Origin of the sequence: Tatumella sp. JGM91, assembly GCF_018257575.1 — a bacterium.
GTDB classification, from domain to species: Bacteria; Pseudomonadota; Gammaproteobacteria; order Enterobacterales; family Enterobacteriaceae; genus Tatumella; species Tatumella punctata.
The window spans coordinates 1-44,028 of sequence record NZ_JAERJP010000025.1; the positions used below are offsets into that span (position 1 = coordinate 1).

The following is a 44,028-nucleotide window of genomic DNA, read 5'->3' on the forward strand; positions in this document are numbered from 1 at the left end:
GGTAACGTTGAACCCGGAACGGGAAAAACAGGCGGCTTAAATTAACCGGGGGTGACAACTACCTTGACACTTACCGGTATCAGGAAACCACACGTCTGATGTCGGGGTGGCGAACAGCCGGTTTTACTATTTGCAATTCCCCGGTGAAGATAACTTTTAGTCATACCGGCTGGCTTTTACGATGGCTGCCTTTTATGGTAGTTATTCTGAGACGGAACACAGGAGAAAGGTAATGCGGATACTGGTTGTCGGGGCCGGATCGACCGGCGGATATTTTGGTGCATGTCTGGCACGGCATGGTCGCGATGTGACTTTTCTGGTACGTGGTGAGCGGGCAAAAAAACTCAGGCAACAGGGTTTAGTGATCCATGCTGATTCAGGCACTTTCACACTGCAGCCCAATACGCTGCTGGCAACAGAGATTACGACACCTTATGACCTGATTATTATCACCGTCAAAAGTTTTGCTTTACCGGGAGCAATCACTGATCTGCGGGCGGCAGCAGGTGAACACACACTAATACTGCCTGTCCTTAATGGCATGCAACATATCGATACTTTACGCCGCGAGTTCGGCGACGATAAAGTCATCGGCGGGTTGTGTAAAATCCACGCCACTCTGAATGATAAAGGTGAAGTATTACAAATGTCGCCCCTGCACCAGCTATGCTACGGAGAACTTGATGGCAGTAATACATCACGTATTCAACAGCTCGATCAACTGCTGAGTGGCTGCGGATTTGACAATAGACTGTCATCTTCGGTGCAAAGTGATCTGTGGGAGAAATGGTTATTGCTAAGCACTCTCGGGGCCGTGACCTGTTTATCACGGGGTAACACCAGGCAGATACTGACATCTGCAGGCGGAGAAACTCTGCTTAACAGTATTTTTAGTGAAGGACTGGCGGTGATCACGGCCAGTGGCTACCGCCAGCGCCCGGCGATAATCGCCGCTATTCTGCAGACACTGAGTAATCCGGAAACCCCGATGACATCATCGATGTACCGTGATTTGCAGCAAGGCGCACTGATAGAAGCAGAACCGATTATCGGCGATCTGGTTGACAGGGCGCGTCAGCATGCAATTACGGTTCCGTTGCTGAATGCTGTTTTTGTGAATTTACAGGTCTACCTGAGATCCCGCCAGGCGGAGAGCTAGGCAGAGCAAAAAAAAGCCCGGACACTGAGCCCGGGCAGAGTGTGTTCAGCAGACCGGACTATTTTTTTTCTTCTGCGGACAGGGGTTTTTGTTCACCCGCCAGCTTCAGTTTTTTCGAGATTTCACGACGTTCTTTTGACAGGTCAGCGTTCCTGATGATGTACTCATCCACCCTGTCTTCATAATCGCTGCGCATACTGGCAATAATTTCCTGCACAGCCTCAATACTCATCCCCGGCTTAATATATTCGCTCAGGTTATCCAGTAACAAAACGCGTTTCTGATTGTCGCGGACTTTTTTCTCAACGTCGGCAATCTCGCGCTGTAATTTATTTTTGCGACGAAACATACGTACAAATTCAAGTACGTCCTGGAAAGATTGTCTGGCATTTTCCATGATAACACCTCAGTTTGATGCCTGTTCTGGCAGGCGTATGAGTTTCAGAATCAATCGGGTTCAGATAAGTCCCCGGCGGTACTACTGTGACTTCTAAAACTTTTCAGTACCTTATCTTAGCTCAAAGGAACTGTAATTCAATTCTCCCACAGATTACTTTCTCAACACCATGCGGATCAGTTCATTCATTCTTAATAACTGACCATGCAGCTCCAGGCTCAGCCATACATATCCGTAAACCTGTGCCGCCTCAGCATTGGCATGTTCAGCTTTGGCGAGCAGTAATTTCAGCTCACGATCAACTTCTTCCAGTTCTGCAGTAGTATTCGCCAGCTGATCAGTAATACCGCTGGTCAGCATATCAGATAAGGTACGGAACAGATTCTCGGTTAACACCTGAGTACGGCGTATGGTTGGTGCATTCAGCAGTAATAAATGACTTTCACGGGATGCCCACCAGGCATTTATCTGCATCTCCAGGGTATATACCATATTACGCTGAATTGTCTGAATGGCTTCAAATACTGATTTCGGTATCCGTGTTTCTTTACAGGCCGGTTCCAGCAGTGATCGCATTTTCACTACGTCGGTCAGCAGATGATGTATCGGTTTGTTCAGCCGTGGTTTCTCCAGCAGATTGGGAGATACCCCGGTATGGTAAATTTTCATTGAAGCGATCAGGGCATCAGACATCCGGATACGCCAGAAAGTATAGGCGCGCTGGGCCCAGATACCGGTGAAGATTACCGCCAGTATCGAACCGAAGATAACATCGCCGCCCCGCCATAATGCTGTCAGGAAGTCACCGGCAGGCGCGCCGACCACCACCCCGAGGGTGATACCGATCAGCAGCGCCATATACGGGCGTTTTCCCAGGGTTAAATAGCCACAGATAAACATGACCACCCCGCACCAAGCAAGCATGACCGGTAACGAAATCAGTTCCAGTTTCAGTGCTATCAGCCCGGAAACAGAACCGGCAACAGTACCAATAATTCGCTGGACTGCGCGTGGAAATACATTTCCCCAGGAAGAAATGGGCCCCATCACCACCACCAGAGTGATCAGTGGCCAGCTTCCTTCAGGTATATGCAGCAACCTGACCAGCAGAAAAGAAAGTAAAAAAGCAATAGCAATACGCAGTCCGTGAACGAACTTGTAATGGCGGTATAACCAAAATTCCGGGCGGGATATAGGCTTGTCGGGACGCACACTTATTTTCCGGTCATTAACTGAATCGCTATTTTCGCATATTCCCGGGAAAAGATCTGTGGTGATAAATCATTAGATGATTATGTCTGGAAAAAAACGCACCGGTTGCGGGGCGAGGGTATTCAGTTATTCAGGCCACAAAGTGGCCTGAATACGCGCAGGTACGGCGGGAAGTTACAATTTTTTCTTAATATAATCCGTCAGCCGGGTCACGATCCCCCCCTGTCTGACTTCCTGCAGTGCCACCAGCGGATAACTGGCAATCTGTTTGTCTTTATCCATTACCTGGATTTCACCTACCTGCTGATCAGCTGCCAGAGGCGCATCCAGTTCTTTCTTATCAATCACGTAGCGGGCTTTTACCTGGCTGATGTCACCACGCGGTAATGACAGATAAACATCTTTCGCTGACCCGACATTCACCGTGTGCGGGTTGCCGTACCAGACATTCTCGGTACCGATAGCTTTTCCGGCGTGGAACAATTGTACAGTATCGAAGTTATTTTGCCCCCAGACCAGCAGCTTCCTGGCCTGGTCTTCACGACCTTTCGGACTTTTGGCCCCCATAACAACCGCAATCAGGCGGTGCTGGCCAATAATATTTGATGCGATAATATTGAATCCGGCGGTTTCCGTATGTCCGGTTTTCATGCCGTCAACATGCAGGCTATTGTCCCACAGTAAACCGACGCGGTTATTCTGCGTGATACCATTCCATGTCATCGTCTTCTGACTGTACATATGATAGAACTCAGGCTCACCGTGAATAATCGCCATGGCGACAATCCCCAGATCCCGTGCGGTACTGTACTGCCCCGGGGCATCCAGACCATGAACCGTTTCAAAATGGGTATTTTTCAGTCCCAGATTAGCCACAACCTGGTTCATCAGTTTGACAAAATTATCCTGACCGCCGGCAACATAATCGGCCAGAGCAACACAGGCATCATTCCCTGAGTCGACAATCACCCCGCGGCTTAAATCGCGTACTGAGATTTTATCACCGGGTTTGAGGAACATCAGCGATGAGCCTTTGAATACCGGATTACCTGCACCCCAGGCATCAGTCCCTACCGTCACAATATCATCCGGGGTAATTCGTTTCTGGTTAATCGCACGGTCAACCACATAACCTGTAACCAGCTTAGTCAGGCTCGCAGGGTTACGGCGTTCATCGGGATTTCCTGAAGTCAGTACCTGTCCGGTCGTTGCATCCATTAATACCCATGAAGCAGCATCAATGGTCGGGGGCGTCATGGAAAAAGGCAGGGCATTGTCATCAGCAAACGCTGTTGATGCCAGTAATATCATACCCGGTACAGTAATAAGCAGACGCCTTTTCAAGCTAAGTTCCTCAATAATTAGGGTGGAGAGACAGATTTAGTCGCATTTTTACGGCATTTCAGTGCCACTGGCATCTATCAATTGTGAGAAAATGTAACACTGAATCTGGCTATATCTGCTGTAAAACCGCCAGTTGAAACAGAATCTGCTGCTTATAGTCAGCCCGCGGGGATGAGTTTACTTATCCCCGCGCTATACTGCAGCCAAATGCTGTCACAACCCTCTGTACAGATTTGTCATTTTATCCCCTGAAAGGAATTATTTACTCACAGTCGGTAGTACTGTGTCAGCCTCTGTGAGACGGCTTCCGCAACACAGGGAGGGCTCTGGTACAAAAGACGGTTAAAGGTAACACCGGACATAACAGCGTTATCTGCCGGAATAATGAACTGAATAAAACCTGACCGGATACAGGGGCCCTCCCGACACCGATCGTTAATCTGCAGACAAACGTCCTGTCCGCCCTGCCGTGGTTCCCGGCGGTCAGCACGGATGTGTTACTGCCTGCCCCGCTGCCGGTTTTGACGGTGCGCAAATAATTTTATCTATACTCTCAATGGTTTTAAAAGTGCAGGAACAAGACAAATCCCGGCATTGATAATATGCTTCCTTAGTATTATCGGTAATATAGCGGCTGGTCCGCGTATGGGATGTATGGTTACACACAGGACAACGCATCATAATCAGGGCCTTTCTGAAGGTTAACTGTTCCCCTGTTTACAGGGACGGAGTGCCGGGACTGAATGATCCACCGGCAAAATAATAATACCTCAGGTAATATTATTTTCAATACTCCGGGTACTTTATTTTTAATAGCAGGGGTATTAAAATAAATCATGGAAAAGAGAAAAGAACTGACGACAGAACAGCTAGAAGATGCCAGCCGTCTGAAAGCTTTGTACGAGTCAAAAAGAAAACAGCTGCAACTGACCCAGCAGATGATCGCCAATGAGCTGAATATTACTCAGGGCGCAGTGGGACACTATCTGAATGGCAGAAATGCACTGAATGTAAAAGTAGCCGCTATTTTCTCGCAACTGCTGCACTGTTCGATTGCAGATTTCAGTGAAACGCTATCTGCAGAGGCCAAAGCACTGCACGGTGCGTCAGAAAAAAATGTGCGTTATGCAGGCCCCTATGTTCCCGGAAAACATTACCCGGTACTGAGTTCGGTGCAGGCGGGCTGCTGGTCTGAAGCAGTGGAAGCTTATACCCTCGAAGATATCAGTGTCTGGCTGGAGTCTGATGCACATATTCAGGGAGAGGCTTTCTGGCTGAAAGTTGAGGGCGACTCAATGACTTCCCCGACCGGTCAGAGCGTACCGGAAGGTATGTATGTCTTATTTGATACCGGCCGTGAAGCCATTAATGGCAGCCTGGTGATCGCCAAGCTGGTCGATTCGAATGATGCCACCTTCAAGAAACTGATTATTGATGGCGGTCAGAAATACCTGAAAGGCTTAAATCCTGCCTGGCCAGCGATACCCATTAACGGGAACTGCAGAATTATCGGTGTTGCCGTTGAAGCGCGGATGCGGTTCCTGTAACCGCTGCCGGTCTGTGCAGTGAATTGTCAGTTGATGTAAATCTGTGATCTCACCAATATCTTTTAAGAAAATACCTATCCACTGCTTCACCGGTTAGCCGTTTAGTAATGATTAATAAACGTGATTAATTATTATAAGGCGGTAACGATGCTGATAGAAAAGAAAAGTGGCCGGTCGGCCACAGAGAACCGCAGGCTGGCGGTTACCCTTGCCGGTACTGCCGGTATACTGAATGTACTGGCGCTGGGCGCTTTCGGGTTATTTCCGTCGAATATGACAGGGAATGCAACTCAGCTTTCAGCCGAGGTACTGGAGTGGGATCAGCGACAAATGTGGCAGTTGTTACTGCTACTGCTATGTTTTATGGGCGGCGCATTTACTTCACGGTTACTGGTTTCTTTCGGCAAAAAATACCATCTGCGGACTATTTACGCACATATTTTGCTGGGCGAAGGTATTATACTGGCAGTACCGGCTATTGGCAGTTTATGGTTAAGCCTCCCTGTCGATAAAACCCTGCTGGTCAATATGCTGGGCTTCCTGCTCGGTTTACATAATTCGACGTCCACCCAGCTTTCCCAGGGAAAAGTCCGAACCACTCATATTACCGGCACGCTGACAGATGCGGGGATAACCCTGGCGACCCTGTTACTTCACCGGGTACTCCGGTATTCGGCGGAAGAACGTCGTCATCACCAGTATCTGCTCAGTATTTACCTGACTGCCACCGGGGCATTTATTACCGGAGGTATTATTGGCGTGTTGTCATTTAACCTGTTTTCAATGCAGGCTTTTTCACTGGCCGGTATTGTGCTGGTGCTGGTTTCCGGAATAACAATACGGCGAACCCTGCAACAGCAACGGCGTATAGCAGGCCGCATCAGCCCGGTCAGAGTCCCCTGAGTTGTATTTATTCACTACAGCGGCACAGCCATTTATACAGCAGAGGTTATATAAAAGATCCGCCGCAGCGGATCCCGTGGATCAAACGATAGAGTTATGGTGCCGTGCCATAGGCCTGTCTGAAATCATCTTCCATTTGTTCACAAACTCCGGCCAGACGTTGCTGTTCAGAGAGTGAATTAGCTTTATTCAGGTTAGCTCTGCACTGATGTACAGCCTCACGGGCATTGGTCATGGCCGCTTCTTTCATCGGTGAATCAAAGACAACTTTATAGACAAAAAATAAAACAACCAGCACCAGGACAGTTCCGACAAATGTTTTCACATCTCTACCCTCATAGCTACAGTACCCACAATCTAAAACTAAATTAATGTAAAGGGAAGCAGGAAACCGACAACGACACCAGTTAATAGTGATGAAGGATAGTGCTGTGACATATATCCCTTAATTCACCACGGCCATGCGCAGAGACCCCGGCCGCAGCGTCAATAAATTGTGATCAGTATCAGTTTGGTACAAAATATCCGGTGTCATAACAGAATCACCGGAAAACGCACTGTCATATAACAAGTGAACATTGAGCGAAGGTGAACGAAATACAGGGTATTCGATGCAACTAACAGGAAAAAGAGGACGGTAACGGATGAAAAATAATGATGCAGCACAGCCTACCTTCCTCTTTCATGATTATGTGAATCAACGATTAAGTAAATGATTTAAATGGTAATATGCAATCAAGAAAACAGGGTTGGTACAAAATTTGGTACAACCTTCCATTTTCAACCCGATTCAAAACTCTTCACTAAATGCGTCACCACTCCGATCACCCTGGCATCATCCAGGGCATCACCTTCGATTATTCCACCGTCAGTGATAAACCGGCCGGCACCCACCGTAGCGAATACCTTCTGGCCGGACACCTCCAGTAAGACCACCCGCCCCGCTTTCGCCGGTATCCCCTGCTCGACCACAGTGTAGCCCTCATCAGTCGGAATAACGATTGACGATTCGGTAATACCCATGACACCGTTAGGCGTCAGGCGTGCTTCGATGTAGTCTGCTGCGGGGGACTGGAATGCCATGGGCTGCCTCAGATTGTAAAAGTGCAATGTCAGGTGACTTATCCCCAGCGGTCGGTAAGGGAATTACCTCGCAATCTGACTTTATTGCGGGCAGATTGACTTCATTTGCAGAATCCATTCTGCACGGATCAGAAGAAAATTTGCATATGTTACCTAATGGGTGAGCATTAAATACACCCTCGGTTTTTATAAGCATGCTATTTACCCTCCAGCGCTGTTAATCGGGAATCAATATCCGTCTGCTTACTGATTGTGGCTCTTAATATCCAAAGAAGTAATTCCTCTTTCCTGAAAGAATACCGACTGCCGGCAGTTACTGCTTCAGCTTTAACAGTCCCATCCTCAAAGTATTCAGCGTCAGCTGCTTCCCACTCGTCATAACAAAATGCACCATATAGCGTCCAGTCAAGAGAGTATTTAGTCATGATTGCGATTGCAGCCTGCACGGTAGGACCACTATGCAACCTTGCTGTATCACCCTCATCAGACTGCTTAGCTAACCATGTCCATACCCAGGGTAACTGCCCTATCTCATAGAAAGCAGATATTTCTGTGTCTGATATCGCCCTGGGGTCACTTTTAAGGGTCGCATCAGATGTAGCGATAGTTGAGTTGACAGCAAACACTGTACTAGGTCGCAGTGAAGCACTACCAATATTCCCCGCCGCATCAGCGCCTGGTGCTAGACTATATCCAGATATTGCCCACGCCCCTGCTTTATTAGCTAGCCCCAGATATGATGAATCTGTCGCTTTAATCTGGTTACCATCAGCATTAAGCTGCCATTTAACCACGACATCGCCAAGAATTGACGTATCTGAGTTATACCTTGCAAAAAGGTGACCTAGTTTGTCTGAGGCAGGTGTTGCGAATAGAGTTGACTCAGTTGTAGCACCTGAAGAAATTTTACCCCGAACCCTGAGCGGCAACCTCTGACCTGTTATAGACTTTAATGTTCTATCCGGAATCTGAACAAGCAAAGAGTTCGTGTTCAGCACGCTGTCAGTACCACTTACTGCTTTGGCAGGAGAAATGTTGGAGAACACAAAGTTAATTGGAGCTTTTGAGGTATCAACATCCCCGCCTGACTCAAAGGTTGTCGAACCGATACTCTGAAAGGTCCCCTCTGACCTAAACCATTCCCATGAAGTCGCATGGAATAATAAAATTCCTTCGGCGATAATATCACCAACGGCAGTTTCTACAACAGCTCGTGTAAGGTGAAAAGCGTAGTGGTTACCTTGCGTTGTAGTGGCTGCACCGTATATTGAAACGTTGAATACATTATTATAAATGTAAGCTAAGTAAGTATAATTAGATTCGCTCGTACCGCGTGATTGGTCGTCATAACCCCTGAATGCTATCCCACCAAAATGACGAACCCCTACCATGCAGTTTATCCATTTGTTTCCGTGGAATGAGTTATTGCCCAGAGAAACATAGTAATCACCGGCAATGGCGCAATGGTCAGAAAAAACATTTTCCATCCAGTTGAACTCGGTGAAGTCATTCTTATCTCTGTTGTTTAACCAGATGCAGCGCTTGAGTTGATAGGCCCGAACATTTCTCACCACTGAATAACAACAACCTTGAAGTTCTATCGCATTACCAATAGGCGCAGCAGCAGTCTCTGAAGAGTCAGGCTTCGCTATGAATGGAACGACGGTTAGGTCTGAAATTCCCCTTGACGATGAGGTTCCCCATCCTTTTCTTACCGAGAAACATGAGACATCTTCTGACGCGGCATCAAATACTATTGTAGTACTGTCCATGCCACTACCTTGAAGGAATGAGCCTCGCAAAATCGCATTGTAAATATCTCGCGTGAACTCTCCATCGACATCAACGTAGAGCATGTAGTCAGAGCCAGACAAGATGGTTTCACCTTTCTTGTAATAATAGCCAGACATTACTTCAACACGCATATTTCTGTATGAGATTGCAGAATCTACCGCATCCTGAAAGGGTTTAGTATTGTCAGTTCCTGTCTTGGTGCTAGTATCAAAGTCAGCGGCTCCACCAAACATCTGTGGGGTCAAGACATTGTTTTCAAATACTCTCTGCCAGTACCATGTTGCTGAAACAACCGCTTTCGTCCCGTTATCTTCCTTTCCTGGTAAGTTTACAGCCCTAAACTTCCCCGCTCCGGTTGATTGTGGCATCTGAACGGCCCATTGAGAATCTTTATAGTAAGATCTCAGCAAAACCACTTGTCCCTCATACTCTGGCGTTAATTTTTTTAATGATTCATAGGAATCAACCTCTCCAATATAACTCGCTCCAAAAGGAGATCTTATTCCACTAAGAATTATCTCAGGGTTTATCTTAGACAAGTCCGGCCAGTAAAACTGCTGCACCATATAGCTATCATAAACAGCCATAGAGTAATTCTGAGTGGTTACGAATTTTGATATCTGTCCGTTATAAACCGGATATCCTGCGGAGTTGATAATGATTGGCTGCGAAACCTGAACCGTAGTTCCGCTCTCACTTTCAACGTAAACAGGAATTTGGTTCTGCGGTAACGTCGGGTCGGTGTCTGGTATCCCGATAAAAATCTTGCCGTTTGAGCAAGCCTTAAAAGAGCGCGACATGGTGAACGGTGTAACAGGGTTAGACACCATGATGTTATAGCTATTATCAGCCATTATTTTCTCCGGGCGAGTGATGGCCTCGCTGTTAAACGATGATTTATAGATTTCAGGTATAAAAAAACCCGCCGAGGCGGGTTGATTTGAATGTAATCTTTAGGCTTGAATTGGGTTTTACGAAATATTCGTAAAACTACCCATTCTTACGACCTACGAAATTTTCGTAGGTCTCCACTTTTAGTTTTGCACTATTAGTGCAAAACCCTTCTCTTGCGTCATCCTATACGCCGGTCATTTCGAGGAAGTGCTTGTTGTTTATCCTCAGCTTCTTCAATACGCTCATTTTCCCATCTTCCCATGGTGAAACATGAATATGCGCCGTTTCCCTTTCCAGTATCCGTCTTACAGCATTTCGTTCCCGGATTGTTTCACGAGGCATTGAACAGTACGCTCCGGCCAGCCTGTGTTCAGCCGCATGTAAGATTGGTTCAACAGATAGCATGTAATCAGCCATCATATTCGAGTGCATCCACAGCCAGCTCATAGTACAAAGTTCATCATCGGTGAATTGTTTCTTAACTTTTTGGAGGCTCTCCTGCTTCGGCAGCCATTCGCCTTCAATCACTTTCCCTGCCAGATATTCGACGGCCTCAGCAGTCTGTTTTGGTGAAAGCTCGTCGATATGCTTAACGTCAAACTCTTTGTGAATCAGCTTATAAACCGCCTGGTATGTCAGTCCGTATTTACCCATGATGCGGTTAACGATTCCGCGCAATGGCGTCCTGTCATCAACTGTGCTTTCCGGCTGGCGAACAGCAATTCCTTTATTCCAGTAGTAGTGCAAAGCGGTGAAGCATTCTTCCTGATAGCGGATCAGAAGGTCGCGGATATCATCACGAACCTTTGCAGGGTTGATACTGAACAACCAACCGTTGAGTTTCTTGAGTGGGATGCACAAAAGCTGGCGCAGCTTGCTATCACCGGCAACCATATTCATATGAATACAGTTGAATTTATCCATTTGGCGCATGAGTTTCTGCTGCTGAGTTCCCCAGCTCATGCCAAGATTTTCAACAATCGGCTTCATTGCGACATAAGCAACCCCTGCCGCCATAGCGGTGACAATGTGCTGACCGTGAAAAGGAAGAGAGGTAGTGTTCACTGCTTCGATAATTGCTATACTGTTCATGTCAATAATTCCTTAGTCGGATTTGTTTGATACCGAGGCCCTGACTGTTCGAGCAGTTGGGGCTTCAACTGTTTCAGGCTTCAATTCGCCCTTCCTGCCTCAAGCTATCCATCACTCTCTTATAAAGCTCAGAGTTTACAGAGCGCCCGTTTTCTTCTGCCACTTTACGAACAGCATCCAACGCCTCTTTAGGCCATCGCAGATTGAACTGCGGTAATTTTCTTGCGTCTTTCATACACCTCCCGAATGAACCACCGTGGTTCACTTGAGAATGTACTATCACCGTTATAGACTGTCAAGAAAAAATACGGTGATAAAATGTCCAGAGAAGACCCACAATTTAAGCTCAGGCTCCCTGCTGATTTAAAATCAAAACTTGACCAAAGAGCTAAAATGAATGGCCGCTCTATAAACGCAGAGTTGGTGCAAATTGTGCAAGATGCAATCGCTAAGCCTTCACCTGTTTCTGGTTACCGGGACGAGGCGGAACGGTTAGCAGATGAGCAATCGGACAAGGTTAAAGATATGGTCTTTGAAACCCTTAAATCCATGTACGGGAGGGAAAAATGATACGAAAGATTTTCGCCATTATTCTTCTTATTGTTCCTGTAGCTTCATTTGCTGATTTCAGGGCATTACAGACTGGGAATGACCTTCTGTATGATATTCAGCAAGGAAAGGCTGGTGATAATGCAGCCTCTTTCTATACAACTGGCTACCTCAGGGGAATATCTGACTTTCAAATCATGATCGGATTACTATGCCCTCCTCAGGGGGCTGACATGAGCCAGTTCACTGATATAGTTCAAGGTTTTTTGATGAATAACCCTACGATAAGAAATGAAACTTCATCTCTTTTATCCTCTGCCGCTTTGGGGCAGGCCTTTCCATGCAAGAAAAAATAATTTGCACGCTATTGCACCGTGCCAGTGATATGCTGGCAGAAAAATGAGGAGGATGATTGTGAATAAATTTTTAGTTTCTATTTCATTTCTTGCCTTAGCGGGGTGCTCGCAGTCCACTTTGATAAATAGAGATAATGGAAAGAATACCTACCTTGTTGAATGCGGTGCCGCTTCCTCCTGGAGCGTTTGTTATAACGAAGCAAGCAATGTTTGTCCAAGCGGCTACAGCGATATAGAGCACTCATCTGGCTTTAATCGCAAAGAGATGAAAGTTAGGTGTAATTAGCCACCATCCTTGGTTGCTTATCAGTATGAACGATCATCAGTTAACGCCGAGAACCAACCAATGATGCCGAACTTAGCTATCCTCTGCTTCTCTGCAGCAGGTAATGTCCGATAAAACTCCTTCCATGCTGATGTTCTGGCAATGCGACTTTCAGCGCTGGAAACAATCTTATCCTGAACCGGAGCCGATGGTTTGTTGCGGGCCAGTGACGCCAATCGTTTCCATTCCGGGCTGCTCATTAACTCCTGAACTGCTTCAGAACCGGTTTTCCTTGTCGCCGCTTTAGCCCCCATCTGTGCAGCAATGGCAGTATTCAGCACCGGCCCAGCGACAGGTACGTGACCAACCACTGTTGCAATGGTCGCCATTTTTCCGTGAGTGGCAAGCTTATCCAGAAATCCGCCAGGCTGCTCAAATTTATCAAGGAATGATTTCAGTTTTCCGGTGGCCAGATAGTACTGATTTGCTGACTTAACATTGCGGGCGATCGTGTACATATCCTCAAGCTGACGAACGGTATTAGCAGGCAACTCACGATGTAAAAGCCTGACGCTACCGTTACGCTTTAGAGAACCATAATAATCGACAAAACCGTTAATATTGTTAGCGAGGTCAGACCGGCTCCCCTTACGCAGCATATCCCGCATTCCTGTAGCGATAAGTTGTGACCGGGTTGCTTTGTCAGGAACGGCCTGCATAAGCTGGTTGAACGCTTTCGTATTCCCGTTGCTAAGTCCGGTCAAGGCGTTGTGAGCCCGTGCCGTAACATCACCGGACAGGTCTTTACCCATCAGGGAATATATCCGTTCTTCCATCATCTTACGCTGAGCTGTGACGGCGTTAGCGGCACGAATCTGGTCACCGAAACCCGCCTGCCTTGCCACTGCATCACGGTCATCAGAAAGCCTCGAATATAGCGCACTAAGATTGCGCTCTTCTGCACTTCCGAATGGGGTTCCGGCTTTGCTTAACTCAGCTCCTACGCGACTACGGGCGCTATTGAGTCTTGCGTATGTTGGTGCACCCGCGTCATTTCCCTTCGGAGCCACTTTGTCATACACCCATTTTTCTACAGTAGATAAATGCTCGTAACCGCCCTGCTCATCAGCCAGCTGGTCGAGATAATTTCTGGTATTAACGGGATCAACTTCAGCTCTTGCCGGAATGGCATCCTGAACCGGTTTGTAAAGTGAGTTCTCCTGAGCCTTCAGTGCATTTCTGGTTGTATTGAAATCAGAAACGAACTTGTCATTCATTGAAAGACGGTCAGGCATCGCACCGGCATCATCAATTATCTGTGATGCGCGGTTAGAAATCCGGTTAATCGAGTCGCGTCGAACTGCCCCAAGCGCTGATTCATCCTGAGATGCCAGACCCATTTGCACCGCTTTAAACGCATCATTCCCGGAGGTGTAAGCCTCAAGCATATCATCAGGATCAAGGTCGAGACGCTTCATTGCATCAGTAACATTCTGGTCTGGCTGAATGTCATTTATGACCTGCTGAATGCGGCCTTGATTACCAGACTGAGCAGCTCGGGTGTATTGCTGAGCCGTATCCGGAGTTACTCCCGCAGGAGACTCTGGCGCTGAGCTACTGGCGGCCTGAGGCTGAGCGTTATCCTTAGGTGTCCTGACAGTGTATGGCTGCTGCCGGGGGCTAAAATTATCTGGCTGATTAACTGAAGGCTGGCTGTAGCCTGGCGGCTGTTGGGTGGCCGCACGATCCGCAGATGCCTGAGGTGATGGTAATGGCTCACTGGCACCGCGTGCATTTTTTATTGCGCCACGGACCCCATTAAATACCGCCGGAACCGCTCTGGCCGCTGCTGAACCAGCCAGGCCCATACCGGTATTTTCCAGCAACTGAGTCGGATCAATTTGTCCATCCTGCTGAGACCCCGCCAGTGTACCGACAAGGTTCTCAGACAGCATACTGGCGACCTGGTTTGCTGCCCGCTCCGCTCTGGATGCTCCGACTGCGGAAGCGGTGGCTGCCGCGGCTTTCTCTGCACCAACACCAGGTACAAGATACGGACCAATTTCCGCACCGAGCTGTGCATATGGGTCTGTTGGTCTGGCACTTTTAGGCAACTGGAACTGATATACCTGGTCCTGCTTTGGAACACCTACAGCATCCAGAGCCGTATTAACTACACTGCCGGGAATATTTGCTACATTCACACCGGCCTGAAGTAGCCCCTTGCCTACCTGCTCAACATTCTGTGCCAGAGTTGGTGGTGCCTGCTCAGGCTCCCATGGCTGCCTGGCTTCCTGGTTCAGATAATCCATTTCGCCAGATGATCCGGGTTGTGGCCGCTGCTGCTGCGTCCACTGAGCAAAACGCGGATCATTGATGTAATTTTGAGTTTCCTGTGGCATAGCGTGGCTCTGGCCGGACTGATATTTCTGAACATTGCCAGGTCCCCAGTTGTACGAAGCGAGTGCGGAAGTAACATCACCCCCGTTCTGCCTGAGCATCTGCCCCAGGTATTTGCCAGCCGCATCAACCTGCATGTCAGGGTCAGATTTCAGTCGTTCAGGGTTATAACCCATTCCCTTTGCCGTTTCCGGCATTACCTGACCAAGGCCAATTGCCCCCTTGGGACTTACTGCGTTCGGGTTACCGCTGGATTCTTTGCTGATTACCGCATTGAGTAATCCAGACGGAATTCCATATTTTTGCTCAGTAGCAGAAACAACATCGGCACCCTGCTGAGGTGCCGACTGTTGGTAGTTTTGCCACGGTCCGGAAGAATCTCCAGGCTGTGAACTGCTCTGATAGTTTTCCCACGGACCTGCCATTAATTTTTTCTCCAGCTATTAGGGGATGATGGGTCACCGCCGGTGTACATATAGCCATCTACCAACTGCCCCAATTGTGGAGCTGATGCTTGCTGCGGACCGGAGTAAGACTGAATATCTGAACGATATTTTTCGACCAGTGATTTTTGGCTGTTCAGGTAGTTAACCTGGCGCTGTAGAACCTGTTGCCAGTTATTGATGATTGTTCGCGCCCGATCGGAAGATACGTTTGGTTGAAGGTTCAGGAAGGCACTTGCCGCCGCCTGGCCTTCTGAATCTGATACCGGACCGGTACCACGCATACCAATTACGCCCATCTGTCTTGCCTGAGCCTGCATCTGCTGGATTTGCGAATATGCGTCTGCCGAATCAGAACCAGGTATGTTTCTGGTGATATACCCTTGTTTACCCCAAATTCCATTGAATGTTGATGGATCAATCTGCTTAACCTGGTTTAGCGTGGTCAGCATTCCGGATGTACTGTTTACCTGTTGGTCATATCCGTTCACAAAGTCCTGCTTTTTCTGAACCTGCTGGAACTGCTGGTTCTGAATATTGGAGGACTGCTGCTGACCAGACTGATTAGCCATCTGTTGCTTAATAGCCTGATCACCACGTTGAATATCCACTTTCTGCGCCGTAAACCCATTTTGAGTATTGTCCTGCTGGATTTGATGCTGGAATTTCTGCTGATTCAGTTGGTAGTTGGCGTTAGCTATGGCCCCCTGCTGATTTATTTGAGCGTTTTTGCTTTGTAGATCGAAATATTTTTCTGGGCCAATAGCATGCATACCAACTAAATCAGCAGTCTGACTGAACTGCTGGGGGTTGGTTTGATATGCTTGTACAGCCTGGTTGGGGTCAATTCCCATCCCTTGCAGAGTTTGCTGATGCTTCTGGATAGCCGAAGCTACCGCCTGAGGGCCTTGAGTAGCAGCCACTTTCAAATCCATCGCAGCATTGCCCGCGTCTTGTTTCAGGCTATCATTCGCCAGCCCTATTGCCTGCTGCGTTGTAGCTGCTTGCGTCGGATTGCTGGCATAAAGCTTTTGCAGTGCTGCTGTATCATTATTTGCAAGGGCGTCGCCTACTTTTTGCTGGTATGTATTCAGTGCCTGCTGATCATTAATTTGCTTAATACCCTGCAACACACTCGCCCCACCCTGTAATGCCTGAACTCCAACATTGTTTGCCCCTGACCTGTCAGCCTGGTTTGCCTGACTAATAGCATTGACAGCATAATTAGCATCACTGGATTGAGGAGCGTTGCTGTTAGATGAAGCAATGACGCCGCCAAATTGTGGTATTCCTGATAGCTGGAAAGTTGCCATTTTTCACCTCAAAAAAGACCACCAAGTAGCCCAACACCACCGCCAATTGCCGCACCCAACCCGGTTCCAAGTCCCGGCACTACACTACCGATTGCGGCGCCCGATATTGCACCGCTTGCCGCACCACCAATTCCTGATTGTAATGACGACGGGCGATTAGCATTAGCAGCTATCGCATTTGCCTGCTGCTGTAAGAGTTGACTGGAGTTATTTGCATAACTCTGCCCAGCAGATGCCTGACCAGCCGCGGCATTCATACCAATACCCAATAGATTGCTCTGATTCTGCATCTGGTTGGATAACCAGTTTTGCCCTAACGTTGGTGCAATTGAAGCCAATCCGTTGCTTGTTGCAGTAGAGCCAAGGCCGCCAGTAGCCTCAGATGATGCCAGTTGCTGATAGCGGGCTTGATTAGCTAACTGTTTATACTGGTCCGAGTTGTAATAGCTATTGAGTGCGTCATTTTGGCCAGAAAGTGTTGATAGCCCCTGAAGCTGCTGTAATGCCGGCTGACCAACCGCCATATACGGTTTCAGGTTATTCATTACCGTTTGCCACTGGTCACGCTGTAAATCTATACCACGGTTAGTGGCATCTGCCTGAGCGGATGAGGCTGCGCTGGACCCACCTTTATGCAATCCCGCCTGGTAGCCAGATAAGAGCATTTCCTTTTTTTCTGGTTGCATGCCGTTAAATAACATTGTATTCCTCCTCGCACATTTTGCGTGTCATTTGATAAAGAGTTATTCCGACCGGAACACCTTCATTCAGGTATGCATCTTTCATGTGCCCTATCCTTTCAGCACCCACAGCAAGGGCAGCAATAGCCCCATATCTGGTGGTGTCTGGGACCATAGTTACCATATTTGTGAATGATGAGTTTCTGAGCAGCCAGTTAATGAATACCGCATGAGCCTTGATTACATATTTGCCACGGTATTTCGGGGCGTAGATAGGGTGGCACTCCACTGTGCTATGCCAGAAGGTTCGAATCTCATGAACTCCGGCGAGTGAATCTCCATCGTAAACCCCGAGATAGAGGGCGTCGGGCTTGATTAGGTAGTAATCTCCCTCATCAACGATGTTCCCCGTGATTTCTCTGTTGTTCAGAAATTCGGAAAGCCCAACAGGATCATCAATTATTTTTATTTCCATCTGAAATTAGCCCGTGATTTACAGCCATGTCCTCAAGTGCTTTTACCCGCTGCCTAGTTTCAATAAGCGCCCGCACAATCGCCTGCATTTCAGCTTGAGAATAGACGGCACCAACCGTATAGCCCTGGTCGGCGTTGAATGCTGATTTGTTGGCGGTACCGGTTGATAGCGACCATCCGGTTTGCCGGGGGCCGATAACCTTAGTCCCGTTTACCGAATATGACGATGCGACATTTAACGGCCCTGTAAGGCTCTGTGATGATGTGGAACTTTTTGACAGGTAATCACCTGATATTTTGTCAATATCATCCCTGTCAGACTGCTGAGCGGTCCCTAGCGATGAAATATCGTCAGTGTTCTGAGTTATTCGCGACTCATGGTCTTGCAGCTCAGTTTCATTGGCTGAAATTCGCTTTTCATGATCGGTTAACTCAGATTCAGCAGCCGCTATTCTTTTCTCATGGTCTGCCAGTTCAGCTTCGGCAGCTTGTAACCGCTTTTCATGGTCTGCCAGCTCCGTTTCTGCTGCGGTAAGGCGTTTTTCGTGGTCAGCTAATTCAATATCCTGCTCATCGTTTTTCACCTGAGCATCATAAGCGCCATTACCCGCCTCATTCGCTTTTCCGGCTACATTCCCGAGGTCAGACCCTTGCTGTATTACATAAAGTGAATACGGCTGGCTAAATACCTGCGGGAGCAGCGTTGCATCGATTCGTGAGGCCTGTACATTTACCGGCGTTTGTAGTGATGTATCAGCCATTATTCCAGCCTTACCTGACACCCTGACAAGGTCACAGGAGAAGTGGTTATGATTCGCACCTTCACGCCTACATTCTTACGGATGCGTCCGAACCTGCGCCACAAAACGCGACGGTCATATGCGAACGGTGAATTTTGCTCAATCATCTGCTCACGGCCGAAATTAATGCCGTCAGTCGTTGCGGATAAAAATAGCCTGTCGGCGACCTGAGCAACACCAGTCGATGCTTCAAGTTCGAAATCGAATACCCGCATGTTGTCGGCTTTGAATAGCGGCGTGTAAAGCAGGTGCTCCTGCTGATCGCCATATTGTGCGGATGATGAAAAATTAAGCTGACCGGTCACTGATTCCGTTTTATCGCCACACGTAATCTGATTTCCTTCAAACATAAAATCTATGCTTCTATGCGGTGAGTCGTAGAGCCCTGTTTTCAGGATGCTCCACTGGGGCCCGTTGCTGCTGGACGATGCGTCATAGCAGAGAACGTGATCGGGCAAATGGATGAGCATCAGCTCATGACCATCGAATCGCAGTGTTTCCATGATTGAAGATGCAAGATCGGACGCTGAATAGCTGCGAAGAACCTTCTCAATACTGGATGTAGCAATAGGCGTGGCAGAGCCCTGACTGATGGCGTAAACCGAAGGTGCTCCACTGGACGGGTTGCTAATGAACGCATGAGAGTCACCGAACTTACACTTGCAACGCGTACCGGCAATACCCTTCTGCACCATCAATGACGGCTGGGATACGTAAATTGCAGCACTGGTGTCTGTCGAGCCAGTAAGAGAAAAATACTCAATTGTGGCCGAGCCGAACATCACCGCGAAGTCACGCCATGTGTCACAGGCAAGGATGCCATCAGGCTGACTTTCTGCGGTATAGAACGGACGATACTGGTCAGGGTGTGATTCGTCCTCAAGATCCGTGACTCCGAAATCCTGAGAGCCGTCTTTTACCCACAAATAACGCCCACGCAACCGGCAAACGTCACGAACAGAACCGATTTCGTACTGAGCATACGTGACGTCATCGACTGTCGAAGGCCAGTTCTGCAGCGTTTTGGTGGTACCGTCATAGCGATAAAGAGTGAGTGCTCCATTAGCTGCCACTGCCTGACTTGTTGCTGAGTGGGCCATGCTTACCCTGCCAGAACCGGATACATCACCTACCGGTAACTGGGCGCGATACAGTTTGTTTCCCAGAACCCGATATACGACAGATTCGTGAGTATTAAACTGTACACCCCTGGACAGGCCAGCCACATCATCACGCTTATCAATGCCCGGAAAAGACCGGAGATACCCACTGGAGTTCAACACCTCTTTCGGTGTCGCCAGCATATTGACCGGCAGCGCATCAATATAATCAGCGTTATCCGGACTCTTCGCTATTCCCTTCATCAGGGGTAACTGTTGGATTGACATTCTGTTTCCCCGGGTAGAAATTCCAGTTGTTGTAAGTCGCCAGGCGGTTGCCAGAACCTACAGGCATCCGCTGAGGGTATGAATATCCGATACTGCCAGCACGACTGATGGCGGTGGACTTCATCAGCCGTTCTTTTCCGTAACGGGCAGTCATTACCACTTTGTCAGCTGGCGTAACCACGTAATCAGGTGCGATGCGAAGCGCCAGGTTATGAACCACGGCACTGACTGAACTGGACCGCATACCGTGGTCGTCACCTTCTGCCGGCGGGTTATCATCATCAGCAAAAACATAGCCAGTAATGATCCCCTGACCATCCTGATACCACTCAGACATCATCATTTCGAGGTCATCAACGGCGTCTTCCATTGATTGAGGCTCAACGTCTGTCAGTGTGGCATCAGAAGCAATACCTAGCTTTCGCAGCGCGGCGCGAACAATATCGCCTTTAGTCTGAGTCAGCATCAGTAACCGCCTTAGCCTTGCGGCGACCTGGCTTATCAAGCAGCTTTGACGGGTGATCAAGCCAGCCACCCTTTACGTGCTTTTCCACTTCGGTGTGATCCACCACTTTAACGTGTGCCATGACACCCCATACCTTGCACGGGCCGCCAGGCTTATAAACTGCGGTATCCATATCAGCCTCACGAAAAGGGGCCTAAGCCCCATTAATTAAACAGCCGTGATTAAGCCGCTGTCTGACCAGCCAGGCCAACACCGATAGCTTCCGGACGGGTTGCGTTCACGCCATACCAGAGCGCGATACGGCATTTGCCGGTCAGCGTGGCAATGTCACCCTGAGTCGCCATGATGCCGCTCACACCCACGCCCGGAATATCAAACGCAGTCGTTTTCATGCCAGCAAACAGGTCGCTGTTAGCTGGGATCGGCTGAGACACGATACGAATCGAATCATCAGCCCAGAAAACGTTAGTTTTGGCTGTGGCCACGTTCAGGATATTGATAGCGGTAGTATCTGCCAGCGTGGTATTAACGTTGGCGTAAGCGCGTTGTTCCGGTGACAGGTTGGTATCATTCAGGGCTACCGGCTTCGGCGTGATTTCCAGATGGGTACCGTCAACCACGTTAACCACTGAGAATGTCGCATCATCGGTCAGGACGTTCTTAGCCATCTGGCCGAGGAATTTCACACCGGCAAACGAGATTTTATCTCCGCGCTTAAATCCTGTTGTGCTGGACACAGTGACAGTAGCGAAACGGTTATCAACGTTGGTTTTGTTACCATCGTTATCCAACTTCCACGCCTGAGGCGCGAATGACTGAGCACCAGAAACAGTAACACCGGTTGCGGTTGATGCGTTCAGCGTTGGCAGTTTCGGGGAGCGCATAACGTCATCAAAACCCGCCACCTGACGCTGAATGGTGCCTGATTTGTAAGCGTCTTCTGGCACGTTGCCGAAAATGTCACGACCAACCAGGTTATAACCTGCTTTACGGTAGTCATCAGGGTTGAAGAACCATGACAGCCCGGCATCGCGGTTAAGTTCACGGCTGAACATCAACGCTTCAGCATGAGCAACAAAGTCCCAGCCTTTGGACGAATCACCATTGATCTGAGCCGGGTCGGTTACCACCAGTGACCCCATATCAGCGGCCATGTTGGCAATTTTCAGTTCCAGGTTGTTTGCCAGCTTACGCGCTGATGCCTGAATGCGGCGGCGATAGCTGGTTTCATCACGCAGGTCATCGGCACGCAGAGCGAAATAATCGTTATCCGGGTCGCCCAGGTTAACTGCAACGCTCAGCTCTTCAATGCCGGTTTCTTTGCCGGTCAGGTCCCAGCCTTCCTGGCTTGGTGATTCCTGCTCTACCGGCATCCAGACAGTGTTACTGGAACGCTGCATTGACGCGGCTGGAGGGGTGTATTTGGTTGCTTTCTGCGCCATTGGCGTCAGGTTTTCGACGGTGTTGATCACCTCGTCGATAGCATAGGTTACTAACTGACCTTCATTAAGAGCCATTATCGGATTCCTTTAAGTTTTGCTTTCAGTTTGCGGTAAGTCTCCGTGTCACCGCTGCTGGCCGCTTTATCCATCTGCTTTTGCAGAGATTCACGGTTTGCAGCTGTCACTTCACCGGACACAGCTTCATCTGCCGGGGGAGCTTTCGATACTTGCTTGCCGCGAGGTTTAATCGTGAGTTTTGCATCGAGTCGGGCCAGTTCAATGAGGGCCTGCTGGCCGTCCATTGCTACGATCTGGCGTAACTTCTCCGGGTTGGCACCCAGGTGGTACATAATTGCCGCTGACTTTTCAGGAAACAGACGCATGATTTCGGTATCGATACCCTCAGGTACCAGCGACCGGAAGCTGTCTTCTTTTTCCTGATAGTCAGGAAGGTTTAGTTTTTCTGCCGCATCGTAGTGTTTGCGTACTGCTTCGACCGTCTGCGTTGAACTTTGCGTGTATTCCTGCGTTTTACGGCCCTGCTCTGCGACTGCATTGCTGCGGGCATCCTGAGCCTTAATCAGCCAATCGTTGTTAGCCTGACTGAATGCTGCAAGTGCCCGCGTCTGGTCGTATCCGTATTTCTCCAGACCTTCATCCGACAGATACTGATTGATGTCAGGCTGTGGCGGCAGGTCAGGGTTAACACGCAAATTCTCCGGCACTTCACCGCGTCGAACAGCTTCAAGCTGCTGCTCAATTTCACGCTGGCGCTTACGCTCGATACGCGCCTGTGCAAACTTAGCGTTGGTTGCCGGGTCTTGTTTCTGTTTGTTCTCGTCGTCACCCAGGACAATATCGAATCCCTCTTCCTGACCTTCGCCACCGCTGGCATTATCGGTTAGCTGACTATCATCAAGTGCCGCTTGCTGATTGCCGGGCAGGGTTTGTTCTTCAGTTGCCTGAATATCGTCGGTATTACTCATGATTCACCTCATGGAAGGGATAAAGTTACTCGCCAGGAATGGCGGAAGGTTGCTGATTCTGTTGTTGCTGACTCTGCTGTTGCAGGAGATTGGCAATATCGAGTTGCTGGCCGTGATGCTGCTGATTAGCTCTCAGCATCTGGTCAGCATCGTTATGTGCCGCTGTGTTTTGTTTCTGGTACCAGTCAGACAGGACGCTGAGGGCATCCCGCAATGACTTATCGTTAAGTGATTTGGCGTTAGCCAGTGCCTGAACTGCCTGAGCCTGAGTCAACTGCGCCTGCTGCTGCGCGGTGTAGGCTTTAATCTGCAGGTCCTGTTGCTGGTTCTGAGCTTTCATCTGCTCCGCCTGACCTTGCGCCAGTACACCCTGAGCCTGGACCATTGCCGGATCAGGTTGATTCTGTTGCTGCTGTTGCGCTTCCTGCAACCACTGCTGTTCCTCGGCTGTCTCCGGCTGCTTGAGTCCTTGTACGATTAGCTGTTTGTTAGCGTAGTCGCGGGTAATCTCAATGCCTTTACCGTCTAGTAACGTCAGATACTGAAGCAAGAGCACGTTCCAGACTTGTTGTGACGGGTCAATCTGACCTAGCAACTCTTTAAGCTCAGCGCGGTGCTGCTCTTTCATCGACTGGAACGACGGACCGACATCGGTATAGCACTCGAATCGACCGCTAATATCGTTGAGCACAACCGACTGACCAGATGCCAAATCGACAACGCTCATCATCGTCTGCACTGCTTTCTCTTCACCATCCGGTAACGTCATGGTGACCGTGCGCGGAATGTCGTAGATGTCTGCGACCATCGAGGCATAAATCTCACCGTCACGGCGCATCGCAGTAGCGAGGTTGTCCTGAAACACGAACGTTTGCAGGTCTGAGCGCATGTTCAACTGGTTGACAGTATCGAATGCCACTTGACCATTGGCTGCTTGGTTATCGACACCTAGGTCGGCAACCTGTTGAACGGCATCACTAGCAGCTTGTAGCGCATATTGGTTAGCAGGAGGAATCTCGGGGTCATCGAGGTAAGCCATCGGCCCGGGGTTTAAATCCTGACTATTCTCGTCGGTACGATTCATCAGGTAATACGGGTAATCCGCATCGCCTGAGTACATATACTCGTAACCTTCGATTTGCTCAGGGTAAAACACAGGCTTCTTGCGAGGGTTGCGCGCCACGATGTCAGCGTTAAAGCTCATAATCATGTTACGCAGTCGCTGGCCGTCTTTCGTCAAACGGACGATACCCTCATAGACTTCTTTATCCTCGACGAATCCCCACTCACCGAACACTGGCACAATCGGCAGATGCTCACCGGCAATCAGTTGCTTATCCTTCAGGATGGCAGCAGATGACAGGATAGTTTTGTACACCCGTGAACGCTTGATTTTACGCTCACCGATTTTCTTCATGCCACGGTCGGCCAGCATGTCGATTACATTCTGAATATCACGCTTGAAGTAGCTCACCGGCTCACCGGTCAGCGGGTCTTCGTAGATAAACGCGATTTCTTTTTTCTCGACGACTTCATAGTGTTCCGCAATGTGGATAACGTTGCTGGTAAGCCACGGAAATAGCCAGTTGTTGGGAGACTGAAAGGAAGGTATTTCGGTGGCATCAAGTCCGAACTCTTCAGCAAATGATTCCCAGCCATCCTGCGACAGCGCACTAATGACAGTGACGTGCTTTGCGTCTGACTTATCCTGCTGCTTTGCATTGGCATCCCAGACGACGTGCGAGCATGCCTCGTGAATAGGTACGCGCCGGATAATCTGGTTATTGCTGGTCGGGTCCTCGTCCTCGTACTCAGTAACGATTCGCCATGCACCGATACCACATTCGATCTGCTCCTTCACTGCCACGTTAACTGAGGTCTTAGCGGTATTATGTCGCATGTCGGTGCGGTACATACCCATCAGGATTTCAGCAGCGTTCGGGTCGGCGTTATCCTTTGGACGGAACAGTACATCAATCGGATTCTGGCGCATTTCAGCAACCAGCTTCCGCACTACCGGGCGCACAATATCGAACTGCCCGCGATATTGAAGGGTGGTGTATTCGGTCAGCCAGTCATCCCATTGCGATACGCGACTGAAAAATAAATCGTTCTTCGCTTCGGTTCTGGCTTCTTCGCTGGCAGTCCAGTCCCGGTCAAACTTACCGAGAATGTCATCCAATCTGTCGTTGGTGTCGGCCATTATCTTCCTCGCGAAATTGGTCTGATTGGTGCCGGTGTTTTCTTCTCTTTCGGCTTTTTGATGTCGCGCATCATTTTGGCGAACCGGCGCATCATGTAGCCGTAACGGACTGCTGACAGTACGTCATCATTCAGCTTCACGATCTTGCCGTTTTCGTCGCGGTGGTAGAGTCGGAATTCATCAAAGAATGGTTCGCATGTGTTGAACACCTTAAACCGGCCATCAAGCATCATGTCACGCAGTTCAGATATGCCAGGCTCAACAGCATTACCACCATCCGGCCATGTGGCGTGTTCAGGAAGCATCTGGAAACCGGCATCAGCGTATTGGGCCTTTAACTGCTCACCGCCGCCCTTTTCATGCTGATTGCCATCGTGTGGCCACGCCGTGGGGATTTTATTAGCCCATGACTTAACAGCGCCCCATGCCTGTACTGCGGTTTTCTCTTTGTCCTTCCAGACACGTGAAACATAAATCGTGTCGGCGTCTTTATCCCACCACAATTGCACCTGTGCCTGCGGGTGATCCCAACCAAAGTCCATTGCATCGATAACATAGAAATGGTCAGGGCATTCGAACGGATGACACTTGATGGTTTCTTCGGGTATCTGAAATATTCGACCACTCCCCATTGTCGGAATACCTCGGGCACGGGCTTCGCGCTCATGCTCAGGGTAAGAAGCGATGATTTGCTCTTTCTGCTCTTCGGAGTAGTGATCTGCATCGTAGATGGTCATGTTGACCACCTTCTGCATTTTGCTCGGGTTCTTCAGGAACTTCGTGACAACATCAGACATTCCCATTAGCGGGGTGAATGTCAGCAGTGAGAACTGGCCGTATTTGTTGGTACGGGTAAGACCCTCACCGTAAATGCTGTATGGTGGCTCTTCATCGAACCAAACGCCGTGAATCGTGTCACCCTGCCAGCGGGCGCGTCCCTGTGAGTACGGCTTGAAGTAGCAGATTGATATGCCATCTTCAACGCCGTCGGCTGTGTGATGCTTTATCAGCAGATGATCGACCAGATTCGGATAAAATGGCGACTTCTTCCAGCTGATGATGTCTTCTTTCGGGATTGAACCGTACCCAGGTTCGTCGTTCTCTTCGATACGTCCACAGAGAATACGCTGAGTGGTTTTGGTTACGGTTTCGTTTGTCTCACCGCCAACCCAGAACACAACCGGCTCATAGAATCTCTTTCCGCCCCACTCACCACCGTAAGAACCGTCAGCGGGATAACCTTTGGTCCCAGGGTATCGGCCGGTCAGATGGAATGCCACCTCAGCACCACCGGAATATGATTTACCCAACTGGTTACCGGCCATGAAACATCGCTCGGTGAAGTCGTGGCCAGCATCAATAAATTCACGCTGTTTTCCGTAAGGGTGGTATTCAAATAACTGGTGGGTTCTGCGGTATTGTTCTTCTTCCTCCAGAAGCTCAAGCAGTTCTATCTGCTCGTCTTCTGAAAGTTCATCAAGCATCGTTTCGCTTACCACGGCTCAGTAACTCCTGTATTCGGGAGCGGCGCTTATCGCGATCTCCCTTATCAGGTGTCACGTCCTCGACTTGCGATTGCTCTTTTAAGCCCAGATCCCGGGCGATGATATTTGCGTTGAGTAGGTCAGCAGCTGCGCCGGAAAACTTCTGATCGTAGATGATTTCCTCTGCTCGCGTGGTGATGTTCGAAAAACCTTCCATCGACTTAAATGTCAGCCATGTAGACCTCGCAATATCTAAGAAGATGCACAGCCCAACGATTGTCATCGCTCTCATCTTCGGCAATTCTTCCGTAGTGACTACGCCCTGAAATGCAAACGCCTTTGTTTCTTTAAGCGGGTTAGCTTCGACCCATTCGAAGTATTCACAGCAGGCTGTCCACAGCGCATCGGGGGATTCGAACTTAGGATTACGCCCATGACTACTGCGGGCCTCCCAGAATCGGTTACCCTTTGGTGCTGCCATACAGAACATTCCTCTACATATAAAAATACCAGCCCCGGTAATTTGGTGACTGGCTTGGATGAAATAATATATAAAACTCTGTTAAGGCCACTATCATGATGACCTTTGCAGAATTTTATAAATCAGGATTGTGCGATAACACCCGCAGCCCGAAGCTGGGTCAGCGTGTCGTTCAGTTTAGCCGCTACGTTGTTAATCGCCGTTTGGGATGTAGGGAAGTCAGTTGCTGTTTGTGTGCCGATGTTGGCTACTGCCGCACCTTGCTTAACCCCACCCAACGCAGAAGAAGTGGCGGAAGTTAGTGTATACGCGGGCCCCGCTGGACCTGCTGGCCCGGTCGCGCCAGTATCACCCTTATCACCTTTCGGCCCTTTATCATCATTATCTGCTGTGTACTTCGCTTCAAATTCAGTTTTGCTCAGATACAGAATTTCGCCGTGCTGACTGTTAAACAGGTAACCACCGACCTGAGGCTTGAACGTTGCAGCAAAGGCAGCAGAGATATATTGGTCGTTGTATGCGCCATTAAACGATACAAGGCCAGAGCCGTCGTTAGCGTACACGATGGATGAAATCGGCAGTGCGCGAATGTAGATGCCGCCAGAGTCTTTGTAGAGCGGCCATTGAGGGATGTAATTTGGATTAGCCATAATTTTCTCTTTAGTTTTGATAATGGATGATCAACATTACAGTCACTGAATACTGATATTCGATCAGGTGACACTAAAATCAGTGAAGGACCTACTTTTTAGCCACTGTTTCAAGTGGGTAGGCATCATTTAGCAGCTTTTTAGATGAAACATTCGGGGCAGTCATCATGGAAAAATCCACGCTTGATTTAATTTTTCGCGTTTGCCGTAAGGAAAGAGAATATTTATTAACCAAGCCACCATCGCTGACGATGTTTAACCCAAGTCCATTTCCAAAAGGATGGTGCGGCGAATCAGCAAGGCGCATACAAGATACCCTACGTCGTTCAGGAATTGATGCAGAATACCGTGAGGGCGATGCCTTCCCTGAAAGGACCGACAGGATGAATCATGCATGGCTTGAGTATGATGGGTACTTTATTGATATTACTGCTGATCAGTTTAACGATCAGGGATACTCAAATGACCCCATAATGGTTACCACAGATAACTCTTTCCATAAAATATTCAAATTGGAATAGCGCTCAGATCATAACCTTGACCTTTACTCACTCCCTGTTGATTGCATTAAACAGCACCCGGATGGATGCTCTGTGATGCAGAGAGCCGTTGTAAAAGTGGCTCTCGGGTTGGTTAGGCCATAAAATCGTCTGGTAGAGAAATTGTGCCGTTGGGGTTTTTGACACCTATATCAATCAGCATCATGCCGAACTCACGCAGAAAGGCATTCATATAACGAATACCTCTGCGATTTAGTTCTGGCGCCACCCCGCCAACAAATATGACGTTTTCATCTGGTGTCCGGTCGAATGGCTTCAGCAGCTTGTAATAAAACGCTGCCTGAGAACGCTCGTTTAATTTCTCACCAAGCCGCCCATCAAGAAGACCGGAGATGAAATGCTGGTTAACCTGAATATCACCAAACATGTGACGATATATCAGGGCCTGGTTATGCCTGAGCAGGTAATAACAGTATGCTTCAGCTACGCGCCAGCAGAAGAATTCATGGGCTGGAATTTTATCACCCATGGCTATTCTCCAACTCAGGGATGGTTATCTGTAACTGACTTGTCAGAGACTTTATCTCAGCAACCAGAACGGGCTTTTCATGCTTCCAGCTAACTAAGCCCTGCCCGCAAAAACTCGCCATGTCTTTCTTCTGGCCAAACTCCAGGCATTTAACATTCAACTGAGCGCTGAGAGAGCTTCTGCGTTGAAGCTGACCAGTGAAATAATCATCAAGAACTTTGTACGCTGCATATTTAAAACCTGGGTTCAGCCATGCTGCATAGTCATATGCCACAAACTTCCCGCCATAAGTGCCGCCTTTGACACCCCGCTCAGTGAAAACCACAGATTCGTGGTTTTTCTCAAGCTCAGCCAGGAACTCTTTTGTCTGCTTGTTACGGAGATAATGGTAAGGGGACTCGCTTTCACTTTTCCCGCTGGCTTTCCACATATCAGTCAGGCAAATCATGCCATCCTGATCAATACGAACGGGAGTATCTAATAACTTTAATGCTTGCATGGTGATTTCCTTTAGAAACGAGCCTCGTTGCCCAGAAACGACGCCCACAGAGAGGTCACCACCTATAACGGCGTTTCTCCGAGGCTTGTTTCCAGAAGACTCTGTGTCAATTCGCCGGGCATGGCGCATAAAAAGCCCACTGGTTAAAGTGGGCTTGGTTTAATATGAGCAAAATTGCTCACATCTCAGGGCAGTGAAATTACTTGTCGGGTAATCACAATCGAGGCCACCGCAGTGATGGCCTCTGTTCTGATTACAGGAACTTATCTTTCAGGGCGACCAGATCGGCTTCGGCGTCTTCACCAAGCACTTCCAGACCGTGCTCAACAAATTCCACGAAAGCGTCAAACTTGGCTTTAGCCTGCTCCAGTGGAGAACTGGTTGAGGTGGTGTCTGCAACCTGCGCGCCACTACCGCTATTTAGACTTCCGGTATCTGCTGGCTGTGCGCTTTCTGCTGCTACCGGTTGAGCGGCGGCTGGTTGTGCTGCTTCTGGTTGTGCTACGGATTGATCTGACATTTTTTCTTTCTCTCGCTTAAAAAGGCTTTTCAGCCACTGGATAAAATTCATTTGGTAATTTCCCTGATGTAAGCCTGCAGACCGTTAATCTGGGCGGTGGCCTGGTTTAACTGGCTTCGGAGGGTGTAATAATCTTGTCGAGCGTCTGGACTGAGTTCGGCGCTGGTTGCATTAGAGCGGCTGGCGGTGCCGGTGGTTTTGGACACTCCGACCGGGCATACTGCCTTGATACGCAGCCGGACAGCACCAGAGTCAACGCTGTTGCGCAGAGAACTGATTTCATCGTCTTTCGCCTTGATAGTTTTCTGGTACTGATTGTCGATGTCAGAGACAGATTTCTGCTGCGCCTGCATCGTGATGATAGTTTTGAGCCGGGAATCGGCCAGGGATGATTGCTGCTGAGACATTGTTTTCCACTCATCCGCTGAGTGCCGGTAGTGATTCATCAGGCTCACAACACTGAGAAGGATTCCGGCCAGCAAAGTGATCAGCACATAACGCCAGTTTGCGAGTAGCCAAATCATTGAGCCCCCCACATGCAGACTTCACGCTCAACCTGCCGGCGGTTCATCAGGCCAGTGGATTTAGTCCGGCCGATATACACCCAGCGGGTGAGCGAGTTACAGGCCTCGGTATAATGACCGGCGTTGAGCTCACGCAGTAACGATGACCGAGAGAAGTTACCGGCCCCCACGTTAAACACGAAACTGGTCAGAGCGGCTTCCTGCATTTCATTCATCGGGACTTTTACATTTCGGGTTACGGCATTGTTTGCCGTCCTGAGGTCAGCTTTCAGGAACGCATCACACTGAGCATCGGTGTACCGATGGCCGGGGATAACATCTGGTCCTGTGTGTCCGGTGCATACTGTCCATACCCCGCCACCGTCCCGGTATGGGATGTACTCTGTATTCTCCAACGCCGGTAAAAATACAGATGCAATGGCAATAACACCTCCACCGGCGGCCGCAATCAGCTTCTTTCGGAGTGAAGGTGATATGGCCATGGTCAGTCACCTTCAGGTGGTGCGCTGGGGATTCCCCGGGCAATCGAGTCTTTATAGGCTTTCAGCGTCTGGCTTTTGTACCAGGCATTCACCAACAGTGTTGCGACACCTACGATGATCCCGCTGATAACGGCAACCTTGTTCCAGTCGAGGTCATTGATCCATTGGGCCACGCTACCTCCGCAGACAAGTGTGCCGGACACGCAATAGCTTGCTGCCGATGCAATTTTGTCGGGCATGATATTTATCTTCATGGGTTCCACCTTTGCTTGAGAAAAGCTCGGTGCTGTGTGTAGGGATTCACCCTGTGCCGTTAACGCTTCAGTTCAGAGAGGATGTTTAACGGGTCGTCGATTGGCAGAGGGTGAAATTTGCAGAAAAGAAAAAGGCACTTGCAGTCTCTAAAGCGATCGAAAACACCCTGCAAGTACCTTCATGTTTTGCGCATAAAAAAACCCCGCCGAGGCGAGGTTTAATGTTGGTGTGCTCTGTTCGCTTTTACGCTCCGAGCTTACAGTAAATATACCCAACTGCATGCCCGATTGATTTAGCTATTCGTGCTTTATGCAGCAATTAATGGAATTCCCTTCCTCAATTCACGCTGCGAAGCATAAAACATTTCCCCTTCAAGTATGTTTTCAGCCCATTCCATTCTATTTCTGGCCTCCTTGGGTGTTATGCCAGTGAAATAAGAAAGTGAGCGCTGAATATCTTGCGAGCTTTTGCACTTACAGTACCGTAATCTGGCTACAGACCTGATCGGGTTGTCCCGACCAAAAGTCTTTGTCATTACGCGTTCCACAAAGTCAGCATCATCGGATTCTTTGGCGAGAGAGATGATGTTGGCTGCGGATGATTGCGGCACTAATAAGTCACGGGCCTTGCGGAATAGTTCATCTCCGCGAAGCCCTTCGCAGTAAAGCTGAGATACTACCTTCTCAATCTGCTTACCCTTCTGCTCACTCCATTCAGATCGCATCATTAACCGGCCAATAACGTTAACCTGCCCTCTTTCATATTCTTCATTACCCAGGTGCTGGCCCCACAAACTGAGCATATGCCGCACCCAACAACGCTGCGACTCGTTAATTGTTTTCCAGCCATTGCCGAACAAACGGCGCATGTCAGCAGCAGACCGGATGGGTGTGATTTTCACCACTGATCGGTAGTCGTTTTCAATTCGCATTCTTTTTCCTCCGCTTATTGCCAGGCTGTGCCGGATAACTGTTTGGGGTTCTGTACTGGACTGTCGGAGTGATCGGGGTGAAGTGGTTGAGTAATCGGGTTAGCCAGGTCATGCAACGTCCTCCCATCGCTTTAGCTTCCCATCCAGCTCACGAACAACGACCAGCAAACCGCCTCCTTTCCGCTTTTCCAGTCGCTCAATACGCAACACATCAATTTGCCCGTCATCCAGCCAGAAGCCAGCCTTCGTCAAAGCGTCTAAAACGCCTTTAGAGAGGTTGTCTAAATCACGGGTACGGATATCAGGTGGTGATGCGTAAATCGTTACTGAGAGGCGGTGAGGCGTTTTTACTGCGAGGTTTTGTTGCTGGATGATGTCGTTTACTGCTGCGGCGTACTGCTTTCCCTTTTCGCTGATGTAATTTCGCCCTCTGGCGTGCCGGTAGTAAGTATTATTGGACGGTGGCCAGGGTAGTATCAGGTGATATTCGCTCATACCGATATCAGGCCCTCCCTCAACCAGATAACCTGCGTCCGGGCCATGCCTTCGAGCGCACACTCTTTGGCGTATTCAGCATCAACGAGGTGAGTCCGGCGGTCAATTTCATCGTGGCACTGCTGGCAGGCGATGGTTGCTATCAGGTCAGGTGGCTTGATTCCGGTACCGCACAAGCCAGCAAGTCGGATATGGGCCAGCACTGTTGTTTCCGGATTATGGCTGCATACCCCGGAAATTCTTACCTGGCAATCACGTCCACGGGCCGCAAGCCTCAGTTTATTCTTCGCCATCATCACCTCCCAGGTCGTAAAAGTTCGGGCTCTTTGCGCTGTACAACTCATCGCAGGTATCACAGAGCTGGTTATCAGTAGCCGGAAATCCGCAGGCTGTGCAGTCAGTTTGCATGACACCCCCTGAGGTAACTATCCAGCAGCTTTACACGGCCAACAGATGGCATTGTGCTTTTCCGGTAAACATTGGCCCACGCCCGTGCAGGATCGGTTTTAAACTGAATTTTGTCGTTATCAATCAACCACCGGAGGTCCTGGTTTACTTTGCTGGCATGAAACCCTGTTGCTGCGACTATTTCACCGTTGGTTAACCAGCGACCGTCCTCGAATAGGTCGAGTATCTTTTGTCGGTATGGTGTCATTCGTCCTGTTTCCTCTGCAAGTCACGACATGTGCCCGAAGTAATCGCCGCGATAAGTCACATCACGCAGTCTTACTCCGTTTCCTGCAGCCCATGCCGTTGAGTATTCAATCAGGCTTGTCATCCGTTTTACGCCCATTTGTGCTGTTGATTCCCGAATGCTGCAAAACTCACCCTCAATCCCCGTGGTGATGATTCCGGGCCTACCTGTCGCCATTGCATGGCCTGAAACAAATAACGCCTTCCAGTCGATTAGAGCGAGTTTCTGTCGCTGCCATAACACCTGTCTTGAGACGTCAGTACACAGCGCATGGAACAAGTCGTTCTGCGGTAGGGTTCGTTTTGAATCATCAATGGTGACCGTTAGAGGTCGGAGGTCATCAGTAGGTAATTGGTCAATGAAGTCTTTGAGGTTTTGCTTTATCCGGTCATCTCTGAGGTAGAAAACCTTTTTATCCATTACTCCCCTTTCTTAACCAGTGGAAACCATTCTTCCCGCTTTGCTGTTTCATGCATCTCAGCTTCACCACCTTCGAAGTCATCGGGGGATACCGCGCTACCTTGGTGGGTTAGGTATGCGACAACTTGCTGAGATTGACGTGAGGCCTGCCAGAAGTATTCAGCAATATGCTTCATGTAAGGGCCAACTTTATCTGGATGCCAGTTTTTAAATACCTCCTCAAACTGCCTGCGGGATTCATCCATTGTCGCCCCCTAACTTTTCGAAAATGGTATTAAGTTCTTCTTCATCAAAACCATCCAGCCATGATTGCCTGATTAAGTCCTTTAGCACTTCGACTTCTGATTCAGTAAGCTCAATTTGCATTGTCAGCCTCCTTCATCATCAGGAACGCTATCATTGCAGCGCGGAGTGGGTTTTCATGAGTTGCAGAGACGTGGAATGTTGCAGACCCTGCGATCCAGGTAATTTCCGTGGGATAAAGTGAAATATTATTATCTGAGACTATTGGCCCAGATTCTTCCCATGAGTTACACCAGTCATCACCCCGTGGAATGCTTAGTGCGTCAGATACCGCATGGTTAATCTGCTCGTCACTCATCTCTTGGTAATTCATCTTCCTCTCCAAACTAAGTTTCAATCAGGAATTAATCCATTTTTTGAATGAATTAGGACAGAAGTCGTTGGACTCCAAAGCGTCGAGTTCTGCTCTTATCTTCTTAGCTCGACGGTCGCGCATAGCCTTGGCTCTTTCAATGGCCTCAACTTCGGATAGCCTGAATTCACTTGGCGAAAATATCTGATCAAATCGACCCTTCCCAGAGTAGTCCCCTTTGAGCCTCACATTTCCAGATGCCAACATCTGCCCACTGGCTACATAAACACCCTGCGTAAGGGCGTATTTCGTAATCCAAACTTTTATGGATTCCATATCTTCCTCTCCAAATTCAGGCACAAAAAAACCGCATTAAGCGGCGGTGGGGTTAGCTTGCTTTCTGGCCTCGCCAGTTACTTACCGGCTTCGATTCCTGCTCGTTCTGCGTGAATCGTTTCGCGGCTTCCTCCTGGTCGATTGTGACAAAGTGACCATTGCGCCATCCCATGTAAAACGTCTTCGGCTGACCTGACCGGTATTTACCGATAATGATTTCAGCGATACCGCGCATGTTGCTGTGCTCGTCGTACACCTCGTCCCGGTACGGAAAGATAATCACGTCTGCGTCCTGCTCGATGGCTCCTGAGTCTTTCAGGTCTGCCATTGTCGGCCGCTTATCGACTCGCCCTTCCACGCCGCGGTTAAGCTGTGACAGGAGGATGACCGGCACTTTGTTTTTCAGGGAGAACTGCTTCAGCTTGCGGGTGATCTCCGCGATTGCCAGGTCGTGACGGTCAGCCTTTGGCTTTCGCATCAGGCCCAGGTAGTCGATGGCCACAAAGCTCAGTCCGTTGTCGGCGTTCAGTCGCTCTGCATGAGCGATAATTTCATCGACACTCAGCGTGCCTTCCAGGACGTAGTTGTCTTCGTTCTGAATCTGCGCCGCGGCATTGGTCAGACGGGTGTACTGTTCGTCAATCATATCCAGCGGATTGCGTAGTGCGCCTACTGCGATATTCCCGCGGTCAGCCAGATGACGCTCAACAACCTGCATCTCGGACATTTCCATCGAGATAAAAAGACCTCTGCCCTTCTGCCGGCCGATATTGTTTGCGATGTGAATTGCGATCTCGGTCTTACCCATGCCCGGGCGACCGGCGATGATGATCAGGTCTGTCCGGTCAAAACCGCCGTACTCGTCATCCATCGGTCCGATACCGGTTTTCAGGTACAGCCCTGACTCGGCCCCGGCCATTCGCTCTTCCAGAACCAGCATGTAATCCGTCAGCATGTCACCGATACGCCGCGGAAGTTTGTCGTTAGTCTCGAACTGGATCTTTGACAGGCCGGATGCTACCTCAGACAGCGTTTCGTTGATGTTGTTGGTATTGATGCTTCCCAGGGAGTTAAGCGCATCGGATAGCTGGCCTTTCGCTTTGCGAATCATCCAGCACTGCCGGACACGCTTAGCCCACGCTTTGATATTTGCGGCAGATGAGGCCAGCTTCGCCACTTCCAGAACCCGGTGAGAAGTGTCTTCCGGAACGCCGTTTTTAACGCTGAATACGTCCACAGGTTCGGCCTGGTCCAGCAATCGGACAATGGCCCGGTACATTTCCCGCAAGTGGAAATTCTCAAACGATTCGACCGGTAGCTTACCGGCGATGTCCCGGCAGTCGATGTGATCGCCTTTGACCATCATCGCAGCAACCAGTAATTCCTCAAACTCGATACTTTCCATGTCAGGCCTCTGTCGTCAGGATGGAGTCGATCATCTTCTGGGTCAGTGCAGTTTCAATCCCGTATCTCTTCCCGGTAGGGTTGTTCCCGCAGGCCCAGTCAGTTGGCGTGTAACCGAAGTCGATATACCCGTTAATCATCGTGTCCACGTCCGCAGGTTCACAGCCAGACTGTTTGCAGTAAGCGACATGCGAAGAATACAGGCGGGTCAGTCCGGCCAGTGTGGTTTTGCTGATGACGGTAATTTTCGGTAGCCCGTACTTATCGGCTTTGCAGTTCCAGGTGCTCATGAAACGTTGGTGGTCGAATTGGATTTCGGAGTTTTTCTTCCGGCTGCGTTTTGGCTTTTCAGGTGTTGGTTCTGCCTGAACCGGAAAACTCCCCTCTGGGGATTTAGGGGTAGTTTCTTTTTTCTTTTGAATAGTTTCTTTTGTGTTTAGCTGACTTGGCTTATGGGTATTAGCTGACTTAGCTAATGTTTCATTAGCTGGTTTGGCTAATGTTTCGCTATGTTGGCTAATGCCGGTATTCCAGTCAGAAACGACCTTGTTTACCCCGACTGCAATCCCTGTAGAAACAAGGATTCGCATCGCAATCATTTCGTTTTTTGCTTTACAGACATGCGTGTGATGAATGCCTGTCATCGCAGCGATCTGGGTATTGGTTATCCTGTCCAGCTTCTTGCCAAATCCGTATGTTTTCCTGATGATCGCAAGCACAACTTTTAGCTGCCGGGCAGTTAAATCGGCTGACATAACGGCTTCCAGTAGCTCGTTGGCGATGCGGGTATACCCATCATCGGTGTCGGCCACTTTGCGCTCCAGTTCTTCGTTTACCGGCTCATTTTGAACCAGCGATAAATGTCTAACGGCGACCATTATTCACCCCCGCTTTAGCCAGTCGATACTCACCAATCAGTCGGGCAGCAAAGGCCCGATTTTTAACTGCAACATCGACCAGACTGACCGGTCTTTCCGGGTGAAATTCTGGTGCCTTACCCTGGATTTTCTTCGTGTTTTTCATGTATAATTACCCCTGTTGATTGATACAGTAATTAGCAATTAGGCCTCAAAGAATTCGCCGTTCTTTGGGGTCTTTTCATTTGTGAGCAATACCCGCAGACGCTGGGCCAGATCGTTAATCTGTTCGTCATCCACGCCCCACTCCAGCACCGCAAGTAGCAGTGACATCTTCGGAATGAAATTAGCCTTCCAGCGCGACACCTGAGACTTATCGACGCCAACAGCTTTCGCTACATTGGTCAGACCGACTAATGCGATTTTATTCAGCAATTTGCTTTCAATTGCGCGAGCGTTGTTGCGTGTAGTTGCTGTTTCCATTGCTTAATATCCTTGTGTGTGTAGTTGAGTGATCAGCAGGTGCTGTCACGTTAAAGTGTTTTTTTTGTGCACCATTGACAGTCATCCACTGACCACGCCGGGCACCCGACCATATCCCGGGCCGTTCGGTACTAAAAGTACATTTTAAAGGCGTACTTATGCCGCCTTTCCGATGCGTTTGATCAGTGCTGCTGAGAACCGGCCGCCAGATGCTCGGGAGATTCGTTTCGCGTAATCAGTTTCATCAGAAAACTCAGTGCGCGGTAATCCCCCTTTCTCCAGCCATTTGTAGATAGCTTTTGGAGTTAGGCCACAAACCTCAGCCACAACTGAAACGCGAACGGACTTGATAACGTCTCCAAACGTAATGTCGCTCATGTAAATCTCCTGTGGTGAACTTTAAGTACATTTTATGATGGAACTGAAAGTACAGTCAAGTGATAATATAATTGAACTCATGGTTCAGGAAAAAGAGCGTGAATCATTCTCGCAAAGGCTTGCGCTGGCCTGCGATAAAGCGGGAATGGCAGTACATGGAAGGCAGGCTGAAATTGCCAGCAGGCTTAAGGTTACTCCAAAGGCAGTAAGCAAGTGGTTCAACGGCGAGTCAGTACCTCGTCGTGACGCCATGGATAAATTAGCCAGATTGCTAGGAACTACCCCAGCTTACCTTAACGGTTATTCTTCTGATGACAGCATCTTGAGAGAGCATATGCGTAAGAATTTAGATTTTTACCGCGTTGATGTTTTAGATGTTCAAGCCAGTGCCGGACCCGGAACCTATGTAGCCAATGAGTTTGTCGAGAAGATAAGAGCCATCGAGTACACCACAGAGCAAGCCCGTAGCCTATTCAATGGACGATCACAGGATATCGTTAAGGTAATCACAGTTCGCGGCGACAGCATGGAAGGTACTATCAATCCAGGTGATGAAATATTCGTTGATGTTTCTGTTAACTGCTTTGACGGTGATGGCGTATATGTATTCGTCTACGGACGCACCCTCCATGTCAAGCGCCTACAAATGCAGAAAGATAAGCTGGCAGTCATATCAGACAATGATCGCTACGAACGCTGGTGCATAGAGCAGCATGAAGAGGAAAACCTCCATGTGATGGCTAAGGTGCTATTACGCCAGTCGATTGATTACAAGCGTTTCAGCTAGGCGTAGCCGTTGAGGCCAAGATGCGGTTTAAGTGGTTCCTATTTAGGCAATTGCCAAAGAATACGCACAGTGCGAATCCAGCAAAGATTGGATAGCTTCTAAATTTCCCAGGGATGTTAGAGAGCATTCAAATGGCACAGACTTTTCAATTATCTCTCATCGCGAGAGAAGTGGATGGCGAAGTAGTTCACCTTCGAACTAAAGATGGTTACATCAACGCCACAGCAATGTGTAAATCGGCAGGAAAGTTTTTAGCTGACTATACTCGACTCAAAACAACACAAGACTTTCTTGAGGCTTTATCTGCCGATATGGGAATTCCCATATCGGAGTTAATTCAGACATTTAAAGGTGGAAGAACAGATAATCAAGGTACTTGGGTTCACCCAGATATCGCTATCAACTTAGCTCAGTGGTTGTCTCCTAAATTTGCTGTTCAGGTGTCCAGATGGGTCAGGGAGTGGATGTCTGGGGAAAGAGTCCCAGCCGAATTACCTATACATTTGAAGCGATACATGGCCAATAGGTCGAAAGTCCCTCACACACACTTTTCCATGTTAAATGAACTAACATTCAACTTAGTAGCTCCTCTTGAGCAAGCTGGGTATTCACTTCCAGATGATATGGTCCCGGATATATCAGAAGGTCGGATTTTCAGTAAGTGGTTAAGAGAAAATCGCGGGGTCGAGCCTAAAACATTCCCTACTTACGAGCATGAGTATCCTGATGGAAGAAGATTTCCTGTAAGGCTTTACCCGAACGAGTATCTTTCAGACTTTAAGATTCACTTCAATGAAATCTGGTTACCACTTCATGCTCCAAAGTATTTTTCGGCTAGAGACGCAAGGGCTTTAGAGTTAATTGAGACAATAATGCTTCCTGACCTAGAAGTAGATTAAATTAATCAAATCCGGCCACCGCGCCGGGTTTTTTGTGCCCGTAACTATTGAGCATTGCCTGATTATGATGCAGGTGATAAGTTAACCACCATCAGTTCTGAAGAAAGCTGAGACAGCATTCCCCACTATATATCCCCGCCTACGAACAGGCGGGATTTTTTTATTTAATCAATTAATTGACAATAACTTACAATTTAGGGATTATCTAACTCAGGCGAGGCTATAGCCCGTCAGATAATAAAATAATTTTGTGCCATTGATACCCAAGTCGCTTGGGTTTTTTTTCGTCTGTCCACCCCTCCTTCCCGATTATCTCAGCCTTACACTATCGATAACCCCATTCAAAACCGTAACCAGACCGAAGCTCCGACACTATCCCACCCTGCTCTGTGCGGGATTTTTTTCGTCTAAATAAAAATAAATTACCTTAAAGTTCATAAACTTATAAATAAATGAACTAAATACACTGCAAGTATGTACTTTTGGTACTTTACTAATGTGAACTTATAGTACATTATATTCCCACAGACGAACGGCACGTCTCTAAACCATGTGTCGGGTGCTCGGCGGGTTCATGAAGAACGGCAATGATGCACATAACCAAAAATTTCTTTCGGGTACCAGATACCACGAAAGAGATTTATTCAGCCGGCCACCGCACCAAGAGTGACCGGGTAACATGCACCGGCCGTCAGAAGGTCAGAGGCCGGTCTATTCCTTTAGTGTGAGGTGATCCGGTAATTCCGAATAGTTGGATGAGATCTCATAGCGGATTTTTTGTCTGGGTTACTACGAGAGGTTCACTCATTAAAGTAACCTGCATACCTGATATAACATTCTTTAATATACTCACTTTTGATGAAAAAACAGTCAGTTCCATCCTCCCAAGGATTAGGGTGCCAGTGTTCAATTAAGCCTTTTTTTACCAAGCTAACTCCTTCTGGATGGCCGCGTTTTAACACTATATATCGCTCTCCAATATCGATAGCCATCGCAATAACTCCAATTTCTTCATCAGTGAAAGAATTGAAGAGCACCTCTATTTCTTTGGCTTTATTTCTTTCAGTTATACCTTTAGATATTTTCTTGAATACTTTGCCTAACTTGGCCTTTAATGCACCAAAAGAGAAGGAAATGAAGTGAGATATCAGAAATCCTGCGGCAAACATCCCAGGGTAGAATGCTAAAGAAGGCATTGGATGGTCTTTGAATGAATCCTGAGACACAAAAGTGACTAAGGCCAAGAATAATACGATCGCAAACATTATTTTTACCGTTGACTCTTTCCCAAGCAAATTGGAGAGCCACGCAGGAATAAAATCGGGCATCAAAAAATACTCAACACTGTAGGGGTGCTCAGATATTACACCAGAACTTGCTGTAGGGGTACGGCGGGCACGGGAGCCTGTCCCGGTAAAAACAGGCACTAATTCAACAACAGGTCGCTAATGCGGCCTTTTTATTGCCATGAATAGATACCAATAGCTACCCAACCCTTGCGGTACAGGGGGTAAGCGGTATTTATGAATAACTTTTTGAATAGATAAAGTCGCGGTGCGGCTTAATGAGAGGTTGATGTGAGTAAAGAAATAGCTGGACCAGCGTTTCCGATTGCTGCAACAGAATGGCATGGCAGCGATTCAGGGATGGATTTAAGGGACTATCTTGCAGCTAAAGCTATGCAGGGATATTTATCTAATGCTTGGCAAGCAAAGGAAATGGATGAAACTGGCGACTCCTCCGCAGAGCAAATGGCTTTAGTGGCAGAAGCCGCATACTGCATGGCTGACGCAATGCTTAAATCTCGTGGTGAGTAACCCCCTATAGCTCATTAAAGAGTGGGCTATGTGGGTAATACTGCCCTGAACAGGAGTGGAAGACCTGTTCTGATTAAATTAGAGAAATCTTGCGCCCTCCATGTGAGGGCTTTTTTTTCGGAGGAGGTATGTCTGATTTCAGTATCGCCTTTAAGTACGGAACGCACAGTCCTGAACGAGTTCTAGCAGAATTGCCACTGGCAGATGCTGAGCTGATTATCCGCCAGCAAATACGGGAGGAGCTGGAGAGTCAAATAGCTGACGAGTATATGGACAGAATCTCAGAAGCAGAGGATGAAGCCAGTGATTGGGAGTCAAGAGCTGAAGAATGGCAAGGCGATGCGGAAGGTATGGCCGAATACATTAGCCGGGCAATTGAAGCCCCCACTCTTGATGAAGCCATTCAGGTCCTCACAGAAGCGCGAAATTACTACTCGGAACACTTCTAAGCAGCCCCAGAGCTGCTTTTTTTATGCCTGTCATATCAGCGTCCATTCACTGAGTGGGCGGTTATATGACCACATTCAGGAGAGGATTATGGAAAGCACAGAGTTACAGCTGTATGCACTGCCAAAGACGGCGGGTGAACTGGAGGCGGCGTTTATCAGTGGTGATTACACCGACCGGCTGATTGAAGAAATCCGCGCTAAAGCAAAGTCAGTCGTTGGTGACATCAACACTACCAAAGGACGTAAAGCCTACATCAGTATGGCGGCCACCGTTCGCAGCTCGAAGGTCGCAATTGATGATGCCGGTAAGACGCTGGTCGCTGAAATGAAAAAGCGCCCTGCCCTGGTTGATGCCAGTCGCCGGAAGATTCGCGAGGCACTGGATGAACTGGCTATCGAAATCCGTCAGCCGGTGACCGATTGGGAAGCCGAGCAGGAACGCATCAAGGTAGAAGAAGCACTAGCAGCCGCCCACGCCGAAGCGCTGGAAATGAATGAAGCATTCGACAAAGCAGTGGCTGAAAAATTCGAGTCCGATCATGAAATCGCCCTGCTGATGAATGATAAGTTCGACCGTGACCGCGCCGAAACCGCACGGTTGGCCGAGCAACAACGTATTGAGCATGAGCAGCGCATCGCCCAGGAAGCTGAAGAGCGTGTTAAGCGTGAGGTTGAGGAAAAAGCCCAACGTGATCGCGAAGAGACTGAACTCCGGGAACGTGAGCTACAGGCCGCAGCCGAAAAGGAAAAACAGGAACGTATCGCCGCAGAGCAACGTGCCGAGCAGCAGCGTACCGAAGCCCAGCAACTGGCTGAGCGTGATAAGCGGGAAGCTATCGAGGCCGAACGCCGCAAAGCCGCTCAGGTCGAGCAGGCTCGACTGGCTGAAGAAAAACGCATCAAAGATGAAGCCGACCGCCGGGCCAGAGATACAGAGCATCGTCGCAATATCAATCTCGCAGCAGTATCTGCACTGGTCGAATCCGGCCTGACCGAGGACTGTGCAAAAGCATGTATCAAATCAATCGCTAAAGGTCAGGTACCAGCAGTAACCATCAACTACTAATCACACCGGAGTATCGCTAATGGCTACCACCATCGGCGGCGTCATTGGCGCTGCTACCTACTTGTTAAACCACGTTAAATTATTCACCACTACCCAACTGGAGCGCATCCAGAAGTTCGTCAACGATGCTGCCCGTCCGGGGCCGGAGGCTTTCGCATGAAATACATCATCCAAAGTGCAGAACTGGTAATCGCATTCAGCGGATCGGTTCACCTCTATCCGAATACGCCAGCCGGCTTTGTGGAAATGGTCAGAGACTTCCGGAGGTCAAAATGAGCATACCCAACGAGCTAAAAATACCACGGACGGCAGCTATGAGAGCCGAATGGCGTCGCTATTGCCTGGTAAGAGCGCTGGAATGCCGACGGCTGGGTAGTGATTGGGTCGAAGCAAAGCGCCATGCGCTGCACAACGCCAAGCTCGAAAGACAACTGATCCGAATGTTTAAGGAGGATGACCATGCTGCATGAACCAGCATTCGCCGTTGCCGAAAGTATCGAAGCCCAGCGCTGGGATCGGCACTACAACGAACTGAATTACGACGAAGCGGTACGCGAGCGGGCCGAAGAGTTGTCTGCCCTATTCCCTGACGATATCGAACTGTTCGCCAAGGAAAATCCAGCTTATTCATTCATGTTGGCTGGGGATGATGCCCAAGACGAGTATGCCGATTTTGTCGATCGCCTTTGCCTGAAACTGGCAGAGGCTGAGTGGAGCTAATCATGGAGCCAGGTATCTATCACGACATTTCCAACCACGACTATCACACCGGCCCGGGCGTCAGCAAATCACAGCTGGATGATATCGCTATCAGCCCAGCAATTTATCAGTGGCGCAAGCTGGCGCCAGTCGATGAAGAAAAGACCGCGGCACTCGATATGGGCACCGCCCTTCACTGCCTACTACTGGAGCCGGACGAGTTCGGCAAGCGGTTTGAGATAGGTCCGGAGGTCAATCGTCGGACTGTCGCAGGGCGCGAAGAAGAGCAACAATTTCTGGAGCGATGCAAGCGGACGGGTATCACACCAATCACTCATGACGATGACAGGAAGCTGAAACTCATGCGAGACAGTGCCATNGAAGAACTGTGCCGGATCAGGCCGGACAAGTTTCTCAAAGCGCAGCCGGTAATCGCTGACGTAAAAAAGGTCGCTGATATGGACCGATTCAGCCGTCACGTCGAAGAATTCCGGTACCACGTACAGGATGCCATGTACCGGGAGGGCTACCTGAAAGAATTTGGCGAATATCCCCTGTTCGTCTTCATCGCCGTCAGTGAAACCATCAATTGCGGCCGATACCC

Annotated in this window: 57 protein-coding genes; 14 read left to right on the plus strand and 43 right to left on the minus strand. The window is 48.9% G+C overall.

Translation table 11 applies throughout. The features are described from left to right. Positions 1 to 232 precede the first annotated feature (232 nt). Positions 233 to 1,159 carry a ketopantoate reductase family protein gene (locus JK198_RS14490; protein ID WP_212708975.1) on the plus strand — a complete coding sequence of 309 codons (927 nt, stop codon included), beginning with the start codon at positions 233 to 235 and terminating at the stop codon, positions 1,157 to 1,159. A 58-nt stretch (positions 1,160 to 1,217) separates the two neighbouring features. On the opposite strand, the gene JK198_RS14495 is transcribed toward JK198_RS14490, so the two are convergent. From JK198_RS14495 to JK198_RS14510, 4 genes are all read right to left on the minus strand, one after another. Then, positions 1,218 to 1,556, minus strand: coding sequence for a DUF496 family protein (locus tag JK198_RS14495; RefSeq protein ID WP_212708976.1), 339 nt, complete (start codon positions 1,554 to 1,556; stop codon positions 1,218 to 1,220). A gap of 153 nt (positions 1,557 to 1,709) precedes the next feature. Continuing rightward, positions 1,710 to 2,768, minus strand: coding sequence for an FUSC family protein (locus tag JK198_RS14500; protein WP_212708977.1), 1,059 nt, complete (start codon positions 2,766 to 2,768; stop codon positions 1,710 to 1,712). Between the two features lie 174 nt (positions 2,769 to 2,942). Further along, entirely contained in the window at positions 2,943 to 4,112 is a 1,170-nt protein-coding gene (gene dacD / locus JK198_RS14505) for a serine-type D-Ala-D-Ala carboxypeptidase DacD (RefSeq protein WP_212710847.1), read from the minus strand. Between the two features lie 483 nt (positions 4,113 to 4,595). Further along, positions 4,596 to 4,793, minus strand: coding sequence for an ogr/Delta-like zinc finger family protein (locus JK198_RS14510; RefSeq protein WP_212708979.1), 198 nt, complete (start codon positions 4,791 to 4,793; stop codon positions 4,596 to 4,598). Positions 4,794 to 4,948: 155 nt separating this feature from the next. Between JK198_RS14510 and JK198_RS14515 the strand changes: the two genes are divergently transcribed. Beyond that, the gene (locus JK198_RS14515) at positions 4,949 to 5,659 is read left to right on the plus strand and encodes a LexA family transcriptional regulator (RefSeq protein WP_212708980.1); all 711 of its coding nucleotides are present in this window, start codon (positions 4,949 to 4,951) and stop codon (positions 5,657 to 5,659) included. A 147-nt stretch (positions 5,660 to 5,806) separates the two neighbouring features. Further along, the gene (locus tag JK198_RS14520) at positions 5,807 to 6,562 is read left to right on the plus strand and encodes a YoaK family protein (RefSeq protein WP_212708981.1); all 756 of its coding nucleotides are present in this window, start codon (positions 5,807 to 5,809) and stop codon (positions 6,560 to 6,562) included. 94 nt (positions 6,563 to 6,656) lie between these two features. Here JK198_RS14520 and JK198_RS14525 read toward each other — a convergent pair whose 3' ends face one another. The 5 genes from JK198_RS14525 to JK198_RS14545 all read right to left on the minus strand — a co-directional run bounded on the left by JK198_RS14525 (position 6,657) and on the right by JK198_RS14545 (position 11,660). Then, positions 6,657 to 6,887 carry a hypothetical protein gene (locus JK198_RS14525; protein ID WP_212708982.1) on the minus strand — a complete coding sequence of 77 codons (231 nt, stop codon included), beginning with the start codon at positions 6,885 to 6,887 and terminating at the stop codon, positions 6,657 to 6,659. A 455-nt stretch (positions 6,888 to 7,342) separates the two neighbouring features. Then, positions 7,343 to 7,645, minus strand: a complete 303-nt coding sequence (locus tag JK198_RS14530; RefSeq protein WP_212710848.1) for a hypothetical protein — start codon at positions 7,643 to 7,645, stop codon at positions 7,343 to 7,345. A gap of 197 nt (positions 7,646 to 7,842) precedes the next feature. Further along, positions 7,843 to 10,293, minus strand: a complete 2,451-nt coding sequence (locus JK198_RS14535; protein WP_212710849.1) for a phage tailspike protein — start codon at positions 10,291 to 10,293, stop codon at positions 7,843 to 7,845. Positions 10,294 to 10,516: 223 nt separating this feature from the next. After that, the gene (locus JK198_RS14540) at positions 10,517 to 11,425 is read right to left on the minus strand and encodes a phage antirepressor N-terminal domain-containing protein (RefSeq protein ID WP_212710850.1); all 909 of its coding nucleotides are present in this window, start codon (positions 11,423 to 11,425) and stop codon (positions 10,517 to 10,519) included. A gap of 73 nt (positions 11,426 to 11,498) precedes the next feature. Beyond that, the gene (locus tag JK198_RS14545) at positions 11,499 to 11,660 is read right to left on the minus strand and encodes an Arc family DNA-binding protein (RefSeq protein ID WP_212710851.1); all 162 of its coding nucleotides are present in this window, start codon (positions 11,658 to 11,660) and stop codon (positions 11,499 to 11,501) included. A gap of 83 nt (positions 11,661 to 11,743) precedes the next feature. Here JK198_RS14545 and JK198_RS14550 point away from each other — a divergent pair, with 83 nt between their 5' ends. Next, positions 11,744 to 11,995, plus strand: coding sequence for an Arc family DNA-binding protein (locus JK198_RS14550; RefSeq protein WP_212710852.1), 252 nt, complete (start codon positions 11,744 to 11,746; stop codon positions 11,993 to 11,995). Then, the gene (locus tag JK198_RS14555) at positions 11,992 to 12,330 is read left to right on the plus strand and encodes a Rap1a/Tai family immunity protein (protein ID WP_212710853.1); all 339 of its coding nucleotides are present in this window, start codon (positions 11,992 to 11,994) and stop codon (positions 12,328 to 12,330) included. Before JK198_RS14550 ends, JK198_RS14555 begins: the two co-directional genes overlap by 4 nt. Positions 12,331 to 12,636: 306 nt before the next feature. Here JK198_RS14555 and JK198_RS14560 read toward each other — a convergent pair whose 3' ends face one another. The 14 genes from JK198_RS14560 to JK198_RS14625 form a co-directional block, all read right to left on the minus strand. Continuing rightward, a complete protein-coding gene (locus JK198_RS14560; protein WP_212710854.1) occupies positions 12,637 to 15,420 on the minus strand; it encodes a lytic transglycosylase domain-containing protein in 2,784 nt (927 codons plus the stop codon). Next, entirely contained in the window at positions 15,420 to 16,751 is a 1,332-nt protein-coding gene (locus JK198_RS14565) for a phage DNA ejection protein (protein ID WP_212710855.1), read from the minus strand. Before JK198_RS14565 ends, JK198_RS14560 begins: the two co-directional genes overlap by 1 nt. Before the next feature lie 8 nt (positions 16,752 to 16,759). Continuing rightward, complete coding sequence (locus JK198_RS14570; protein WP_212710891.1) at positions 16,760 to 17,416, minus strand: DNA transfer protein; 657 nt, start codon at positions 17,414 to 17,416, stop codon at positions 16,760 to 16,762. A 25-nt stretch (positions 17,417 to 17,441) separates the two neighbouring features. After that, a complete protein-coding gene (locus tag JK198_RS14575; RefSeq protein ID WP_212710856.1) occupies positions 17,442 to 17,906 on the minus strand; it encodes a DUF2824 family protein in 465 nt (154 codons plus the stop codon). After that, positions 17,887 to 18,666 (minus strand): phage tail protein, encoded by a 780-nt coding sequence (locus JK198_RS14580; RefSeq protein ID WP_212710857.1) that lies wholly within the window; start codon positions 18,664 to 18,666, stop codon positions 17,887 to 17,889. The genes JK198_RS14575 and JK198_RS14580 overlap by 20 nt, the downstream gene beginning before the upstream one ends. Beyond that, positions 18,666 to 20,093, minus strand: a complete 1,428-nt coding sequence (locus JK198_RS14585; protein ID WP_212710858.1) for a packaged DNA stabilization protein — start codon at positions 20,091 to 20,093, stop codon at positions 18,666 to 18,668. The genes JK198_RS14580 and JK198_RS14585 overlap by 1 nt, the downstream gene beginning before the upstream one ends. Beyond that, a complete protein-coding gene (locus tag JK198_RS14590) occupies positions 20,041 to 20,559 on the minus strand; it encodes a packaged DNA stabilization gp4 family protein (RefSeq protein ID WP_212710859.1) in 519 nt (172 codons plus the stop codon). Before JK198_RS14590 ends, JK198_RS14585 begins: the two co-directional genes overlap by 53 nt. Further along, the gene (locus tag JK198_RS14595) at positions 20,543 to 20,680 is read right to left on the minus strand and encodes a hypothetical protein (protein WP_249213345.1); all 138 of its coding nucleotides are present in this window, start codon (positions 20,678 to 20,680) and stop codon (positions 20,543 to 20,545) included. The genes JK198_RS14590 and JK198_RS14595 overlap by 17 nt, the downstream gene beginning before the upstream one ends. A 100-nt stretch (positions 20,681 to 20,780) precedes the next feature. Beyond that, a complete protein-coding gene (locus JK198_RS14600; protein WP_212710861.1) occupies positions 20,781 to 22,076 on the minus strand; it encodes a P22 phage major capsid protein family protein in 1,296 nt (431 codons plus the stop codon). Then, complete coding sequence (locus tag JK198_RS14605) at positions 22,076 to 22,987, minus strand: scaffolding protein (protein WP_212710862.1); 912 nt, start codon at positions 22,985 to 22,987, stop codon at positions 22,076 to 22,078. The genes JK198_RS14600 and JK198_RS14605 overlap by 1 nt, the downstream gene beginning before the upstream one ends. Before the next feature lie 25 nt (positions 22,988 to 23,012). After that, the gene (locus JK198_RS14610) at positions 23,013 to 25,190 is read right to left on the minus strand and encodes a portal protein (RefSeq protein ID WP_212710863.1); all 2,178 of its coding nucleotides are present in this window, start codon (positions 25,188 to 25,190) and stop codon (positions 23,013 to 23,015) included. Further along, complete coding sequence (locus tag JK198_RS14615) at positions 25,190 to 26,689, minus strand: terminase family protein (RefSeq protein WP_212710864.1); 1,500 nt, start codon at positions 26,687 to 26,689, stop codon at positions 25,190 to 25,192. Before JK198_RS14615 ends, JK198_RS14610 begins: the two co-directional genes overlap by 1 nt. Next, a complete protein-coding gene (locus tag JK198_RS14620) occupies positions 26,667 to 27,155 on the minus strand; it encodes a DNA-packaging protein (RefSeq protein WP_212710865.1) in 489 nt (162 codons plus the stop codon). Before JK198_RS14620 ends, JK198_RS14615 begins: the two co-directional genes overlap by 23 nt. A 122-nt stretch (positions 27,156 to 27,277) precedes the next feature. Next, positions 27,278 to 27,805 carry a head fiber protein gene (locus JK198_RS14625; RefSeq protein WP_212710866.1) on the minus strand — a complete coding sequence of 176 codons (528 nt, stop codon included), beginning with the start codon at positions 27,803 to 27,805 and terminating at the stop codon, positions 27,278 to 27,280. 167 nt (positions 27,806 to 27,972) lie between these two features. On the opposite strand from JK198_RS14625, the gene JK198_RS14630 reads away from it, so the two are divergent. Further along, entirely contained in the window at positions 27,973 to 28,326 is a 354-nt protein-coding gene (locus JK198_RS14630; protein WP_212710867.1) for a hypothetical protein, read from the plus strand. Between the two features lie 112 nt (positions 28,327 to 28,438). On the opposite strand, the gene JK198_RS14635 is transcribed toward JK198_RS14630, so the two are convergent. The 19 genes from JK198_RS14635 to JK198_RS14725 form a co-directional block, all read right to left on the minus strand. Continuing rightward, a complete protein-coding gene (locus JK198_RS14635) occupies positions 28,439 to 28,834 on the minus strand; it encodes a hypothetical protein (RefSeq protein WP_212710868.1) in 396 nt (131 codons plus the stop codon). Continuing rightward, entirely contained in the window at positions 28,827 to 29,333 is a 507-nt protein-coding gene (locus JK198_RS14640) for a KilA-N domain-containing protein (protein ID WP_212710869.1), read from the minus strand. The genes JK198_RS14635 and JK198_RS14640 overlap by 8 nt, the downstream gene beginning before the upstream one ends. Positions 29,334 to 29,586: 253 nt before the next feature. After that, complete coding sequence (locus JK198_RS14645; protein ID WP_249213346.1) at positions 29,587 to 29,904, minus strand: hypothetical protein; 318 nt, start codon at positions 29,902 to 29,904, stop codon at positions 29,587 to 29,589. Continuing rightward, positions 29,901 to 30,377, minus strand: coding sequence for a lysis protein (locus JK198_RS16865; protein WP_249213347.1), 477 nt, complete (start codon positions 30,375 to 30,377; stop codon positions 29,901 to 29,903). The genes JK198_RS14645 and JK198_RS16865 overlap by 4 nt, the downstream gene beginning before the upstream one ends. Continuing rightward, positions 30,374 to 30,853 carry a lysozyme gene (locus JK198_RS14655; protein ID WP_212710893.1) on the minus strand — a complete coding sequence of 160 codons (480 nt, stop codon included), beginning with the start codon at positions 30,851 to 30,853 and terminating at the stop codon, positions 30,374 to 30,376. The genes JK198_RS16865 and JK198_RS14655 overlap by 4 nt, the downstream gene beginning before the upstream one ends. A gap of 8 nt (positions 30,854 to 30,861) precedes the next feature. Then, complete coding sequence (locus JK198_RS14660) at positions 30,862 to 31,113, minus strand: phage holin (protein WP_212710871.1); 252 nt, start codon at positions 31,111 to 31,113, stop codon at positions 30,862 to 30,864. Between the two features lie 308 nt (positions 31,114 to 31,421). Beyond that, positions 31,422 to 32,045, minus strand: coding sequence for a hypothetical protein (locus tag JK198_RS14665; protein ID WP_212710872.1), 624 nt, complete (start codon positions 32,043 to 32,045; stop codon positions 31,422 to 31,424). Positions 32,046 to 32,153: 108 nt separating this feature from the next. Then, positions 32,154 to 32,540, minus strand: a complete 387-nt coding sequence (locus JK198_RS14670; RefSeq protein ID WP_212710873.1) for a RusA family crossover junction endodeoxyribonuclease — start codon at positions 32,538 to 32,540, stop codon at positions 32,154 to 32,156. Continuing rightward, positions 32,537 to 32,833, minus strand: coding sequence for a DUF1364 domain-containing protein (locus JK198_RS14675; RefSeq protein ID WP_212710894.1), 297 nt, complete (start codon positions 32,831 to 32,833; stop codon positions 32,537 to 32,539). The genes JK198_RS14670 and JK198_RS14675 overlap by 4 nt, the downstream gene beginning before the upstream one ends. A gap of 104 nt (positions 32,834 to 32,937) precedes the next feature. Next, positions 32,938 to 33,195, minus strand: coding sequence for a hypothetical protein (locus JK198_RS14680; RefSeq protein ID WP_212710874.1), 258 nt, complete (start codon positions 33,193 to 33,195; stop codon positions 32,938 to 32,940). A 21-nt stretch (positions 33,196 to 33,216) separates the two neighbouring features. Further along, positions 33,217 to 33,654 (minus strand): recombination protein NinB, encoded by a 438-nt coding sequence (locus JK198_RS14685; protein WP_212710875.1) that lies wholly within the window; start codon positions 33,652 to 33,654, stop codon positions 33,217 to 33,219. Next, positions 33,654 to 33,899, minus strand: coding sequence for a hypothetical protein (locus JK198_RS14690; RefSeq protein WP_212710876.1), 246 nt, complete (start codon positions 33,897 to 33,899; stop codon positions 33,654 to 33,656). The genes JK198_RS14685 and JK198_RS14690 overlap by 1 nt, the downstream gene beginning before the upstream one ends. Further along, positions 33,892 to 34,020: a hypothetical protein gene (locus JK198_RS16960; RefSeq protein WP_283092724.1), complete on the minus strand. Its 129-nt coding sequence runs from the start codon at positions 34,018 to 34,020 to the stop codon at positions 33,892 to 33,894. The genes JK198_RS14690 and JK198_RS16960 overlap by 8 nt, the downstream gene beginning before the upstream one ends. Positions 34,021 to 34,294: 274 nt before the next feature. Next, positions 34,295 to 34,609, minus strand: a complete 315-nt coding sequence (locus tag JK198_RS14700) for a hypothetical protein (RefSeq protein ID WP_212710878.1) — start codon at positions 34,607 to 34,609, stop codon at positions 34,295 to 34,297. Positions 34,610 to 34,637: 28 nt separating this feature from the next. Next, on the minus strand, positions 34,638 to 35,990 hold the full coding sequence (locus tag JK198_RS14705) for a replicative DNA helicase (protein ID WP_212710879.1): 1,353 nt from the start codon (positions 35,988 to 35,990) through the stop codon (positions 34,638 to 34,640). A gap of 1 nt (position 35,991) precedes the next feature. Further along, entirely contained in the window at positions 35,992 to 36,867 is an 876-nt protein-coding gene (locus tag JK198_RS14710; RefSeq protein WP_212710880.1) for a replication protein, read from the minus strand. Beyond that, the gene (locus JK198_RS14715) at positions 36,854 to 37,012 is read right to left on the minus strand and encodes a hypothetical protein (protein ID WP_212710881.1); all 159 of its coding nucleotides are present in this window, start codon (positions 37,010 to 37,012) and stop codon (positions 36,854 to 36,856) included. Before JK198_RS14715 ends, JK198_RS14710 begins: the two co-directional genes overlap by 14 nt. A gap of 38 nt (positions 37,013 to 37,050) precedes the next feature. Beyond that, positions 37,051 to 37,329: a CII family transcriptional regulator gene (locus JK198_RS14720; protein ID WP_212710882.1), complete on the minus strand. Its 279-nt coding sequence runs from the start codon at positions 37,327 to 37,329 to the stop codon at positions 37,051 to 37,053. 156 nt (positions 37,330 to 37,485) lie between these two features. After that, complete coding sequence (locus JK198_RS14725) at positions 37,486 to 37,707, minus strand: Cro/Cl family transcriptional regulator (RefSeq protein ID WP_212710883.1); 222 nt, start codon at positions 37,705 to 37,707, stop codon at positions 37,486 to 37,488. 34 nt (positions 37,708 to 37,741) lie between these two features. Here JK198_RS14725 and JK198_RS14730 point away from each other — a divergent pair, with 34 nt between their 5' ends. Beyond that, entirely contained in the window at positions 37,742 to 38,494 is a 753-nt protein-coding gene (locus tag JK198_RS14730; RefSeq protein ID WP_249213349.1) for a S24 family peptidase, read from the plus strand. A gap of 131 nt (positions 38,495 to 38,625) precedes the next feature. After that, entirely contained in the window at positions 38,626 to 39,393 is a 768-nt protein-coding gene (locus tag JK198_RS14735) for a KilA-N domain-containing protein (protein ID WP_212710884.1), read from the plus strand. A gap of 800 nt (positions 39,394 to 40,193) precedes the next feature. On the opposite strand, the gene JK198_RS14740 is transcribed toward JK198_RS14735, so the two are convergent. Then, on the minus strand, positions 40,194 to 40,721 hold the full coding sequence (locus JK198_RS14740; protein WP_212710885.1) for a hypothetical protein: 528 nt from the start codon (positions 40,719 to 40,721) through the stop codon (positions 40,194 to 40,196). A 249-nt stretch (positions 40,722 to 40,970) separates the two neighbouring features. On the opposite strand from JK198_RS14740, the gene JK198_RS14745 reads away from it, so the two are divergent. From JK198_RS14745 to JK198_RS14770, 6 genes are all read left to right on the plus strand, one after another. Further along, positions 40,971 to 41,210: a hypothetical protein gene (locus JK198_RS14745; RefSeq protein WP_212710896.1), complete on the plus strand. Its 240-nt coding sequence runs from the start codon at positions 40,971 to 40,973 to the stop codon at positions 41,208 to 41,210. 128 nt (positions 41,211 to 41,338) lie between these two features. Further along, the gene (locus tag JK198_RS14750; RefSeq protein WP_212710886.1) at positions 41,339 to 41,659 is read left to right on the plus strand and encodes a hypothetical protein; all 321 of its coding nucleotides are present in this window, start codon (positions 41,339 to 41,341) and stop codon (positions 41,657 to 41,659) included. Between the two features lie 88 nt (positions 41,660 to 41,747). Then, positions 41,748 to 42,725, plus strand: a complete 978-nt coding sequence (locus JK198_RS14755; RefSeq protein WP_212710887.1) for a hypothetical protein — start codon at positions 41,748 to 41,750, stop codon at positions 42,723 to 42,725. Between the two features lie 19 nt (positions 42,726 to 42,744). Further along, entirely contained in the window at positions 42,745 to 42,885 is a 141-nt protein-coding gene (locus JK198_RS14760; RefSeq protein ID WP_212710888.1) for a hypothetical protein, read from the plus strand. A 299-nt stretch (positions 42,886 to 43,184) separates the two neighbouring features. Then, positions 43,185 to 43,445 (plus strand): hypothetical protein, encoded by a 261-nt coding sequence (locus JK198_RS14765; RefSeq protein WP_212710889.1) that lies wholly within the window; start codon positions 43,185 to 43,187, stop codon positions 43,443 to 43,445. A gap of 2 nt (positions 43,446 to 43,447) precedes the next feature. Continuing rightward, positions 43,448 to 44,028 (plus strand): PD-(D/E)XK nuclease-like domain-containing protein (locus JK198_RS14770; protein WP_212715365.1); only part of this gene is annotated, 581 nt, incomplete at its 3' end.

Coding starts and splice junctions, on each gene's coding strand:
- JK198_RS14750 (WP_212710886.1), top strand. CDS start 41,339: ATGTCTGATTTCAGTATCGCCTTTAAGTACGGAACGCACAGTCCTGAA.
- JK198_RS14625 (WP_212710866.1), bottom strand. CDS start 27,805: ATGGCTAATCCAAATTACATCCCTCAATGGCCGCTCTACAAAGACTCT.
- JK198_RS14675 (WP_212710894.1), bottom strand. CDS start 32,833: ATGGCGAAGAATAAACTGAGGCTTGCGGCCCGTGGACGTGATTGCCAG.
- JK198_RS14560 (WP_212710854.1), bottom strand. CDS start 15,420: ATGGCAGGTCCGTGGGAAAACTATCAGAGCAGTTCACAGCCTGGAGAT.
- JK198_RS14725 (WP_212710883.1), bottom strand. CDS start 37,707: ATGAGCGACATTACGTTTGGAGACGTTATCAAGTCCGTTCGCGTTTCA.
- JK198_RS14740 (WP_212710885.1), bottom strand. CDS start 40,721: ATGCCCGATTTTATTCCTGCGTGGCTCTCCAATTTGCTTGGGAAAGAG.
- JK198_RS14585 (WP_212710858.1), bottom strand. CDS start 20,093: ATGTCAATCCAACAGTTACCCCTGATGAAGGGAATAGCGAAGAGTCCG.
- JK198_RS16960 (WP_283092724.1), bottom strand. CDS start 34,020: ATGCAAATTGAGCTTACTGAATCAGAAGTCGAAGTGCTAAAGGACTTA.
- JK198_RS14490 (WP_212708975.1), top strand. CDS start 233: ATGCGGATACTGGTTGTCGGGGCCGGATCGACCGGCGGATATTTTGGT.
- JK198_RS14665 (WP_212710872.1), bottom strand. CDS start 32,045: ATGCGAATTGAAAACGACTACCGATCAGTGGTGAAAATCACACCCATC.
- JK198_RS14580 (WP_212710857.1), bottom strand. CDS start 18,666: ATGGCTGATACATCACTACAAACGCCGGTAAATGTACAGGCCTCACGA.
- JK198_RS14520 (WP_212708981.1), top strand. CDS start 5,807: ATGCTGATAGAAAAGAAAAGTGGCCGGTCGGCCACAGAGAACCGCAGG.
- JK198_RS14530 (WP_212710848.1), bottom strand. CDS start 7,645: ATGGCATTCCAGTCCCCCGCAGCAGACTACATCGAAGCACGCCTGACG.
- JK198_RS14715 (WP_212710881.1), bottom strand. CDS start 37,012: ATGAAAAACACGAAGAAAATCCAGGGTAAGGCACCAGAATTTCACCCG.
- JK198_RS14735 (WP_212710884.1), top strand. CDS start 38,626: ATGGCACAGACTTTTCAATTATCTCTCATCGCGAGAGAAGTGGATGGC.
- JK198_RS14565 (WP_212710855.1), bottom strand. CDS start 16,751: ATGGCAACTTTCCAGCTATCAGGAATACCACAATTTGGCGGCGTCATT.
- JK198_RS14545 (WP_212710851.1), bottom strand. CDS start 11,660: ATGAAAGACGCAAGAAAATTACCGCAGTTCAATCTGCGATGGCCTAAA.
- JK198_RS14555 (WP_212710853.1), top strand. CDS start 11,992: ATGATACGAAAGATTTTCGCCATTATTCTTCTTATTGTTCCTGTAGCT.
- JK198_RS14705 (WP_212710879.1), bottom strand. CDS start 35,990: ATGGAAAGTATCGAGTTTGAGGAATTACTGGTTGCTGCGATGATGGTC.
- JK198_RS14645 (WP_249213346.1), bottom strand. CDS start 29,904: ATGAATTTTATCCAGTGGCTGAAAAGCCTTTTTAAGCGAGAGAAAGAA.
- JK198_RS14495 (WP_212708976.1), bottom strand. CDS start 1,556: ATGGAAAATGCCAGACAATCTTTCCAGGACGTACTTGAATTTGTACGT.
- JK198_RS14605 (WP_212710862.1), bottom strand. CDS start 22,987: ATGAGTAATACCGACGATATTCAGGCAACTGAAGAACAAACCCTGCCC.
- JK198_RS14630 (WP_212710867.1), top strand. CDS start 27,973: ATGGAAAAATCCACGCTTGATTTAATTTTTCGCGTTTGCCGTAAGGAA.
- JK198_RS14685 (WP_212710875.1), bottom strand. CDS start 33,654: ATGGATAAAAAGGTTTTCTACCTCAGAGATGACCGGATAAAGCAAAAC.
- JK198_RS14635 (WP_212710868.1), bottom strand. CDS start 28,834: ATGGGTGATAAAATTCCAGCCCATGAATTCTTCTGCTGGCGCGTAGCT.
- JK198_RS14575 (WP_212710856.1), bottom strand. CDS start 17,906: ATGGAAATAAAAATAATTGATGATCCTGTTGGGCTTTCCGAATTTCTG.
- JK198_RS14570 (WP_212710891.1), bottom strand. CDS start 17,416: ATGCTCTTATCTGGCTACCAGGCGGGATTGCATAAAGGTGGGTCCAGC.
- JK198_RS14680 (WP_212710874.1), bottom strand. CDS start 33,195: ATGACACCATACCGACAAAAGATACTCGACCTATTCGAGGACGGTCGC.
- JK198_RS14595 (WP_249213345.1), bottom strand. CDS start 20,680: ATGGCACACGTTAAAGTGGTGGATCACACCGAAGTGGAAAAGCACGTA.
- JK198_RS14730 (WP_249213349.1), top strand. CDS start 37,742: ATGATGGAACTGAAAGTACAGTCAAGTGATAATATAATTGAACTCATG.
- JK198_RS16865 (WP_249213347.1), bottom strand. CDS start 30,377: ATGATTTGGCTACTCGCAAACTGGCGTTATGTGCTGATCACTTTGCTG.
- JK198_RS14760 (WP_212710888.1), top strand. CDS start 42,745: ATGGCTACCACCATCGGCGGCGTCATTGGCGCTGCTACCTACTTGTTA.
- JK198_RS14710 (WP_212710880.1), bottom strand. CDS start 36,867: ATGGTCGCCGTTAGACATTTATCGCTGGTTCAAAATGAGCCGGTAAAC.
- JK198_RS14540 (WP_212710850.1), bottom strand. CDS start 11,425: ATGAACAGTATAGCAATTATCGAAGCAGTGAACACTACCTCTCTTCCT.
- JK198_RS14515 (WP_212708980.1), top strand. CDS start 4,949: ATGGAAAAGAGAAAAGAACTGACGACAGAACAGCTAGAAGATGCCAGC.
- JK198_RS14690 (WP_212710876.1), bottom strand. CDS start 33,899: ATGGATGAATCCCGCAGGCAGTTTGAGGAGGTATTTAAAAACTGGCAT.
- JK198_RS14610 (WP_212710863.1), bottom strand. CDS start 25,190: ATGGCCGACACCAACGACAGATTGGATGACATTCTCGGTAAGTTTGAC.
- JK198_RS14640 (WP_212710869.1), bottom strand. CDS start 29,333: ATGCAAGCATTAAAGTTATTAGATACTCCCGTTCGTATTGATCAGGAT.
- JK198_RS14620 (WP_212710865.1), bottom strand. CDS start 27,155: ATGGCAGCACCAAAGGGTAACCGATTCTGGGAGGCCCGCAGTAGTCAT.
- JK198_RS14600 (WP_212710861.1), bottom strand. CDS start 22,076: ATGGCTCTTAATGAAGGTCAGTTAGTAACCTATGCTATCGACGAGGTG.
- JK198_RS14510 (WP_212708979.1), bottom strand. CDS start 4,793: ATGATGCGTTGTCCTGTGTGTAACCATACATCCCATACGCGGACCAGC.
- JK198_RS14720 (WP_212710882.1), bottom strand. CDS start 37,329: ATGGAAACAGCAACTACACGCAACAACGCTCGCGCAATTGAAAGCAAA.
- JK198_RS14550 (WP_212710852.1), top strand. CDS start 11,744: ATGTCCAGAGAAGACCCACAATTTAAGCTCAGGCTCCCTGCTGATTTA.
- JK198_RS14535 (WP_212710849.1), bottom strand. CDS start 10,293: ATGGCTGATAATAGCTATAACATCATGGTGTCTAACCCTGTTACACCG.
- JK198_RS14755 (WP_212710887.1), top strand. CDS start 41,748: ATGGAAAGCACAGAGTTACAGCTGTATGCACTGCCAAAGACGGCGGGT.
- JK198_RS14660 (WP_212710871.1), bottom strand. CDS start 31,113: ATGAAGATAAATATCATGCCCGACAAAATTGCATCGGCAGCAAGCTAT.
- JK198_RS14765 (WP_212710889.1), top strand. CDS start 43,185: ATGCTGCATGAACCAGCATTCGCCGTTGCCGAAAGTATCGAAGCCCAG.
- JK198_RS14670 (WP_212710873.1), bottom strand. CDS start 32,540: ATGAGCGAATATCACCTGATACTACCCTGGCCACCGTCCAATAATACT.
- JK198_RS14590 (WP_212710859.1), bottom strand. CDS start 20,559: ATGCTGACTCAGACTAAAGGCGATATTGTTCGCGCCGCGCTGCGAAAG.